Genomic DNA, 57,550 nt, shown 5'->3' on the forward strand with positions numbered 1-57,550 from the left:
GCTGACCTTCGAGACGACGGAAGCGGTCGCATCGGCCGACGAGGCCGCCTCGTCCGAGAATCAGTTGGAAGCTCGCAAGCCTTCCGACCCCGAGGATGGCGACGACGAGGATCATGGTGACGAGGCCGAAGAGGCTCCCGAGCAGATCGGCGGCGGCGACGCCCTCGACGACATGCCCGAGCGGCCGCACCGCCAGTCGCGCCGCCAGTACAAGATCCAGGAGGTGATCAAGCGCCGCCAGATCATCCTGGTCCAGGTCGTCAAGGAGGAGCGCGGCAACAAGGGCGCAGCGCTGACCACCTATCTCTCGCTCGCCGGCCGCTACTCGGTGCTGATGCCGAACACCGGCAAGGGCGGCGGCATCTCGCGCAAGATCACCAATGCCGAGGACCGTAAGCGCCTGAAGGAGATCGCCCAGGAGCTGGAGGTGCCGGAGGGCATGGGCCTGATCCTGCGCACGGCCGGCGCCTCGCGCACCAAGGTCGAGATCCGGCGCGACTACGAATATCTGATGCGGATGTGGGAGAGCGTGCGCGAGCTGACGCTGGCCTCCGTCGCCCCGGCGCTGGTCTATGAGGAGGGCAACCTCGTCAAGCGCTCGATCCGCGACCTCTACAACAAGGACATCGACGAGGTTCACGTCGCTGGCGAGGAGGCCTATCGCGAGGCCAAGGACTTCATGCGCATGCTCATGCCGAGCCATGCCAAGAGCGTGAAGCCCTATCGCGACCAGACCCCGCTCTTCGCCGCCTTCGGCGTCGAGAGCCAGCTCGACGCGATGTTCTCGAACACGGTGACGCTGAAGTCCGGCGGCTACCTCGTCATCAACCAGACCGAAGCGCTGGTCGCGATCGACATCAACTCGGGCCGTTCGACCCGCGAGCACAATATCGAGGACACCGCCCTCAAGACCAATCTCGAAGCGGCCGAGGAAATCTCCCGCCAGCTCAGGCTGCGCGACCTCGCCGGCCTCGTCGTGATCGACTTCATCGACATGGAGGAGAACCGGAACAACCGGGCCGTCGAGAAGAAGCTGAAGGAATGCCTCAAGGACGACCGTGCCCGCATCCAGCTCGGGCGCATCTCGGCCTTCGGCCTGCTCGAGATGTCGCGCCAGCGCATCCGCACCGGCGTGCTCGAGAGCTCCTCGATCCCCTGCCCGCATTGCGCCGGCGCCGGCATGATCCGCTCGACCCCCTCCGTCGCGCTGCAGATCCTGCGCGCGCTGGAGGAGACGCTGATCAAGAGCGCCTCGCACAACCTCACCATCCGCACCCGGCCGGAGGTCGCGCTCTACGTCCTCAACCAGAAGCGCGCGCATCTGGCCGATCTCGAAAACCGTTTCGCCATCGCGATCACGATCTCGACCGATGTGAACCTGCTCGGCACCCGCTATTTCGAGCTGGAGCGCGGCGAGTTCGTCGGCAATGAGGGCCGGGTCGTACCTTCGCCCTTCAAGGCAGAGGCGGTCGCCTCCGATGTCGATGACGAGGCACTCGACGCCGCCGCCGAGGCCGCCGCACTCGACGCCGAGACCGGCGACAGCGAGACGGCCGCCGGCGACGCGCAGGAGGAGCGCGGCGAAGGCGAGGCCGAGAGCCGAGAGAACCGCCGTCGCCGCCGGCGCCGGCGTCGTCGGCGGGGTGGTGAGCGCGACCAGCAGGACATGCAGGGCGAAGGCACCGCGAGCGAGGACGGCGAAGGCGGCGATGATGACGAGGGCGAGGAATCGGCAAGCGCCGAGACCGTCGTCGAGAGCGCGACCGAGGCTCCGGCAATCGAGGCGGTAGCCGCCGAGGAAGCCGCGTCTCCGGCCGAAGAGCCCAAGCCGAAGCGCAGCCGCGCCCGCAAGCCGAAGGCGACGAAGGAGGCCGAGGCGGCCAAGGAGGTCGCGGCCGATACCGTCGTCGCGGAAGCCGCGCCAGTCGAAGCCGAAAAGCCGAAGCGTAGCCGGTCGCGGAAGAAGGTCGTTCCGATCACCGAGGGAGGTGCTGCCGGGTCTGCGCCCGCGCCGGTGGAGCCCGAGGCGCCTGCCCGTGCCGAGAAGCCGGCCAAGGCTGCTGTGGAGCCCGCTGCGGAGGCCGAGCCCAGCGCCGCCGCTGCGCCGCCTGCCCCGGAACCCGAGCCGGCTCCCGCTCCGCGCCCCGTCGAAGAGCCCGTCGCGGTCGTCCTGACCGAGCCGGATCCGACACGGCCGAAGCGCGGTGGTTGGTGGAACAAGCTCGCCGGCCGTTCCTGAGCCGAGAGAACATCGCAAGATCGAAAGGCCCGCTGCTCCGCAGCGGGCCTTTTTCATGATCCGACCTCGCCAGCCATTGGCCGCAGCCGCGAAGCGGGGCATCATCGGCAGGCTCGCAAGCCATCCGAGGGGCAAGCATGCCGCCACCGCGCAGCACGGAGCATGTCGTCCTGAGCGTCCTGTCGGCGGCGGCCTTGGCCGCGCTCGCCATTCTCGCATGGCGCGCCGTCGGCTGGTTGGGCGTCGGCGTGCTCGGCCTGCTCGTCCTGTTCATCGCCGTCAGGGTCGAACTCGAAGGCAATCGCCCGATGGGCCCGCAGATGACGCCCGGCCTCTATGCCGACCAGTATCGCAGCGAGGCGGAGGCCGAGCCGGCTGCGCGTGCTGGCCGCCGCGCGGAACGCCTGTCGGTCATCGGCGCCGCCCGGCTCGCCCGCCTGTTCGGTGCCGTGCTCGCGGTGACGGGCTTCGGGCTGTTCCTGTTGCTCTGACGCTTGAGCGCCATCAGCCCGCCGCAGGCGCGAGCGGGGTCGGCGGCGGCACGGTCGAGATCGCCGCGGCCGCCCCGGCCTGCGTGCCCTGGTCGCCGCCGCGCACCGTGACCGCGTTCGAGGCGAAGGGGATCCTGGCCTCGTTCAGCACCCGGTAGACCCGCTTCAGCGCCTCGCGCTGCAACGCCGAGGCCTGGTTCGGCTTGGCCGTGAATTTCAGCCGGATCACGATGGCGCTGTCGGTGATGTCGGCGACGCCCTGCATCTTGAGCGGGGCGATGAAATGCGGACCGAATTCCGGATCCTCGAGCAAGGCGAGGCCGGTCTTCTTGATCGCCTTGCGCGCCTGCTCGATATCGGCCGAATGGTCGAGGCGGACATTGAACTTCACCGTCGCCCAGTCGCGGCTCGCATTGGTCAGCGACGAAATCTGGCCGAACGGCACGGTGTGGATCTGGCCACTCTGATGGCGCAACTGGATCGAACGCAGCGAGATCTTCTCCACCGTGCCCTTGAGCCGGCCGGTATCGACATATTCGCCGACGCGGAAGGCGTCCTCGATCATGAAGAACATGCCCGAGACGATGTCGCGCACGAGCGTCTGCGAACCGAAGGAAAAGGCGAGGCCGAGAATGCCGAAACCGGCAAGCAGCGGGCCGATATCGACGCCGAGGCGGGAGAGCACGACGAGGATGGTCAGGCCGATCACCGCGCCGAGAATGACGCCGCGCAGGACCGGCAGAACCGTGGCGAGACGGGTCGGAACGGCATCGTCATGGGCGGCCTCCTCATCGGCGGGACCGACGACGAGGCGCTTCGGCGCATAGGCATCGAAGAACGCGCGCAGGAAGACCAGCGCCACCCAGCCGGCGAAAGCGAAGACGACCACGCCGGCCGCCTGGCGGGAAAAGACCACGAACTGGTCCGAGCTCATCCCGAGCAGCAAGGCGGCCCAGAGCCGCGCCAGCACGAAGAGGCCGGCTGCCCAGATCACACCGACCGCGGCGGCCCGCAGCGCCGCGCCGCCGGCCTGAGACAGAGGCGTCGCCCCCTGCGTCGTCTGGCGATGCATGGCCCGGCAATGCATCAGGCTGGAGATGCCCACGACGAGAATCGGCAGGATCACGATGGCGGTCTGCGTCAGCGCACCGGCCTCGGCCCAGCGCCCGCCATTCGTCATCATCGCCGCCCCGGCCTCGACGAGCCAGAGCAGGATGCTCGCCGCCATGTAGAACCAGGCAGCCCCGGCCGCCACCATGCGCCGCACCACGCCCGGCGACGAGGCCCCGGACAGCACCAGCGCCGCGAGGTCATGGCGCATGTCGTAGAACCACCAGAGCTTGAACAGCGTCACCGCGAAACCGGTCAGCGCGATGAGACCGGCAGCCGGCAGGGGATCATGCGCGACGTGGTGCGTGAGCAGGATGCTGGTGACGATCACCGGCGTCGCGATCGCATAGAGGACCAACAGCCGGAAGTGATGGTCGGCCCGCGGCAGCGGCATGATGCGCCGCTCCGGCGCGCCGGGCGCCAGCAAGAAACGGCCGACGGCGATGTAGATCGCTCCGATGGCCGCGCCGTTGGTCGCCGTCGTCAGGCTGATCGAGGCGATGTCGCTCTCCGGCAGCCAGGCGTTGCGGGCGATCCGCACGACCAGCAGCGCCAGCAGGATCGTCAGCATGTCCTCGGCGAGGCCGTAGGCGGAGGCGATCAGGCGCGGCGTGAATTCCGGCCCGGCCGGCACGCGCTTGCGGGCGAACCAGCCCGCACAGGCGGCCCGCACCAGGAAGGCCACGGCCAGCGCGAGCGCCACGATCGACAGGATGCGCCAGCCGGCCGGCAAGCCGGTTTGCCCATTGGCATTGCGCTGCCAGGCAGCCTGCCAATCCGCCGGCAGCCCGGCAATGCTCGGTATCGCCCTGTTGCCATAGTCGATGCCGTCGACGACCCGGTCGAGCAGCGCGTCGATCTGGCCGGAGAGCATGTCGTCGCCGGTCGATGGCATTCCGACCGGCGCGGCCTTCGCGGGCGCGGCCGGCTTCGATGCCGATTTTGGCTTCTTGTCGGTCGCGTCGGGCGCAGGCGGCGGAGCCGTTCCGGCGAGCCTGATCTCGACCTGCCGGCCGCCGGCCGACAGCGCGTTCACCGTATTGGCGATCGTCTCGGGCGTCTCGTCGCCGCGCAATGTCAGGACGACCGGGGGCTGGGCCGGCGTCTGGGCGCGCGCGGCATGGCCGGCAACGAGCATGGCCAGACAGGCCAGGACCAGAGAAACGCCCCATCTCATGACAGCCGGGCCGGCCGCGCCACGATTCATGGCAGATCTCCGCTTCGCGCTCGCCACTGACAATGCTGAGCTTTGGCGGAGCCTGGCAAGGGGCTCGCGCTCAAAGCTCGTCGTCAGCGCGTCTTGAGCCAGGTTCCGAGGCGCGAAACGGCCTCCTCGCATTCAGTGAGAGAGCCCGCGAAGGAGAGCCTGACGGTGCGCGCCCCACGCCCCTCGTCGAAGTCGAGCCCGGGCGTGATCGCGACCCCTGCCCTTTCGAGAGCGTCGCGGCAGAAGCTCATGGAATCGTTCGAATATCGGCCGACGTCGAGATAGATGTAGAAGGCGCCGTCGACCGGCAGGAAATCCCCCAGTCCGATCTGCGGGAGGGCCTTCAGCAGGAAGGCGCGGTTCGCGGCGTAGCCGGCCTTGATGGCTTCACATTCTTCCGTCGCGTCGAAGGCAGCCTCGCCGGCGACCTGGCTGAGATAGGGCACCGAGATCGAGAAATTCTGCTGCAGCCGCTCGATCGTCCTGACGAGACGCGGCGGTACCACCAGCCAGCCGACTCGCCAGCCGGTCATGCAGTAATATTTGGAGAAGGAGTTGACGATGATCGCGTCGGGATCGGCTGCGAGCGCCGTGGTCGCCGGCGCCTCATAGGTCAGGCCGTGATAGATCTCGTCGGAAATGTACCAGAGCCCGAGCCGACGGCAGCAGGCGGCGACCTCCGCGATGGCCTCAGGCGTCATCACCACGCCGGTCGGGTTGGCGGGACTCATCGTCAGCACGCCGGCGAGCGGCTTTTCGCGATGGGCGCGCTCGATCAGCTCGGGTGTCAGCGCAAAACGGGTCTCCGGCCCGACCTCGATCGCGACCGGTTCCAGCCCGAGCGCGATCAGGATGTTGCGATAGGCCGGATAGCCCGGCGCCGTGATCGCGATCCGTGCGCCCGGCTGGAAGCAGGCGAGGAAGGCCAGGATGAAGCCGCCCGAGGAGCCCGTCGTCACCACGACCCGCTCCGCCGCCACGTCAACGCCATAAGCCTCGCGATAATGGCGGGCGATGCGAGCCCTCAGCGAATCCGTGCCCAGCGCCTGGGTGTACCCGATCCGGCCATCCTCCAGCGCATGCGAGACGGCGGTGCGGATCGAGCGTGGCGTCGGCGCCGAGGGCTGGCCGACTTCCATATGCACGACCGAGCCGCCCTTGCGCTCGATGGCCGCCGCCTGGTTCATCACGTCCATGACGATGAATGGCGCGACGCGCTGGGCTCGTTCCGCAAGGGCGGGCAGGCCGGAAGCTGGAAAGCTGGGTTGCGGCATCGTCATGTCCGTTTGCGGCGATCTGGCCGCGGGCGTAGCCGAGGCCGCCGCCGCCTGCAACCTGCGGCAAGGGAGCCGATCGGAGCATCCGGGTCAGGCTGGGCACTCTAAGCTGTGATTTGACGCCGGCACGCCGAGCAACCACAAGCACGGGCTGAAACGCTTCCGTGCCGGCGCCCATCCTGCGGGTGCCGCAAGCGAAAGGACGACGAGATGGCTTTCCCGACCCTCACCAGCCTGGCGCGCGCCTGCCTGCGCCCTGCCGGCCTCGCGCTCGGCCTCTGGCTCGCGACGGTCGCCGCGCCCGCCATGGCGCAGGGCCAGGCCCCGCTCACGCCCGAGCAGCGCAAGGCGATCGTCGATCTCATCCGCGAGACCATCGTCAAGAATCCGGAAATCATTCAGGACGCGCTCGTCGAGCTGGAGCGGCGCAACACCGTTGCGCAGGCCGAGGCCCAGCGCAACGCGGTCGCGGGAGAGAAGGCCAAACTTACCGACCCCGCCACCTCCATCGTCATCGGCAATCCGGAAGGCGACATCACGCTCGTCGAGTTCATGGATTACAATTGCAGCTTCTGCAAAAGGGCGATGCAGGACGTGACCGCCCTGTCCAAGGCCGACCCGAAGCTCAAGGTGGTGCTCAAGGACTTTCCGATCCTCGGCCCCGATTCGGTCGAGGCGAGCCGCGTGGCGATCGCGGTCAAGAACCAGCTTCAGGGGCCGAAATACTTCGATTTCCACAACAAGCTGATGGGCGTGAAGGGCCGCGTGAACGGCGCCAAGGCGCTCGAGATCGCCAAGGACTTCGGCGTCGATATCGATCGCGCCCGCAAGGACATGGACGCGGCCGCCACCAAGGCCTCGATCGAGGACACCGTCGCGCTGGGCGATCGTTTGGGCCTGACGGGCACGCCTGCCTTCGTGATCGGCGACGAGATCGTCTTTGGCGCCGTCGGCCAGGATGCCCTCAAGCAGAAGCTCGACTCGGTCCGTCGTTGCGGCAAGACCGACTGCGCCGGCTGATCCGCCGCCTGGATGACCGCCTTCCGTGGGCAGGCAAGGGAGCCTTGAGGCTTCCCCTGCCGGCCCGCAGCGTTTATGAGGACGGCGTCCGCCGCCTCGCGCGGTCCCTGGAATCCGCATCCTTCATGGTCGCCACGCCCACGCCGAAAGGCTCCTCCTTCGCTCTGTCGGCTCGATCCAGCAGCGGGACATCCCCTGCCATGTCCGGCCCGGCAGATCGAAAGGTCGGCGCGACCTCCGGGATGAAGCCTGCGGCTCTCGCCGCTTGAACCAAAACGAGCGGGATGGCGGCGCCGCCGCCGTCCCAACCGATTATCCGAGAAGACGGTGATATCCGCCATGGCGACCAAGAGCCCGATCGATCCAGACCTCGTCCGCGAGCTTGCCGAGCTATTGAACCAGACCGATCTCACCGAGATCGAGGTCGAGAAGGGCGATCTGCGCGTGCGCGTCGCCCGCAGCCTGGCGACCACGGTGCATGTACCGGCAGCTCCGTATCCAGTCGCTCCCGCTCCGGCCGCCCCTGCCCCGGCGGCGCCCGCCGCCGTCGAGGTCAAGCCCGGCGCGGGCCATCCCGGTGCCGTCACCTCCCCGATGGTGGGCACCGCCTATTGCCGCCCCTCGCCCGAGGCCAAGCCCTTCGTCGAGGTCGGCAGCATCGTGAAGCAGGGCGAGCGCATCCTGCTCGTCGAGGCGATGAAGACCTTCAACGACATCGTCGCGCCGCGCGCCGGCAAGGTCACCGCGATCCTGGTCGAGGAAGGCCAGCCGGTCGAATACGGTGAGCCGCTGCTGGTGATCGAGTGACGCCCAAGCGCAACGACGACGAGATCAAGATGTTCGACAAGATCCTGATCGCCAATCGCGGAGAGATCGCGCTGCGCGTGCTGCGCGCGGCGAAGGAGCTCGGCATCGCCACCGTCGCGGTGCATTCCACGGCCGACGCCAACGCCATGCATGTGCGCCTCGCCGACGAGAGCGTCTGCATCGGTCCGCCGCCGGCCCGCGAGAGCTATCTCAACATCCCGGCGCTGATCGCCGCCTGCGAGATCACCGGCGCCGACGCCGTCCATCCCGGCTACGGCTTCCTGTCCGAGAACGCCCGCTTCGCCGAGATCCTGGATCGTCACAACATCACCTTCATCGGCCCGAAGGCGGAGCATATCCGCAGCATGGGCGACAAGATCGAGGCCAAGCGCACGGCCAAGCGCCTCGGCATCCCCTGCGTGCCGGGCTCAGAGGGCGGCGTCTCCGACGATGCCGAGGCGCTGCGCATCATCCGCGAGATCGGCCTGCCCGTGATCATCAAGGCGGCGTCCGGCGGCGGCGGCAAGGGCATGAAGGTCGTGCGCAACGAGGACGAACTCTCCGTCCTGCTCTCGACCGCCCGCAGCGAGGCGAAGGCGAATTTCGGCGACGATGCCGTCTATATCGAGAAATATCTCGAGAAGCCGCGCCATATCGAGATCCAGGTGCTCGGCGACGGCCGCGGCCACGCCATCCATCTCGGCGAGCGCGACTGCTCGCTTCAGCGCCGGCACCAGAAGGTCTGGGAGGAAGGCCCCTCGCCCGCCCTCAACGCCGGCGAGCGCGACCGCATCGGCGAGATCTGCGCCAAGGCGATGCGCGAGCTCCAGTACCGCGGCGCCGGCACGATCGAATTCCTCTACGAGGACGGCGAGTTCTACTTCATCGAGATGAACACCCGCATCCAGGTCGAGCATCCCGTGACCGAGATGATCACCGGGATCGACCTCGTCAACGAGCAGATCCGGATCGCGGCCGGCGCACCGCTCTCGCTCAAGCAGTCGGACATCGTCCTCGAGGGCCATGCCATCGAATGCCGGGTCAATGCCGAGCACCCGGCAACCTTCCGCCCCTCGCCCGGCAAGCTCGCCTCGTTCCATACGCCGGGCGGTCTCGGCGTGCGCGTCGATTCGGCGGCTTACCAAGGCTATACGATCCCGCCGCATTACGATTCGCTGGTCGGCAAGCTCATCGTGCATGGCCGCAACCGCGACGAATGCCTCATGCGGCTGCGCCGCTCGCTCGACGAATTCGTCGTCGACGGCATCGATACGACGCTGCCCCTGTTCCGCACGCTGGTGCGCAACCCGGACATCCTCAACGGCGACTACAACATCCACTGGCTGGAGAAATTCCTCGCGGCCGGCGGCATGGGTGAGCCCGAGGCCTGAGAGTTCCGGTCACCGGAAACGGAAAAGCCCCTCGCGATGCGAGGGGCTTTTTGTTTTCCGGTGACTGCGACCTCGCTTCGCCGGTCATCCCGGGCGGAGCGAAGCACAGACCCGGGATCCATGCCGGAGCCGGGATGACACCGATGGTTCCTCAAAGGGCCTTTCGTCAGACGGGCAGACCTCAGATCGTCTCCAGCAGGCCCTTCATCAGCGCGCGGCGCGGCGCGATCGAGGAGATCAGCGCGTATTCCTGCAGCGTGTGAGCACCGTCGCCGTCGATGCCGAGGCCGTCGAGCGTCGGCACGCCGAGCGCGGCGGTGAAGTTGCCGTCGGAACCGCCGCCCGTCATCGGGCAATCCTGCAGGTCGAGCCCGATCCCGGCCGCGACGTCGCGCGCCGTCTCGAACAGCTCCGCAACGGCGGCGGATTTCTCGTAAGGCGGGCGGTTCATGCCGCCGGTGATGCGGATCGTCACCTCCGGATCGTGAGCCTTCAGGCCGAGGATGCGTTGCTCCATCATCGCCCCGTCGGCAAGCGTCGTGACGCGGCAGTCGACGCTGAACCAGGCATGCTGCGGAATGACGTTCGCCGCCGTGCCGCCGCCAATCAGCGCGACGCTGGTGGTGATGCCGCGCGCATAGTCGGTCATGGCCTCGATGGCGAGGATCTGGTGCGCCGCCTCGCGGATGGCGCTGCGCCCGTCGGCGTGGCGCGAGCCGGAATGGGCCGGCCGGCCCTCCAAGCGGACCTCGAAGCGGCCGACGCCCTTGCGCGCCGTCACGATCCTGCCGCCCTGCCGCGCTGGCTCCGTGACCAGCACAGCCGCCGATCCCCGGCCGATCTCCTCGATCAGCCCCCGGCTCGTCGGAGAGCCTATCTCCTCGTCCGGCGTGAACAGGAACATCATCGGCCGCTTCGCGGAACCGGCCCTCGCCACGTCCTTGAAGGCTTGCAGGGCGAGCCAGGCCCCGCCCTTCATGTCGTAGACACCCGGCCCGTAGAGCCTGTCGCCCTCGATGCGAACCGGCAGGTCCTTGCTGCTCGTCCCGACCGGATGCACCGTATCGAGATGCGACATCACCGCGACGGCCGGCTGGCCGTTGTCGAGCCCCGCCCGCAGCATCACCATGTCGCCGAGCCCGTCGCGGCCGGCGATCCGTTCGACCGCGATCGGCAGGCCAGCGACCTCCTTCGCGACCAGATCCATCATGCCGTTCACGCCGGCGGGATGACTGGTGGGACTCTCGAGCGCAACCCAGACGGAGAGCGCGGCGGCGGCATCGGCATGTGTCATGCCCGATCTATCGCCAAGAGGCCGGAACGGGACAAGTGAATTCGCAAGCGCGCCGCCGAGCCATGGGCGCATGACGGAACCCAGGCCCGGTTTCGACCCCTGCCCGCTCCCTGAGCTTGCTCAGGGGCAGGCCATTGACGGGCGCCGGAACTGAAGGTCCGGCCCCCCTCGACGCGGCGCTTATCGGCCCGTCTTCTGACGCCAGGCCGCGAAATCGATCTTCGACTGCTCGTCGGTCGGCGGATAGAGCCCGAGGATCGAGCGGCCCTCCAGCACCTTCTCCGTGACGAAATCCTCGAAGGCCGTCATCTCGATAGCCTCCTCCGCGATCTCGTCGGCGAGATGCGCCGGGATGACGACGACGCCCTCCCCGTCCCCGACGACGACGTCACCCGGAAAGACCGGCGCGTCGCCGCAGCCGATCGGCCCGTTGATCTCGATCGCCTGATGCGAGGTCAGGTTGGTCGGCGCCGAGGGGCGCTGGTGATAGGCGGGAATCGCGAGCTCCGCGATCTCCGGGCTATCGCGGAAGCCGCCATCGGTCACGATGCCGGCAACACCGCGCACCATCAATCGCGACACCAGGATCGAGCCGGCGGACGCGGCGCGCGCATTCTGGCGGCTGTCGACGACGAAGACGGCGCCGGGCGGGCATTCCTCGACCGCCTTGCGCTGCGGATGCGACCTGTCCTGGAAGACGCTGAGCTGGTTCAGGTCTTCCCGCGCCGGGATGTAGCGCAGGGTGAAGGCCGGCCCGACCATGTTCTCGCCCTTGAAGCCGAGCGGGTGCACGTTCTGGATGAACTGGTTGCGCAAGCCGCGCTTGAACAGCGCCGTACAAAGCGTCGCGGTGCTGACGCGCTTCAGCTTCTCGCGCGTTTCGGTGGAAAGCATGATCGTCGCTCCGGTCTAGAAAATAACGGGCTCGGGAACCGGCGCCCCGAAATCGGTGCGCAGGAAATCGAAGTCGCAGCCTTCGTCGGCCTGGCCGATATGGCGCGAGAACATCCAGCCATAGCCGCGCTCATAGCGCGCGGGCTCGGGCTTCAGCGCGGCCTTGCGCCGTGCCAGTTCCTCGTCGGAAACCTCCATCGAGATCGAGCGGTTGGGCACGTCGATGGTGATGATGTCCCCCGTCTTCACCAGCGCCAGCGGCCCGCCGACATAGGATTCCGGCGAGACATGCAGGATGCAGGCGCCGTAGGAGGTGCCGCTCATGCGCGCATCCGAGATGCGCACCATGTCGCGCACGCCCTGCTTCACCAGCTTCTTGGGGATCGGCAGCATGCCCCATTCCGGCATGCCGGGGCCGCCGAGCGGGCCGGCATTGCGCAGCACCAGAACGGTATCGGCTGTCACGTCGAGATCATCGCGGTCGATATTCGCCTTCAGCATCGGATAATCGTCGAAGACGAGCGCCGGCCCGGAATGCGTCAGCAGTTTCGGCGAGGCGGCGGAAGGCTTCATCACGCAGCCGCGCGGCGCGAGGTTGCCCTTGAGCAACGCGATCGCACCCTCGGCATAGATCGGGTTGTCGAGCGGGCGGATGACGTCGTCATTGTAGATCTCGGCCCCGACGAGGCTCTCGCGCCAACTCTTGCCGGAGGCGTTGATCTGGTCGAGGTCGAGGAAGGGCGTCAACCGCGTCAGCAGGCCGAGCAGCCCGCCAGCATAGTAGAAATCTTCCATCAGATATGTGTCGCCGCTCGGCCGGACATTGGCGATGACCGGCACTTTGCGGCTCGCCGCATCGAAATCCTCGAGCCCGATGGCGTGGCCGGCGCGGCGCGCCATGGCGACGACATGGATCACCGCATTGGTCGAGCAGCCCATCGCCATGGCCACGTTGATCACATTGCGGAAGGCAGCCTCGGTCTGGATCTTCTCCGGCGTCAGCCCCTCCCAGACCATGTCGACGATGCGCCGCCCGGTCGCGGTCGCCATGCGGATATGGTTGGCGTCGGCAGCGGGGATCGAGGAGGCGCCGGGCAGCGTCATGCCGAGCATGTCGGCCAGCGCCGTCATGGTCGAGGCCGTGCCCATGGTCATGCAGACGCCGTAGGAGCGCGCGATGCCGACCTCCATCTCCGACCAGTCCTTGTCGGAGATGTTGCCGGCCCGGCGTTCGTCCCAGTATTTGAAGGCGTCGGAGCCGGAGCCCAGCACCTTGCCGTGCCAGTTGCCGCGCAGCATCGGCCCCGCCGGCACGAAGATCGCGGGCACGCCCGCGCTGGTCGCGCCGAGCAAAAGCCCCGGCGTGGTCTTGTCGCAGCCGCCCATCAGCACCGCCCCGTCGACGGGATGCGAGCGGATCAACTCCTCGGTCTCCATCGCCAGGAAGTTGCGATAGAGCATGGTCGTCGGCTTCACCTTGCTCTCGGAGAGCGAGATCGCCGGCAATTCGACCGGGAAGCCGCCGGCCTGCAGGATGCCGCGCTTCACATCCTCGGCGCGCTGCCTGAAATGCGCATGGCACTGGTTGAGGTCGGACCAGGTGTTGATGATCGCGATCACCGGCTTGCCGCGATACTCCTCCGGCGCGTAGCCCATCTGGCTCATCCGCGAGCGATGGCCGAAGGAGCGGAAATCGTCCGGCTCGAAATAGCGCGCGCTGCGCAGGTTTTCCGGTGTCTTCGTCATTGTCAGCTTTCGCTTCCGCAGTGTCGCCAGGGTGCCGCCGATCTTCGCCCGATCAGGTCAGCGGCGTAAATCCACACCAGAACATCGGCCCCTTCGCCGTGTCCACCGCCCGCTCTGCGGTAAAGCTCAGCTTGCCGTCGGCTCCGATCGCGAAGGCGGTGAGCTTGGCCGGGACGGTCGAGACGGTGCCGCCCGAGGCGACGTCCATCGGAGCGACGCTGGCGGCGAGGAGTGTCTTGCCCGAGGGATCGATGGCGAAGGTACGGACATGGTAGCTGCGCGTGTCGACGGCCTGGATCAGGGTGGGCTCACCCGTCTTCGGGTCGATCGCGAACACGGCGATGCTGTTCTCGCCGCCGACGAAGACCTTCCTGCCATCCAGCTCGGTCTTGCCGTCGGCACGGTTGGAAACGTAGACGAAGCGGCCGTCGCGCGAAACATGGATCGCGCCGACCACCTGTCCCGGGCGGACCTTGCCGGGCTCGGCCAGCGTGGTCTTCACGAAGGCGGGCGCGGGGCCGATGCGATCTTCGGCTCCGAGCGTGAACATCTGGAGTTGGTTTTCCCGCTCCATCGTCACATAGAACCAGGGCCTGGTCGGGTGAAAATCGGCATGACGCGGGCCGAACCCGTAGCCGCTGCCCGGCGCAACCGACTGCTTCTCGGCGAGCTTGCCCTGGTTGAAGGAGAAGAGCTTCAGCGCGCCGGGATCTTCCGGCTTGCCGCCAGCCGGATCGTTGCCGCGCGTCACCAGAAGAACGGTGCGATTGGACGGCAGCATCCGCACCTGATGCGCATAGATGCCGGCATCGAGCTTGCCGTCCTGCTTGATCGCTTCGCCGACGCTGCCGTCGGCCGCGATCGGGTGGACGGTCAGCGAGGCCGGGTCGTTATAGGCGACCAGGAGGAAGCGTCCGTCACGATCGGTCGAGATGTTGATCGGCCGCGACGTCAACAGCCGTGGGGCTCCGATCAGGCTCAGCTTGCCCGAGCCCGGTGCCATGGCGAAGGCGCTGAGGTGGTGAAGATCGGCCGGCTTTGCCGCGAAGCGATCGCTCGACGCGACATAGGCGATCGGCTTGCCCGGATGCTGCCAGACATATTGGATCGGTGCCGGAACACTTACCATGCTGCCGGGCACGGGGCTGATCGTCGTCCCGTCGACCGCATATTGCGTCAGCTCCGGGCCGACTGCGACATAAGCGGTCGAGACGTTGGCGGCCGTGGTCGTGCCGGTCTCGGCCGTGCGGGTCTTGGCGGATTGCGCCATCGCTTCGGTTCCTCCGGACCAGGGTGACGCAGCGATGCCCGCCAGGGTCATCGCCCCGAACTGCCTTCTGCTCCACTTTGCCATGTCAATCCCCTCGCGCCATCGTGGTCGATCTGCCGGCCGGATTAATGCTGGAGGCCCCATTTCAGGACGGTCCGGGCCTCGATGGTCCGGAAGATCAGGTTCTCGACGATGAGCCCGATCAGGATGACCGTCAGCAGGCCGGCGAAGACCGCCGGGATTTCGAGCAGGTTGCGGTTCTCGAAGATGAACCAGCCGAGACCGCCCTGCCCCGACGAGACGCCGAAGACAAGCTCGGCCGCGACCAGCGTGCGCCAGGCGAAGGCCCAGCCGATCTTGAGACCGGTCAGGATCGAGGGAAAGGCGGCCGGGATCAGGATCTTGCGGATGTAGCGGAAGCCACGGAGATCGTAGTTCCGCCCGACCATGCGCAGCGTCTCCGACACCGCGCGGAAGCCGGAATGCGTGTTGAGCGCCACCGGCCACAGCACCGAATGGATCAGGATGAAGACGAGGCTGCCATTGCCGAGCCCGAACCAGATCAGGGCCAGCGGCAGGAGCGCGATCGCCGGCAGCGGGCTCAGCATCGCCGTCACCGTCTCGAGGAAATCGGAGCCGATGCGCGTGTTGATCGCCACGATCGTCAGCACGCCGGCAAAGGCGACGCCGACGACATAGCCCATCAGCAAAACCTTGAGAGAGGCCCAGGCGCGGGCCGGCAGCACGCCGCTGGCGATGTTCTCGGAGAGCGAGCGCAGCGTCTCGGTCAGGCTCGGGAACAGCAGGGGATTATCGAGATAGGCGCCATAGGCCTGCCAGATCGCGGCGAGGACGAGGATGATCGCCGTCTTGCGGACGGCACCGACATCCCAGAGCGCCTCGATGAGGCCGACCTTGCGCTCCACCTCGGCGCTGGCCGGGCCGGACGAGGGACGCATCTCGATGCGGGCGGTCGAAGACGATGTTACTGGGGGCATGGCCATCGTCCCGGTTCTAATGCGCCGCCGCGCCGTCATCGGCGAAGAGCAGGTCGTGGATCTCGCGCTCCAGCCGGCCGGCGCTGCCGTCGGCGACGGACGTTGTATCGACGTCCACCACCTCGGCCTTGACGCGGCCGGGATGCGGCGAGAGCAGCAGGATGCGATTGCCGATCCTGATCGCCTCGGCGATGGAATGCGTGACGAACATCACCGTGAAGCGCGTATCCTCCCAGAGCTGGATCAGCTCGTCCTGACAGGTGCGGCGCGTCAGCGCGTCGAGCGCGGCGAAAGGCTCGTCCATCAGCAGGATGTCGGGCTCCATCGCCATGCCGCGCGCGATCGCGACGCGCTGCTTCATGCCGCCCGAGAGCGTATGCGGATAGGAATCGAGCGCCCGCGTCAGGTTGACCTTCTCGATATAGAGCTTGGCCTTCTCGGCCGCCTCCTTGCGCGACAGGCCGCGCGCCTCCACCAGCGGGAACATCACGTTCTCCAGAACGGTCTTCCAGGGCAGGAGCTGGTCGAATTCCTGGAAGACCATCATGCGATCGGGCCCGGGCGCCGTCACGGTGCGGCCCTTGATCGTCATGCTGCCTTCGCTCGGCTTCAGATAGCCGCCGACCGCCTTGAGCAGGGTCGACTTGCCGCAGCCCGACGGCCCCAGCAGCACGAAGCGGTCGGAGGTGTTGACCTGAAAGGAGACGCGCTCCGTCGCCGTGATCACCCGTCCCGGCAGCTTGTAGCGCAAGGTGACCGAGGACACGTCGAGCAAGGGCTCGGCCACGGCCGCAACCTGCGACGTCGGCACGTCCGTGACCGGCACGGGCGGGCGCGGCGAGGCCAACTCAGCTCCCTGAGAGGTCATGCGCCACCGGCAGATAATAGTCCTTCCACGAGGCCGGAGTCGTCTTGACACCGCCGGTGCGGACGAGGTGCTCGGCGAACTTCATCGTGCCTTGCGGATAGATGTTCCACTCCATCATGCCGGGCTGCTTCAGCATCGTCAGGATCTGGTCGGAGGGGGTCTTGTCGCCCGTGACCTCGCGATAGATCTCGACCGCCTCGGGCGTGTTGGACTCGATGAAGCCCTTCGCCTCCTCGGCCGCATTGCGCAGCGCCTGGACGATCTTCGGATTGGCCTCCGCGAAGCCCGTCGTCGTCATGAACTGGCCCTGGCTCAGCGGCGAGCCCATGATGTCGGCTGAACTCGCGACGACCCGCACCTCCGGAATCTGCTGCTGTTCGTAGAACTGGAAGGGCGGCGCCGCGAAATGGCTCTTCACCTCGTGGCTCGGGTTCTTCATCGCGATCAGCGCATCGGGATGGCCGAGTTGCACCGTCATCGCGTCGAAATGGTTCCACTTGTCGGGACCGAACAGGTCGGAGGCCGCGATCTGGAGCAGGATCGCCTGCGTTGAGACGCGGATGGTCGGCACCGCGATCTTGTCGCCTTCCTTGTAGTCCTTGAGCGTCTTGATCCGCGGGTCGCGCGTCAGCAGCAGCGCGGGCTGAGCGGAACTGGCGCAGATCCCCTTCACCCGGCCGCGCGACTTGTCCCAGAGCACCAGCAGCGGCCCGGTCCCGGTGTTGATGAGGTCGACGCTGCCGGAGAGCAACGCGTCCTGCTGCGCCCCGCCATTCGAGAAGTTCACCCATTTCGTGGTGACGCCGGCCACGCCAAGCTTCTCGGCATGCTTCTCGATCAGCTTCTGCTTCTCGATGACATGGGTCGGCATGTAGAGGATGCCGGGCTGGCGGCTCAGCGAGATCTCGGTCTTCGCCTGCGCCCTTGCGTCGGAATGAACGCCGATTGCCGCCGCCGCACCGAGCGCGAGCGTCTGCCTGCGTGTGAGCATGAGTCCCTCCCTGATGATTCTTGTTCGCGTCCTTGGCCGATGGCCATGCGCCTTGATTGGCATCAGTCAAACCACTAATGCATTAGTGCGTCAACCCTTCGGCCATGCTAAAATCCGAACGGCACGACGGCGTTCCAGCCCGTGGGCATCGGCGCTTGCTAAAATGCGAAACACGGCAAGGAGCTGTCACGCCGCGCCGAATGCGGTATTCGGTCCGGTGCGGTAGAGGCGAACAGGATGAGCGACCTTCTCGAAAGATTTGCGGCAGCGCCCAAGCCGGCAACCAAGGGCGGTGCCGGCATCGTCTTCGACCTGTTGCGCGAGGAGATCATCTCGCTGGCGCTGGCGCCGGGCACGATGCTGTCGCGGCAGGAATTGCAGGAGCGCTTCGGCTTCTCCTCGACGCCGATCCGCGACGCGCTGATGAAGCTGCAGGAAGAGCGGCTGGTCGATGTCTTCCCCCAGCACGCCACCGTCGTCAGCGCGATCGACCTCGATCTCGCCCGGCAAGGCCAGTTCCTGCGCCGCTCGGTGGAGCTCGAGCTGGTGCGGGCGCTTGCGCTCGCGCCGCAGCCGACGGTGCTGGCGAGGATGCGAAGCCTCGTCCGGCAGCAGACGGCCTTTGCCGATCTCGGCGAGCATGAGGCCTTCGCCGCCGCCGACCACGCCTTCCATCGCTGCTTGTACGATGCGGCGCATATGGCGGTTCTCTGGGAGCTTGTCCGGCGCCAGAGCGGCCATATCGACCGGCTGCGGCGTCTGCATCTGCCCAAGGAAGGCAAGATGCGCGAGATCCTGGCGGCGCACACCGCCATCCTCGATGCGGTCGAGGCGGAAGATCCGGCCGCGGCCCAGGACGCGCTGCGCGATCACCTCTCCCGCTCACTCGACTTCGTGCCCTCGCTGCGAGAGCTGCACCCGACCTATTTCAGGAACTGACGCGTCGAAAGTGCCGGGAAGCAGAACGATGCCCGGTTGAATCGGAGTCTCGGCCTCAGAACGCCACCTTCAGAGCGAAGCACCGCCGCAGACGACGATCTGCTGCCCGGTGATGCTCGCGGCCCCTTTCGAGAGCAGGAAAGCGGCAGTCGCGGCGACCTCCTCCGGCTTCACCAGCCGGCCCATCGGCGGCATCTTGGGTGCGACGGAGGCCCGGTTCGGGTCCCTCAGCATCGGCGTATCGGTCGCGCCCGGCGCCACCACGTTCACCGTGATCCGACGCGGCGCGAGCTCGATCGCGAAGGAGCGGGCCATGCCGACGAGCGCAGCCTTCGTCGCGGCATATTGCGCGCGTCCGGCCGAGCCCGCCGCCGTGCGGCTGCCAATGAAGACGATGCGCGCGCCCTCCGGCAGCGATGCGGCCAGCGCCTCGACGATCTGCTCGGCCGCGTCCACATGCAGCCGCCACATCGCCTGACCATTCGCGGGGTCGAGGGAGCCGAGCACGCCGACGCGCAGGATGCCGGCGGCGTGGACGATGGCGTCGACGCCGGCCAGACCCGCAAGCGCCCCGCCCAGCGCCGCCCGGTCGGCGATGTCGACCGGCACATGGGCGAGCCGCTCATGCGCGAAGGGCGGAGCGCTGCGGCTGAAGCCGGTCACGGCCCAGCCCTCGTCGAGCAGTTGCTGCGCGATCGCTGCGCCGATGCCCGAGCTGACGCCGGTGACGAGCGCATGTTTCAGGCGCCCGTCGGTTTCGGAGAAGGCCTCGCTCATCCGGTATAGGCGCGCGCCTGCGCCCGGATCTTCTCGGCATCGAAATTGTTGATCTCGCCGATCAGATCATTGGTGTAGATCTTGGAGAAGTCCTTGATGTCCCAGTCGTTCATCTTGGCTTCCGTCACGAATTCGTCGACCCGGATCGAGCCCATCTTGGCGCCCTGATAGGGCGGCTCGTAGAGCTTGATGCGCCGGCTGATCGCCTCCAGCACCGACTTCACCGCCTGCTCCTCGGTAGAGCCGCGCGGGGCGGTTTCCGGATAGAGCTTGAGGAAGGCCTTGGCGCCGGCCGTCGGGTTTTCGAGGATGAACTGCGAAGCCTTGGCCGTCGAGCGGCCGAAACCGACGAAGGTGGCGCGCTCGGCCTGGATGCGCGGCCGCAGACCCATCAGGAACTGGCCGCCGATCATCGGCAGATTGTCGGGTCGCTTCACCAATTCGAGCGGGATGCCCGCGCCATCGATGATGCCGAAGCCCGTATCGTAATAGGCGAGTGCATCGATCGCGCCGCGCTGGAGTGCGACGCCGGCCGGCACGCCGGCGCCGACCGCCGTCCACTTCACGTCCTTGTCGGGGTCGATGCCGAGCGACTTCAGCACGTTGCGGGTGACGGGATATTCGGTGCCGCCGAAATCGGAGACGCCGATATTCTTGCCCTTCAGGTCGGCATAGGCCTTCACCGCCGAGCCCGGCTTCACCGCCACGTCCCATTTATAGGGATAGGTGTACTGGTAGAACCATTGCGACTGGCCCCATTCGCCCCGGGCGAGGATGGGCAGGGCGTAGGAGGGCACGCCGATACCGACATCGACATCGCCCTTGTCGGTCGCGACCTGGACGTTGGCGTTGCCGCCGAGCGCCAGCCCCTGCACCTTGAAGCCTTCCTCGGCATTGTAGCCCAGCGCCTCGCCGACCAGCAGGTTGATGACGCTGGCGTTGATCGATTTGAGGCCGACACCGACCTTCACCGTCTTGGCCGGCTGCGCGAAAGCGGAGCGCGGGCCAAGCGCCAGCGCGGTTGCGAAGACGCTGCTGGCCTGGAGCCATTGTCTGCGGGTGATCATGACGTTCTCCCTTGCTTGCTTATGGTTGTGGTCGTTTCACTTGCGGCCGCGATCGCCCCAATGGACGATGCGTGCCTCCAGCCCGCGGACGATGCCGTGGAGCAGGATTCCCATCGCACCCAGGATGACGAGCGCGGCGAAGACGCCGGCGACGTCGGTCACCGCCTGGGCCTGCGTGATGACGACGCCCATGCCCTGCTGGGCGCCGAGGAACTCGGCGACGATGGTGCCGAGCAGCGCGTAGACCACCGCCATGTCGAGCCCGGCGAAGATATAGGGCGCGGCGTTGGGCAGCTTGACGATGCGATAGGTCTCGAAGCGCGAGGCCGAGAGCGAGCGCATCAGGTCGATGCGCTCCGGCTCGACGGCGCGCAGGCCGGTGAAGCTGTTGATCAGCATCGGGAAGAAAGCGAGCAGTGCCGAGATCGCGATCTTCGAGCCGTCGCCGAAGCCGAACCAGATCACGACCAGCGGCGCGATCGCCACCTTCGGCAGCGATTGCAGCGCGAAGGCATAGGGCATCACCAGCTTCTCGATCAGCCGGCTCTCGGCCATCAGCGAGCCGAGCGTGAGGCCGAGGCCCGAGCCGATGGCAAGTCCGATCGCGGCGTTCTTCAGCGTGCCCCAGAGCGGCAGGTAATAGCCGAGCGGGCTCGACGGGCTGACCGCGAGGCCCGACCAGAGCGCCTTCCACACCGCGAGCGGCGTCGGCAGGATGTAGGACGGAACGTCGAGATACTTCACCGCCGCCGCCCAGCCGGCGAAGAGGATGACGAGGCCGACGAGCGTGATCGCGGTGCCGTTGACGCCCTTCTTCCGCTGGCGCTTGCCGGCGGTGGCCTTGGGCCGGGGCGCGGCGTTCTCGATCGCGGCGGAATCGGCGATGATGGTGGTCTGTGCCTGGCTCATCATTCGTCTCCCTGGGCGTTGAGCAGGCCCCGGATTTCCTTGGCGAGCGCCGGATAGGCCGGGTGGCTGATGATGCTGTCATTGGAGCGCGGGCGCGGGATCGGCACCTCGAGTTCGCGGATGACGCGGCCGGGGCGCGCCGACATCACCACGACGCGGTCAGCGAGGAAGATCGCTTCCGAGATCGAATGCGTGATCAGCATCACGGTCTTGCGGCTCGCCTGCCAGATGCGCTGCAGTTCGAGGTTCATCCGCTCGCGGGTCAGCGCGTCGAGCGCGCCGAAGGGCTCGTCCATCAGCAGGACGCGGGGGCTGCGCACGAGCGCCCGGCAGATGCCGGCGCGCTGCTGCATGCCTCCCGAAAGCTCATAGGGGTAGCGGTGCCCGAAATCCTTGAGGCCGGTGACATCGAGCAGCCGGTCGACATCCTCCGCCTGCCCCACCTGCTTGCCGCCGACCCGCAAGGGCAGCGCGACATTCTCGCGCACGGTGAGCCAGGGCAGCAGGTTCGCCGCCTGGAAGACGACGCCGACATCGCGCGACGGGCCCGTGATGGCCTTCCCGTCAAGCGCGGCCTCGCCGCTGTCGTAATCGTCGAGCCCGGCGAGGATGCGCAGCAAGGTCGACTTGCCGCAGCCCGAAGGGCCGACGACGCAGACAAACTCGCCGTCCTTGATGCTGAGATCGATGTTCGACAGCGCGTGGACCGAGCCGTCGGCATAGGTCTTTTCGAGCCCGCTGATCCGGATGAGGTCGCGCGGCATCTGGGCCTTTGCCTCCGAGATGGGGTGGACTTGAGCGAGGGCGGCCATGGGCGTCTCCCTGTTCGTGTTTCTTCTGATGTCGCTCAGCCGCGTTCCGCCCAGGCGGGCGTGACACGGACATGCTTGATGGCGCGGCGCCAATAGGTGAAGGCGATCTGGAGCTCGCCGTCAGACGTCTGCGTGATCGAGGGATAGGAGAATTCGCGGTTCAGCCCGTCCTTCGAGTTGTTGGTCATGCAGTAGCCGTCGCCCTCTTCCAGATTGCGCTGCACCGGCCAGGTCCGGCCGCCATCGGCGGAGATCGCGAGTGTCATCGGCGCGCGCGGCGCGCCCCAGAAGGCGGTGCGCCCGGAGGCCGAGAGTGCGGGCGACTCGGCGGCCGCGACGACCGGCTCGCTCTCATCCTCGATGTCGTCATAGAGGCCGGTGCGCCGATCGGTGGCGTCGAGCCGGCTCGCCTTGTTGAAGACCAGCGCGATGCGCCCGTCGGCCAGCACCGTCGCCTGCACGGAGGAGTTGTTGTTGGGCAGTTCGGTCGGCTCCGGGGCGGACCAGTCGCGACCGTCGGCCGAACGGCTGATATAGACATGGTCGGCCCAGCGGCTGCGGTAGAGCGCGACGAGCCCCTCCTTCGTCTTCAGCACGTTCATATGCACGCAGCCGAGCGAGCCCGGTACGACATGTTCGCTCCAGCTCTTGCCTTCGTCGGTCGAGACCCGCACGGCGCTGACGTCGCGATCGCCGACCCATTTCCGACCGGGCACGCTGACGCAATGGAAGACCGGGATCACCCAGGCGCCGTCGTCCAGCATGACTGGCGGCTGGCGCACGAACAGCCCATGGCCCTCAGGCGCCTCGAACAGCGTCTCGATCGGCCCCCACGTCACGCCATGATCGCGCGACACGCGCTTGCGGACCAACGAAGTGTCCTGATTGCCCGAGATCTGCGCGGTCCAGATCAGCCAGAGCTCGCCCTTCGGCGTGGTAAACAGGACGGGGTTCTGCTCGGAGCGGCCAGGATCATCGGAGAGCTTCTCCGGCGCGCTCCAGCGCGAGCTCCCCTTCGTCAGCCGCGAGAAATACACCGAGATGTCCGGAATGCCCTCCTGCGTGCCACCGAACCAGACGCAGGCGAGATCGCCATTGCCGAGCACGGCGAGATTGGCAGCATGGTTCTGTACGCAAGGGCTCGGCAGATAAGCCTCGACGCGCGCGGCATCGCCCTCACGCGGATGCAAGGCTCCGCTGCGCTCGGCGAGGCCGGCGGGCTCGATGACGGTCGAATGAGCGCCCATCAATAGGCCTCCTCATAGATGGCGAGGATCTCCTCGCGGCTGATGTCGCGGGGGTTGTTGTCGAGCAGGCGGCGGATGGCGTGGGCCTCGCTCGCCATGGCCGGCAGGTCGTCGCGCGGCACCTTCAGCGCGGAGAGCGTCATCTCGCAGCCGAGATCGGCGCAGTAGCGATGCGCAGCCGCAAAGACGTCCTCCTCGCGTGCGCCTCCCTTCAGGCCGAGCGCAGCGAGGATCGCCGCCGTCTTCTCCGGCACGGCCGGGGTGTTGAAGGCGAGCGTGTGCGGGAAGATCAGCGCATTGGCCGCGCCATGGGCGATATGGTGGCGCGTGCCGAGCGGATAGGCGACCGCATGGCCGGCGGCCGTGTTGACCGGACCGAGGCAGAAGCCGCCATAGAGCGAGGCGAGCGAGAGCCCTGCCCGCGCCTCGACATCCGAGCCGTCCGCGATGGCCCGCGCCAGGAAGCGGCCGACGAGCGCCACGCCCTCCAGCGCGTACATGTCGATCAGCGGGTGGGCCTTCTTGCTGGTGAAGGCCTCGACGCAATGGGCCATCGCGTCGACGCCGGTCGCCGCGGTCACCGCCGGCGGCAGGGTCAGCGTCAACACCGGGTCGATGATGGCGATGTCGGCGAGCATATGCAGGCTCTGCACCGCGAGCTTGTTCTGCGTCGCCGGATCGGTGACGAGCGCGCGCGTCCCGGCTTCCGAGCCGGTGCCGGAGGTCGTCGGCACCTGCATCAACGCCGCGCCCTTCCGCGCGACCTTCTCCGGGCCGACGACGTCATGAAGCGCCTGGCCGGAGCCCGGCAGCACCGCGATGAGCTTTGCGAGGTCCATCGCGCTGCCGCCGCCGAAGCCGATGACGAGATCGGGCTTCACCTGACCGGCCAGCGCCAGGGCGGCTTCGAGGTTGGGCACATCGGGCTCGGGACGGACATCTCCGAAGATCGCGACCTCGCCCTGCAGCTCCAGCACGCCGACGCGATTCGCGTTGAAGGCGTCGGCGACGACGAGAATGCGCGTGAAGCCCTGCGCGGCGGCCCAGCGGCCGGCCAGCGGCGCGGTCCCGGCGCCGAATTCGATGATGTGCGGGCGCTGGATCGTGATCGGCGTCGCCAGGCTTGTGGTCGCCAGCGGCTTGGGGCTGTGGATGTTCATGGGAGCCTCCCTTACGCTGCGGTGTCGACGGTGTTCGTCGGGGCGGCGGTGCTGCGCGCCGCAGCCAGCTTCTCGGCGTATTCGATGGCCTCGATCAGGCTGAGCTGGTTGGCGATGCCCTTGCCGGCAATGTCGAAGGCCGTGCCGTGATCGACCGAGACGCGCACGATCGGCAGGCCGAGCGTGATGTTGACGCCCGACAGCGCATCCCATGTCCCGGTCTCGGGATTGACGTTGAAGCCGAGCAGCTTGACCGGGATGTGCCCCTGATCGTGATACATCGCGACCACGGCGTCGTACTGCCCGGCGCGCAGCTTCACGAAGACGGTGTCGCCCGGCACGGGGCCGACCACGTCGAAGCCATCAGCCACCGCCCTGGCGATGGTCGGGGCCGAGTCTTCGTCATCCTCCTTGCCGAACAGGCCGCCCTCGCCCGCATGGGGGTTGAGCGCGGCGACGGCGATCTTGCGCCGTCCGAGGTCGAGCGCCTTGAGCGCCTCGTCGGTGCGCTCGATGACATAGCGCAGCCGCTCGGGCGTGAGCTTGCCCGGCACATCCTTGAGCGCCACATGGGTGGTGACGTGGCTGACGCGCATATTGCCATGGGCGAGCATCATCACCGAGCCTTTCGAGGCGGTCAGGCTCGCCAGCATGTCGGTATGGCCCGCGAATTTGTAGCCGGCCTTGTTCAGTGCCTCCTTGTTCAGCGGCGCCGTGACGATGCCCTGGATGCGACCCGCCTGCGCCAGGCGCACCCCCGTCTCGACGGCGAGATAAGCGAAGCGCCCGCCATCGGCGCTGAGCACGCCGGGCTTGATCGGCTCGCCCTCCGGCCCCGCCTGGAGGCAGGCGAGGTTCGGCCATGCACCGGTCTCGTTGACCTCGGGGATCGCGATCTCGGCGCCGAGCATCGCACGCGCCGCGTAAAGCGCCGGATTGCTGCCGATGACGAGCAGGCGCAGATCGCCCCTGGCGATCCGCTCCTTCAGCTCGAGACAGGCCTTGACGATGATCTCGGGGCCGATGCCGGCCGGATCGCCCATGGTGATGGCGAGATGGGGTTTCATGCTGCCGCTCCGGCCAGTGCCGCGGATCTGCCCGCGAAGATATCGTTGAGAAGATCGGGACCGCCGAAGGCCCCGGATTTCGAGACGACCGTGACACCGTCCCAGCGCCCGCCGCGCAGGATCGAGCGCGGCACGCCCGGCGCGACCTCGCCGACAGCGTCGAGACGCTCGGCGCCCAGCGCCTCGCAGAGACCGCGCAGCGTCTCGCCACCGGCGGCGAAGAGCGTGCCCGGCCGGTCGAGCTCCGCCAAGAGCGCGCCGAACCGGGCCTCGATCGCCCGCGCAGCCTCGTCCCGGGAGATGCCTGCAGGAAGGTCGACGCTGGCGAGGACGACGCCGTCGGCAGCCAGCCGCCGGCCGATCTCGGCAGCCTCTCCGCACATCTGTGCGGAGAGGCGCAAATGCCAGGCCCCCATCGCCGCGAGCTGGGCGCGCATCGTCTCGTGCTCCGAGCCGACGAAGCCGACGACCGGCGCCGGCAAAGCCGCGGCCCGCCCCTCGCCCTGGAAACCCATCGCCCGCGCCAGCGCCGCGGCCAGGCCGGCGCTGCCGATCCAGAGAACCTCCTCGGCCCCACCAGCCGCCGCGACGATCGCGTCGAGATCGGCATCGCTCTCGGCGTCCCACAGGCTCAACCCCGCCGGAACCGCGTCGCCCGACCGGGCCTGCATGACCTCATGGCCGGCCCGCCGCAGCTCGTCGCCGAGATCGGCCGGCACAGGCCGCGCCGCGCCCTCGATCAGCACGCATTGACGGCCCCCGCGCGTGATGCGTCCCTGCGCCGGGAAGGCCGGCGCGACGATGCAGCGCGAAGGCTTCAGCACATCGACGATCGCCGCGATCTCCGCCCCTTGCGGCCCGCGCAGCAGGCTGTCGATCTTCTTGAAGGCCAAGCCGGAACCGGGGGCGAACAGCCGTCCCGCCACGGCCGCGACGGCGGCGCACGCCTCTTCGGCCAAGGCTTCGCGCGTCCGGCTGTCGAGCGCGACGGCGCCCGCTGCCGGCACCGCCTCGCGCCAGCAGACCGGAACCGGCTCGGACGGCGACGCGAAGGCGGCGGCCGCATCGAGCGCACCCGTCAGGTCGTCGGCGAGCAGGCGCAGGGGCTGCCGGCGTATCGCCATCTCAGCCGCCCTTGACCGCGGAAAGTAGCGAGCGGGCGCCGCGCGCGACGATGGTGGTGTCGTTGGCGACGCCGACGAAGTCGATGCCCTGAGCGACGCGGCGCACGGCCTCGCCTTCGTTGTTGGTGAGATAGCCGGCGGGCTTGCCGATCGCCTTCAGGCGCCTGAAGCCGTCATCGATCGCAGCCTGCACCACGGGCGCCTGCGTGTTGCCGAGATGGCCCATCGAGGCGGCAAGGTCGGCGGGCCCGATGAAGACCGCATCGACGCCGTCGACCTGGGCGATCTCCTCGATCTGCGCCAGCGCTTCGGCCGTCTCGATCTGCACGATGACGCAGATCTCCTTCTGGACCTTGGCGAAATAATCCGGGATCAGCCCGTAGGCGGCCGCCCGCGACGAGCCCGAGACGCCGCGCACGCCATGCGGCGGATAGCGCGTATAGCTGACGGCGCGGGCCGCCTCCTCGGCATTCTGCACGTAAGGGAAGAGCAGGGTCTGCGCCCCGAAATCGAGCCAGCGCTTGACCATGACCATGTCGTTCCAGGCCGGCCGCACGATCGGCTCGGCCGGCAGCGCCGCCATGACCTGAAGCTGCGCGACGATCTCGGAAGGCTCGTTGGGGCTGTGCTCGGTGTCCAGCAGCAGCCAGTCGAAGCCGAGCTGGGCGAACATCTCGGTGAGCGCCGGGCTCGCGAAGGTCGAGAAGATGCCGAGCTGCTGTCGCTTGCCCAGATCGCGCTTGAAACGATTCGTTCTGATTTCGGCCATCATCCACCTGCTGCTCGGGATCCGGGGAGCGAGGCAGGAGCACGTCGGATGCGAAGCCGCCGAGACGAACGGCACCAGAGCGTTTCCTGTCGCTGGCCTCTTCGGACCTTGGCTCCATCGAAGCGCAACCCGGACAACATGTCAACATGTTGTAATTATCAGCGCACAGATCGCCAAAAACCTAGAAAACATCGCCGCCCGCAATAGCCCTTGACCAAGTTGTAATTGCTTGTAAACATCGCGGCATGGACCAGTTCGCAAGATCGCAGGATCACGCAAGCGCCCCGCCCTCCCCGCTGGTACAGCGCGTGCACCATCAGTTGCGCGCCCGCATCGCCTCGGGTGAATACGCGGCGAACACCCGCCTGCCGGGCGAGCACGATCTCGCCGCGCTTTACGGCGTTTCCCGCCCCGTCATCCGCGAGGCGCTGCGGCGCCTGCGCGACGACGGGCTGGTGTTCTCGCGGCAGGGAGCCGGCACCTTCGTCCGCGGCGGCGAGCCCGAGCCCGGAAAGGCGCTGGCCTTCGCGCCCGTCGGCACCATCGCCGACGTGCAGCGCTGCTACGAGTTCCGGCTTGAGGTCGAGCCCGCCAACGCCTTCTACGCCGCCAAGCGGCACAACGAGGCGGCCCTGGCGGCCATCGGCAACGCGCTCGAGCTGATGCGCGACACGACGCGCGCCCACGGCCATCGTGAGGATGCCGACTACGCCTTCCACATCGCCATCGCCGAGGCGGCGAACAACTATTTCTTCCTGTCCTCGATGCAGGCGCTGAAGGACCACATCAATGTCGGCATGAAGCTGCACGGCCTGTCGCTGCTGGGGCCGTCAGGCGGGCTGATCGGCGTGCTCGACGAGCACGACGCGATCTTCGCCGCCATACGCGACCGCAAGGAGGACGAAGCGCGCGACGCGATGCGCCGGCACATCCAGGGGTCCTACGACCGCCTGTTCGAGGGCAAGGTGCTCGACCTATCCTTGTAAAGGCCCCTTCGCGGGCGCCGACGCCGGCAAGATGCCGACGAGGAGCAACGCGACATCATCGGCGGCAAGAACCCGCTCTCGCCCGATCATGCCGACCCGCGCGCCACGGACAGGGCTTCCCGCAAAGCATGGCTCAGCCTGTTGCGCGCCCGCACGGCATCGACAGCCGCGAAACGGCCCTCGTCGCCCTCGGGGGCCGAAGCCAGGCGCCTGATCGCATCCAGAACCGGCCAGGGCGAAAGCGCGAGCGCGGGATCGTGAACGAAGCGATCGCCGGCCGTGTAATCCAGCGGCACCAGAACGCGGCTCAGGCGCATCAGGACCTGATCATGCGTCGCCGGGTCCAGCCCTCCCCGCCTCAATCGCACGAGAGCATCGGCGAGCGACCCCGCCGCCTCCAAGGTCTCGCCAAGATCGAAGCGGCCGCCTAAGCGGCCCGAGAGATCCTCCAGTTCCTGCGCGAGCTTGGAGATCTGGGCGGAGTAATCCAGCGGCAGCCTGGACTGGGTAAGCAGGTTCAGGACCACCCGGAGCACGACCCGGGTGTCGCGAACGAGGAAATCCGGGTCGATCTTGTCGATGAGATCGTGCTCGGTGTGCCACCACCAGCCGAGATCGTTCCGCATCTTGACCTCGCCCGGCTCCTGCAGACTGAGGCTGCCGAAGACGGAGGGGATCCCGACCCCGGGAAAGGAATCGTCGGCGGAACGGGCCTTGCGCCGTCCGGCCAGTTTCTGGCCGGTTTCGGCCGCGATCGCCGCCGCCGCGATGTCGTAGAGACCGCCGGCCGAACCGGTCCGGGTCAGGTCCTGCGCGCCGATGCCGCCGGGGCTGTCGAGATTGACATGGGCAGCGCAGCGGGCGTCGAGCTCCGTCCAGTGGTTGTCGGCATACCAGGCCGAGCCCGAATAGCGCCCCTGCGAATGGCCCGACCAGAAGCAGATGCGCAGGCCGCGCTTCCAGTCCCGCCGCGCCTCCATGCACAGGCGCACGACTTCCAGCATCGCGATATTGGCGGAGCCGTTGTCCATGACGCCCTGGAACCAGGTGTCGACATGGCAGGAGAGCAGAATGAAGGGCTCTCCGGGTTTCCCGGAAGACGGCATGTCGCCAACGAGAAGGGGCGTCTTGCGCCAGCCGGTATCGACCTCGGCGTAGAGCGTCACCTCGCTCGCGCCTGCGCTCACCCCCTCGCGCAAGGCGCGGCCATCGTCGTTGCTGACGGTGACGGCGACCACCTGCGGCAGGGCCGCGCGCGTCTGTGTGGACGGGCTCCCCCAGATCGGCGAGATGCACATCTCGTGCAGGAGATGATGCGGGCTGATTTGGACCACCCCGATCGCGCCGGCCGCTGAAGCCAGCGCAGCGACGGCCGGGCTGGCGATGCCGTCGACCAGAACGATCCGCCCAGCGACTTCCCTCCCCGCGAAGGCTTTGGGAGAACCGTCGCCGAGATCGACGAGGAGGCCCGTCAGGCCGCCTTGCGGCGAGGACAGCGACATCGCATGCGTGATCGCAGGAACCGTTCGCTCGCCGATAACGAGCCGGGCCGGGCCGGGAATGCTGATATAGGCGTCGTGAGAGATCAGGCGGGTCTTCAACCCGATCTCGTCGAGCTGCTGCTTGAGCCAGGCGAAGCTCGAGGCTTCGCCCGGAGTCGTCGCGACCTTCGACCATTGAGCGAGCGTCTTCAGCCCGGCCATCATGCGTTGCGCGGAGACCGCGCCCGGAACCGCGCTTTCGACGGCGCCATCGGATTGTGTTGCCAGGGCCATGTCGATGGCATCCTTGTCTTTGTAAGCGGGTTCGATCGTGGAAATCGCTGGTTTCAGCCGCATCAAACTGCAGTCCGTGCCCCGCCGAGCAGGGCGGAAAGCTCCCGCGCGGCGCGGCGCACGGTTTCGATGTGGTTCGGCAGCAGGCTGTCGCTGACGCGTCCGGTCGGCGCCCCGATATGGATGGTGGCGATGATTTTGCCGTCGCGCCCCATCACGGGCGCCGAGATCGAAATCAGGTCCGGGCTGACCTCGCCATGGCTGACGTAATAGCCCTGCTCGCGGACCGTCGCGAGAATCTGCCTGAGACGTTCGGGATCCACGCAGGTCCGCTCGGTGAACGCCTTCAGCGGCTCGCCGAGCACCGATTCGCGAAACGCTTCGTCCTGAAACGCCAGGAGAACGACGCCTGAACCGGCATGCATCGGCCGGCTGCCGCCGATATTCGCCAGAACCTTGACCGCCCTGTCGGGCTCCCAACCGGCGACGCAGAGACTGTTCCGGCCGTCCCGGACGCGAAGCTGAACCGTCTCGCCGGTATCGCTGCCGAGCCTAGCGACGATCGGGGCCGCCACTCTGGCGATGTCGATCTGCCGTTCCGCTGCGTTGCCGACGGCCACGGCCGCGAGGCCCAATCGGTAGCTGCGCTTTTCGGTCGAACAGCTGACGAAGCCATTGGCCTCGAGGCTGCACAGGAGTCGATACACGCGAGCCTTGCTCTGGCCGGATCGGCGCGTGATCTCCGACAATCCGAGATCCGGCGTTTCCGCGATCAGCATCAGCAGTCCGAGCGCCGCGTCGACGGCATCGACCCGGTACTGCTCGATCTCCCTGGGCGGTGCCGCGCTCGTCATCGGCTCTCCTCTTGCTCGGCTTGCCCGGCCTCCGGGCCGGCGGATTCAACGAATCCGGCCATAGCACAGTTCGATTGGTTCACTCAACGAACCATCGGTTCAATAATTTGACATCAGCGCCTCACCGACGCAAGGTCTCGCGAACTCGACCTTTGGCGGCAGCCCGAACATGGCCGCAGTCAAAGGGATCGGAGGGGAACGAAAGCCGATGGCTTCACACGCAACAGAACCCGTCCGCGGGATCGAATGGCCTGACCGGGCCCGCGCGATCGTCTGCGTCACGATCCATGTCGACGGCCCGGCGGTCGAAGCCGGTCGCGGGCAGAACGATTTGGGCGTCAACAGCCGCGGTCGCTACGCGCTGCGGCGCGGTATCCGCCGCTATCTCGACATGCTCGACCGCCATGCGATCAAGGCGACCTTCTTCTGCTGCGGCTACGACGCCGAGCATTGGCCGGAACCGTTTCACGAGATCCACCGGGCCGGTCACGAGATCGCGGCGCATGGCTACCAGCATGAGGGCTTCGACCTCGGCGAGCGCGAGCCCGAGCTTCTCGAAAAGACCCACGACATCCTCGCGGCCCTCGGTCAGGCCCCGGTGGGTTGGTGCTCGCCCTCGGGACGCAAGAGCCGCCTGACGCTGCCGACGCTGCGCCGCCTCGGCTACATCTACGATGCGAGCGAGAAGGACGAGGACATCCCCTATCTGCTGGAGGATGGCTTCATGATCCTGCCGAACAACACCGTCTCGCTCGACGATTTCCCGATGTACTTCACCGGCGGCGGCTCGGCGGCGGAGGTCGAGCGCAATTTCGTCCAGGAGCTCGACGCCGCGCTCGGCCGCGACGGTTACGTTCACCTGACGGTCCATCCGCGCGCAGGCGGTGGTTCCGGAACCCCGGCACGGGCAGCTGCCGTCGACCGCTTCCTCGCCTATGCCAAGGCGACGCCCGGCGTGCGTTTCATGACCTGCCGCGAACTGGCGGAATATTGCCTGGGCGATGCCGCGCGCTGGCAGGATGCGCGCTCATGAGCGGCGCCCTCCTGATCACCGTGAACGTGCACGGCATCGGGCCGGAGGCGGCCGGCGCGCCCGAGGCCGAGCTGTTCGGCCGCGATGCGCATGGTCGCTACACCTATCGGATCGGCCTTGCGCGGGTGCTCGACGCGCTCAGCGAATACGGTCTGCCCGCCACCCTTTTCTGGCCGGCCATGGAGGCTGAAAGACTGCCTCGGCTGGTCGAGCGCTGCCTCCGCGAGGGTCATGAGATCGCCAGCCATGGCCGGGCCTTCGAGGATCACGCCAAGCTCGGGCGCGACGAGGAGGCATCGGTAATCGGCGAGGCGCATGAAACGCTCAGGCGCCTGAGCGGCGTCGCTCCGCGCGGCTTCCGGGCCCCGACCGGCACGCTCTCGCAGAACACGATCCCGATCCTGCAAGCCCTTGGATATCATTACGATTCGAGCTTCCTCGACGACGATACCCCCTACGCGCTCGCTGAATATGGCGGGTACGGCATGGTCGAGCTTCCGGTCTCGGAAGGCCTGACCGACGCGACGCATTTCCGCCGGCGCGTCACGCAGGACCGGGCGGAAGACCTCATGCGCGAGGAGCTTGCGGCGCTTCTCGCGGTCGATGGCTATGCCTGCCTCACCTTCCATCCGCGCGCCGATATCGGGGTCGGCCGGCTTGCCCGCCTGCCCCTGATCGAACGCCTCGCCAGACTGGCCGAAAAGCAGGGTGCCCGACCCGGCCTCTGCGGTCAGCTGGCGGAGCAAATCCACGCCGGACGCGCGGCAAACCAGATCGAGAACGTCGGAGACTGAGATGCGAGCTATTGCGGTTCTGACCCTCGGATTGAGCGCCTTCGCGGCAGCCGGAAGCGGGGCGCATGCCCAGACGCTGCGGACGATGCTCACCTCCGACATTCGCGGCGTCATGCCGGGACGCAGCCCGGACACCGCGACCGGCAGCGTCCTTCAGAACATCTATGAGGGGCTGGTCGCCTGGCGGGCCGACGGCAGCGTCGCTCCGATGCTGGCTGAGAAGATCGAGACCTCGGACGACGGCAAGACCTACACCTTCACTCTCCGCGAGGGCGTGAAATTCCATAACGGCGCCCCGCTGACGGCCAAGGAAGTGGTCTGGACCTGGGAACGCTTTCTCGATCCCAAATCCGCGTGGCCCTGCCGTGGCGCCTTCAACGGCACCAACGCGACCAAGATCGAGTCGGTGAAGGCGCTCGATGATCGCCGCGTCACGTTCCAGCTCGCCGAACGAAGCGGATCGTTCCTGAGCGCGATGGCGCGTGCCGACTGCGACTCCGCCGGCATCGCCCATCCGGACGCGGTCGACGCGAATGGCAACTGGACGATGGCGATCGGCACCGGCCCGTTCAAGATGACGGAATGGCGCAAGGGCCAATATGTCGAGCTCAGCCGCTTCGCCGATTACAAATCCCGCAGCGAGCCGTCGGACGGGCTCGCCGGCGCCAAGGAAGCCAAGGTCGAAAAGGTCAGGATCAATCTGGTTCCCGACGCGCAGGTCGCCAAGCTCGGCATCCTGCAGGGCCAGCTCGACCTCTGGACCGATGTCGACGCGGCCTCGATCAAGGATTTCGCCAACGACAAGAACGTCACCGTGACGACCACGCCGGTCGCCGGCATCTATACGATCCCGCTCCAGTCGCGCGATCCGGTGCTTGCCGATCCTCGGATCCGCCAGGCGATCAGCCACGCCATCGACCGGAAAAGCCTGGCAAAGGCCGTTCTGGACGATAAAAGCATTGCTTCCCCCTCGCTGATCCCGCTGACCAGCCGCTTCTATGGCCAGGTCGAGCGCGACGGCGCCGAATACGATCCGGACAAGGCGCGCGCCCTGATCAAGGCCTCCGGCTACAAGGGCGATCGCATCGTCCTGATCACGAGCAAGGCCTCGCCGATCATGAGCGATACGGCGATCTATCTCCAGTCGATGCTGCAGGCCGTCGGCCTCAATGTCGATGTCGAGATCATGGAGTTCGCCACCCAGTTCGAGCGCTTCTACAGCGGGCGCTACCAGATGATGGTCTGGAACCTCACGCCCTATCTCGACCCGCTTTTCATCGTCGAGCGCTTCACCGGCGACAAGGCGCGCCAGCCCGACAAGGTCTGGGACAGCCCGGCCTCGAAGGAGCTGCTGAAGAAGCTCGTCCTCGCCGACGACAAGCAGGACAAGCAGGCGCTTTATGACGAGGTGCATCGCCTGCAGATGACCGAGGCGCCGCTGATCGTCTGGGGCACGCGCGCCACGACGATCGCCGTCCGCAAGAACGTCTCAGGCTTCCAGCCCTGGCCCGGTCAGAAGCCGCGCTACTGGAACGTCTCGGTCACCCCCTGACGGCCGCCGAAGCCGAGGTCGCGGCAAGGCCGTGACCTCGCGAATCTATCACGATACCGGCCGAGGGCAATATGACGAGCACGATACTGACCAACCCGGCGGCTGCTGGAATTTCATCCGAGCGATTGCAGCGGATCGTCGTCAATCTGGCCGCGCTGGGCCGGAAACTGCCCGGTTCCGAGCGCGCCGATGCGGCCTGCCGCTATATCAGCGCGCAACTGGCGTCGTCCGACATCACGCAGGACGTCCTGGAATTCGATGCTTTCATCAGTTGGCCGGAGAAGGCATCGCTGACCGTCGGCGGCCAGACGCTTCCCGCCAATGGCGCGGCCTTCACGGCCTCGACGCAACCCGGAGGCCTCACCGGCCGTGTCACCCGCTCGCTCGAGCCCGGCGAACTGCAAGGTGCCTTCCTGCTGATCGACGGTTTGCCGCACTACGACGCCTGCATGAGCGCGCTGCGAGCCGGCGCGCTCGGCGTCATCGCGCTATCGCACGGTCCGCAGCGTCACTACGTCCAGGCCTCGCCGCTCTGGGGAGCCCCGACAGGTCCGGCCGATCTTGCGCTGCTGCCTACCGTTCCCGCGATCCAGATATCCCGCGACGCAGCGGAGCTTCTCGAGCGCGCCGTCGCGGCAGGCACGCCCATCACGATGGACAGCGAGATCCGCACGGAATGGCGCCCGGTAAAGCAGCCGGTTGCGGAGATCGAAGGCCGCGAGTCCGGCTACATCCTGCTCGGCGCTCACTACTGCACCTGGGGCGATGGCGCGACCGACAACACGGCCGGCGTCGCCCTGCTGATCGAGCTCGCGCGTCTCCTGAAGCAGCAGCCGAAACCCCGCTACGGCGTGAAATTCGCGTTCTGGACCGGGCATGAGCAGGGCGGCTATGCAGGCTCGTCCTGGTATGCGGATGCGTTCCGCGACTCCCTCTACAACGACGCCATCGCCTATCTGAACGTCGACATCGTCGGCAGCCGCGGTGGCACGACCAAGGCGCTGCGGAACACCACGGCCGAGCTCGCCGCCTATGTCCGGCAGGTGCTCGATGCGACGATCGGCCAGCAGACGCCGGAGGAAGAGGAATTCGTCGACCGCTCGGTCAAGCGCCTCGACCCCTATATCGACCCGCGTCGTTCGGCCCGCAATTCCGACCAGAGCTTCAGCGGCATCGGCCTGGCGACCGCCCAGGTCAGCGCCTTCCTGCCCGCCGCCAGCCCCGAGCACCTGCACGGCAGCGGGCTGGCCTGGTGGTGGCATACCGATCAGGACACGATCGAGCATATGGATGCCGAGATCCTGGCGGTCGACACGCTGATCTATCGCAATCTCGTCGCAGGGCTGGTGGACGCGCCCGCGCTCCCCTTCAGGCCCGCAGCCATGGCCGAGGACGTGCTCGCGGGCCTGCGCGCCTATCATGAGGCCGCGCCGGACTGCGAGGACATCGCACGCCTGACCGGCCTCGCCGAGCGGCTGACGGAAGCGCTGCGCGGCTGGCACCCGACCGGCGCCGATGATCCGCTGCTGCTGCGGCTCGGGCGCCATCTCAACCCGGTGCTTTATCATGCGCGCAGCGCCTTCGAGTTCGATCTCGGCCGGGCCAGCCGCATCCTGCCGGGACTGGCGCCGGCCCTGACGCTCGCTCGCCTGGAGCCCGACACCGCGCGGATGGCACGGGCGCAACTGCGGCAACGCGCGAACCGCATCGCCCATGGGCTCTCACGCGCCATCGAGCTGATCGAAGGCAGGGCCGCCAAAGCGCTCTGATGTTCCGATTTTGATCCAATGACAGCCGCGTTCGACGCGGCGCGACACGAAAAGGGGACCATCATGGACCGACGCAGTTTCATAAAGGCCGGCGCCGCCGCGGCTCTGGCGGGGATCAGCGCGCCTGCGCTTTCGCAGTCGTCCCGGCAGAAGGTGCTGCGCTTCGTGCCCTACACGGACCTGACCATCTTCGATCCGATGTGGTCGACCGTCGATATCACCCGCGACTACGGCTACATGATCTACGACACGCTGTTCGGGTTGGACGCGAATTTCCAGCCGCAGCCGCAGCTCGCCGAAGGCTTCCTGTGGGGCGACGACGGCCGCAGCTGCACGATCACCCTGCGCAGCGACATCACCTTCCATGACGGCGAGCCGATCCGGGCCCGCGATTGCGTCGCGAGCCTGAAACGCTGGTCGCAGGCCGCCCCGATGGGCGCGACGCTGTTTGCGCTGACCGACGAGCTCGTAGCGATCGACGACCGCACCTTGCGCTTCCGGCTGAAGCGCCCCTTCCCGATCCTCCCGGCGATCCTCGGACAGCTCAGCGCACCGGTGCCCTTGATCATGCCCGAGCGCGTCGCGCAGACGGATGTGAAGACGCAGATCACCGACCGGACGGGATCGGGGCCGTTCAGGTTCAAGGCCGACGAGTTCCAGCTCGGCAATCTCGCCGTCTTCGAGAAGTTCCAGGGCTACAAGCCGACGCCGAACACCGCGAGCGGCCTCACCGCCGGACCCAAGATGGTCCATTTCGACAGGGTGGAATGGCGTCGCATCCCCGATGCGGCGACGGCCGCCGCAGCCCTCCAGACGGGCGATGTCGACTGGATCGGCGGCCCGACCTCCGAGACGGTCGAGCTGCTTGCAGGCTTCAAGGACATCGACCTGCCTCGCCTCGAGGACATTCCCTCGATGGCGATGATGCGGCTCAACGCCCTCAGCGCTCCGTTCGACAACAAGAAGATCCGCCAGGCGCTGCTTCCGGCCATCGACCAGGCGGAATTCTGCATGGCGGTGGCCGGCACCAATCCGCAGAACTTCGCGACGGGTACGGGCTTCTTCCCGCCCGGAACCGCGCTGGCCAGCGAGGCCGGTCTCGATCCGCTGAAGGGGCCGCGCAGCATCGAGAAGGCCAGGCAACTGCTGAAGGAGGCCGGCTATTCCAATGAGCGTGTCAGACTGCTCGGCGCCGCCGACAGCCCGGCATCGACGACGCCCCTGGCGCAGGTGGCGGCCGACATGCTCGGCAAGCTCGGCCTGAACCTCGACATCGCGCTGCTCGACAACGCCTCGGTCGCGCAGCGCCGTCGCTCGGAGGAGCCGGTCGACAAGGGCGGCTGGTCGATGAGCTGCTGGCTCTTCCCGGGCAGCTGGTTCGTCGATCCCGGGACGAACATCATGCTGCGCGGCAACGGCCGCAACGCCTGGTTCGGCTGGCCGACGATCCCCAAGCTGGAGGAGCTCCGCGACGCCTGGCTGAATTCGCCCTCGCCCGACGAGCGCAAGCGCATCGCCCAGGAGATGCAGGTCGTGGGCATGGACGAGCTGCCGGCGATCCCGCTCGGCGCCATCTATCGGCAGACCGCGCTGAAGAAAGACCTCGTCGATCGCGTGCGCACCGCCACCGTGTTCTGGAACATCCGTCGTGGCTGACGCGGTCACTCTCCCCGGCGTGCAGCAGGTGATCCAATGCTCGCCTATATCGTGAAGCGCATCCTGGCGACGATTCCGGTCATGCTGGTCGTCGCCCTGACGGTGTTCTCGTTGCTGTTCCTGGCGCCCGGCGACCCCGCCACGATGATCGCCGGCGACCAGGCCTCGGCCGCCGACATCGATCGTATCCGGCAGAGCCTGGGGCTGGATCAGTCTTTCCTGGTCCAGTTCGGCAGCTGGCTCTGGCGCCTCGCCCATTTCGATCTCGGCAACTCGGTCTTCACCGGCCAGCCGGTGACGTCGCTGATGGCGGAGCGGGTCGGCCCGACGCTGTCGGTGATGCTGCTGACGCTCATCCTGTCGATCGCGATCGCCGTCCCGCTCGGTGTCGTTGCGGCCTGGAAGAGCGGAAGCTGGATCGACCGCGCGATCATGAGCGTCTCCGTCGTCGGCTTTTCGGTGCCGCTCTTCGTGGTCGGATACATCCTCGCCTGGGTCTTCGCCCTGAAGCTGCAATGGCTGCCACCGCAGGGCTACACGCCGCTTTCCGAGGGCGTCGGGCCCTGGCTGCAGCGATTGATCCTGCCCGCGATCACCCTCGGCTTCGTCTATATCGTCCTGATCGCCCGGATCACGCGGGCGTCCATGCTCGAAGTGCTGCAGCAGGACTATGTCCGGACGGCCCGCGCCAAGGGGCTGGGACCTCGCAAGGTCCTCTTCCTCCACGCGCTCAAGAATGGCGCGGTCCCGGTGATCACCGTCATCGGCATCGGCTTCGCCGCCCTGATCGGCGGCACGGTGGTCACCGAAACCGTTTTCACCATCCCCGGAATGGGGCGATTGACCGTCGATGCCATCCTCCGCCGCGACTACCCGGTCATCCAGGGGCTCGTGCTGGTGTTCTCCTTCGTCTACGTGCTCGTCAACCTGGCCGTGGACCTCATCTACACGCTCGTCGATCCGAGGATCCGCTATTGAGCTCGTCCACATTTCACGCCGGGGCCGCATCCATGCGCTCGGAGGGCTCGCGGCTTTCGGCGGCCCTCAAGCAGATGCGGCGGCACCCGACGATCCCGTTCGGCGCGACCGTGCTCGTCGCCATGGTCGCGATCGCGATCTTCGCTCCCCTGCTCGGCACGATCGACCCGACCGCGACGTCGCTGGCGCGCCGGCTGCGCGAGCCCTCGGCCCAGTTCCTCTTCGGCACCGACATGCTCGGGCGCGATCTCTATTCGCGCGTTCTGTATGGCGCCCGCATCTCGCTGCTGGTCGGGTTCTCCGTCGCGGTATTCTCCTCGCTCGGCGGCCTCTTTCTGGGTTTGATCGCGGGCTTCATCAAGCGGGTCGACGTCGTCGTCATGCGGGTCATGGACGGCCTGATGTCGATCCCCTCCATGCTCCTGGCGATCGCGCTGATGGCTTTGACGAAAGGCTCGGTCATCAACGTGATCGTCGCCCTGACCATCGTCGAGATCCCGCGCGTGACCCGGCTCGTCCGCTCGACGGTGCTCTCCTTGCGCGAACAGCCCTATGTCGAGGCCGCGATCGCCGCCGGGGCGAGCACGCCGAGAATCATCGTCCGCCACATCCTGCCGAACTCCCTGTCGCCGCTGATCGTCCAGGCGACCTATATCTGCGCGGCCGCCATGGTCACGGAGGCTGTGCTCTCCTTCATCGGCGCCGGCACACCGCCGATCACGCCCTCCTGGGGTAACATCATGGCCGAGGGGCGCACACTCTGGCAGCTCAAGTTCTATATCGTCCTGATCCCGGCGGCGTTTCTCTCGGCAACGGTCCTCGCCGTCAATCTGCTCGGGGACGGCTTGCGCGACGCTCTTGATCCCCGGCGGATCTATTGAGAGCTCTCAGGCATTCCGGCCAATTTCCGGATCGCGGACACTGTTCCGGTCGAATTCTCCACCTCTGGTCGGCCGCGCGCAGTCGCAGGCGCGAACATGAAGAGAAATTCACTTTCTCTTGTCGGCCGTTCAAACTAGAAGCAGCGTCTGTTGCGTCGTGTTCCGCGTTCTTTTTGATCGAGGCTGGAGAAGAGCGGAATGGTGCCGGGCTACAGGCGTGATCTTGCGGGACACGCGGTCGGACGTTCCCTCTCCCGCCTCGCCTGCGCCGCTGCCGCCGCCATCGGCCTGGGAGCCTGCCTGCCGGCAGATCAGCGCCCGGAACTGGGCGTCGCCGTCACGCCCGGTTACGCCGCGGGAGAGCGCCGTGCCGCGCCGGCAGTCTCGCCGGACTGGCCGCGCCTGTTCCGGTCGAGCGAGCTGAACAGGCTGGTCGATCGAACGCTCGGGGAGAATTTCGACATCGCCATCGCCATGACGCGAATCAGGCAGGCCGATGCGCAGTCACGCATTTCGGCCGCAGCGCTCTACCCCACGCTGAGCGGCTCGGTCGACGGCTCGCGCAGCCTGCGGCCGGGTACGCTGAGCTCCAAGCGCGGACCGTTCAGCGAGAGCGTCGGCAATCAGTTCAGCCTCGGCCTCTCGGCGAGCTATGAACTCGACTTCTGGGGCAAGAACCGCGCGACCGCCGATGCGGGCCGCTTCGCTGCCGAGGCGACGCGCTTCGACCGCGACGTGGTGGCGCTCACCGCCGTCGCCAGCGTAGCGAGCACCTATTTCCAGGTTCTGGCGGCGCAGGACCGGCTGACCATCGCCCGCGAGAACATCGCGGCCGCTGAGCGGACGCTCGCCGTCATCCGCGCCCGGCTCGCTGTGGGCACCGCCACCCAGCTCGACATCGCCCAGCAGGAGAGCGTCGTCGCGCAGCAGAAGGCCTCGGTGCCCCCGCTGGAACTCTCCCTGCGCCAAGCCAAGGTCACGCTTGCCGTGCTGGTCGGCGAGACGCCGGCCGCCGTCGCGATCAAGGGCGGCAGCCTGAACGCGGTGGCGGTACCCTCCGTGCGCGCCGGCCTGCCCTCGCAGCTGCTGCAGCGCCGGCCGGACATCGCCGAGGCCGAGGCGCGCCTGACCTCGCAGGAAGCGACGCTCCACGCCGCCCGCGCGGCGCTGTTCCCGAGCATCAGCCTGACCGGTCAGGGCGGCCTCGAAAGCGCATTGCTGAAGAACCTGCTGCGCCCCGACGCGGCCTTCGCCTCGGCCGCGGCGGGGCTGGTGCAGCCGATTCTCGATGGCGGCAATCTCAAAGCCAGGGTGGAACTGGAGCGGGGCACGGCCGACGAGCTGATCGCGACCTATCGCAAGACCATCGTCAGCGCCTTCGCCGATGTCGAAAATGCCCTGATCGCCATCCAGGAGAACACCCGCCACGAACGCCTGCAGGCGGACACGGTCGCCTCCGCCCGGCGCGCCTACACCATCACGGAGCAGAGGCTGCGCGAGGGCACCATCGACATCGTGACGCTGCTCAACACCCAGCAGACCCTGTTCCAGGCGCAGGACCAGCTCTCGCAGATCAAGCTCCAGAAGCTGATCTCCTATGTCGACCTGTTCAAGGCGCTGGGCGGCGGCTGGACCGACGCCGACCGCAAGGCCGCCATCGCCGCCACCGAGACCGCGCCATGAAACGGCTTCTGCTCATCCTGCTGCTCGCCGCGGCCGCCTGGGGGTGGCACAGCTACAATGGCGGCTGGCTGCCTTCCAGCGGGGACAGCGAGGCGGCCCAGGGCCAGCGCGGCGGGCGGCGTGGCGCTCGTCTGGGCGGCAACGAAGGCGCCATCCCCGTCATCGCGACCCCTGCCCGCCGTGACGACGTTCCGGTCACCGCCGATGCGGTCGGCACGATCCAGGCCCTGAACACCGTGACCGCCCGCACGCAGGTCGATGGCCGGCTGCTCGAAATCGCCTTCAAGGACGGCCAGGACGTCAAGAAGGGCGACGTGCTGGCGAAGATCGACCCTGCGACCTATCAGGCGCAGTACGACCAGGCCATGGCCAAGAAGGCGCAGGACGAGGCGCAGCTCGCCAATGCCCGCGCCGACCTCGAACGCTACGCCAAGCTCGCCCAGACGGACTACGGCTCGCGCCAGCAGGCCGACACCCAGCGCGCCACGGTGGCGCAGCTCGAGGCGCAGGTTCGCTCCGACCAGGGCGCGATCGACAACGCCAAGGCCATCCTCGACTACACCACGATCCGTGCGCCGATCGACGGCCGCCTCGGCATCCGGCAGGTCGACCAGGGCAATATCGTGCGCGCTTCGGACACGAACGGCCTCGTCGTTATCACCCAGCTCAAGCCGATCGCCATGATCTTCAACCTGCCGCAGCAGCAGCTTCGCGCCGTCAGCGCGGCCGTCGCGCGCGGGCCGGTCGAGGTCGATGCGCTCGACTCCGACGGCACGACGATCATCGACAGGGGCGTCGTCGAGGTCATCGACAACGTCGTCGATCAGACCACCGGCACCATCAAGGTCAAGGCGCGCTTCCCCAACGACCGGCTCCAGCTCTGGCCCGGCCAGTTCGTCAATGTCCGGGTCTTCGTCGACATGCTGAAGAACGTCGTCGTCGCGCCAACTGCCGCGGTCCAGCGCGGGCCGAACGGAGCTTACGTCTTCGTGGTCAACGACGACGAGACGGTCCGCCTCGTCAATGTCACGGTCGGCCAGCAGAATGAGACGACGGCCGTGATCGCCTCGGGCGTCGAGCCACCGGCGAAGCTCGTCACCACCGGCTTCGCACGCCTGACCGACAAGGCCAAGGTCCGCGTCACCACCCCCGAGGACGCTGCCCAGCCGCCGGCCACCGCGCCCGGCCGACGCGGCGTGCGCGAGCCCGGGCAAGGACAGGGGCAGCGCCGGCAAGGCGATCAGGCCGGCGGCAATGCCGCGGGCGCGGGAGCAGGTTCCGCGGCTCCGGCGCCGGACGCGCCGTCCGCACCGGCTACTGCGCCCTCGGCCGACGGTCAGCCGCGGCCGCGGCGGGACGGGGCGGCGCCCGGCGGCACGCGCCGCGAGGGTGGCCGGCCGAACGGCGAGGCTTCCCCCGGCAGCGGATCCGGGGCACAAAGACCGCAAGCGCAGCCATGACGGGGCAGCCGCGATGAGCGTGTCCGCGCCTTTCATCAGCCGGCCCATCGCGACCTCCCTGCTCGGCGTCGCCGTGCTGCTGTGCGGCATCCTCGGCTATCTGCGCCTGCCGGTCTCGGCCCTGCCGCAGGTCGATTTCCCGACGATCCAGATCACCACGCAATTGCCGGGCGCGAACCCTGAGACCATCGCCTCGCTGGTCACCGCCCCGCTGGAGCGCCAGTTCGGGCAGATCCCCTCGCTCTCGACGATGTATTCGCAGAGCTCCTTCGGCCTCAGCCAGATCACGCTGCAATTCGACCTCGACCGCGACATCGACGCCGCCGCGCAGGACGTGCAATCGGCGATCAACGCAGCCGGCTCCACCTTGCCGCGCACCCTGCCCTACCCGCCGACCTATGCGAAGATCAATCCGGCCGACGCGCCGATCATGGTGCTGGCGCTGACTTCGGACACCGTCTCGCTGCGCCAGCTCAGCGATCTTGCGGACACGCTGCTCTCCCCGCGCCTCTCCGAGGTTTCCGGCGTCGGCCATGTCTCGATCGAGGGCGGCGTGCGTCCCGCCATCCGCATCCAGGCCGACCTTGCCAGGCTCGCCTCCTACGGGCTCGGCATGGAGGATCTGCGCACCGCCATCGTCAACGCCAATGTCGCCGGCGCCAAGGGCGCGCTCGACGGCAACCATCAGGCCTACACGATCAGCGCCAACGACCAGATCGGCAGCGCCGCGGCCTATCGCGACATCGTCGTCGCCTATCGCAGCGGCGCCCCGGTCTTCCTGCGCGATGTGGCGGTGGTGCTGGAGGACCTCGAGAACAGCCGCATCGGCGCCTGGTTCCGCGGCAAGACGGCGGTGGTGATCGACGTCATGCGCCAGCCCGGCGCCAACATCGTCGCCACGGTCGCGCAGGTGAAGCAGGAAATTCCGCGCCTGAAGAACGGCATGCCGGCCGGCGTCGATCTGCAGGTGGTCAGCGACCGCACCGAGACGATCCGCGCCTCGATCGCCGACGTGCAGTTCACCCTGGTGCTGGCCTGTGCGCTGGTGGTGCTGGTCGTGCTGCTGTTCCTGCGGACGGTCCGGGGGACGATCATCGCCGGCGTCGCACTGCCGCTGTCGCTGATCGCGACCTTCGCGGTGATGTGGCTTGCCGGCTTCAGCCTCGACAACCTCTCGCTGATGGCGCTGACCATCGGCACCGGCTTCGTGGTCGACGATGCGATCGTGATGATCGAGAACATCGTGCGCAACATGGAGCAGGGCAAGAAGCCGCTGCAGGCCGCCTATGACGGCGCGCGAGAGATCGGCTTCACCGTCATCTCGCTCACCGTCTCGCTCGTCGCGGTCTTCATCCCACTGCTGTTCATGACCGGTCTCGTCGGCCGGATGTTCCGCGAATTCGCCCTGACGCTGACCATCGCGGTGGTGGTCTCGGCAGTGGTCTCGCTGACGCTGACGCCGATGATGTGCGCCCGCCTGCTGCGCCATACCGGGCATGAGCGCGAGAACTGGCTCATGCGCGCGGCCGAATGGCCGGTCTCGGCGATGGCCCGGCTCTACGACGTGACGCTCGGCTGGGCGCTGAAGGCGCGCGGCCTCGTGTTGCTGGCGACCGTCGCGACCCTCGCGCTGACGGTGTGGATGTATATCGTCATTCCCAAGGGCTTCCTGCCGAGCCAGGATACCGGCCAGCTCAGCGTCGTCCTCGAAGCCTCACCCGACGTCTCCTTCAACGAGATGAAGCGGCTGCAGGAGCAGGTGACGCAGACCTTCGAGCGGGACCCCGATGTCACCGGCATCGTCTCCGTGCTCGGCATCGGCCAGGCCAACGCCACGCTGAACACCGCCCGCCTGACCGTGACGCTGCGCCCCAAGGACGAGCGCCGCGACGACGCCGTGACGATCGCCGAACGGCTCCGGGCCGCGGCCGCCGCGATCCCCGGCGCCGTGACCTATGTCCAGCCGGTCCAGGACATCCAGATCACGACACGCGCCAGCCGCTCGCAATATCAGTACACGCTGACCGGCGCCGACCAGGCGCAGGTGATGGAATGGGCACGCAAGCTCTCGGAAGCGCTGCGCCGCGAGCCGCTGGTGCGCAACGTTGCCAACGAGACGCAGGACGGGGGCTTGCGCGCCCATGTCGAGATCGACCGGGCCAAGGCCGGGCGGCTCGGCATCTCCATTCAGGCGGTAAACGACACGCTCTACGACGCCTTCGGCCAGCGTCAGATCGCGACGATCTACGAGCAGTCGAACCAGTACCGCGTGATCCTGGAGGCCGCGCCGCAATATCTGCGCGATCCCTCGTCGCTGACGAAGCTCTACGTCACCGGCAACACCAACACGCAGGGGCAGACCAACAGCGCTGGCAACACCACGGTAACGCAGAACAGCGTGCAGGTGCCGCTTTCCTCCTTCACGCGCCTGATCCGCGAGACGGCGCCGCTCTCGATCGCCCATCAGGAGCAGTTTCCGGCCGCGACCGTCAGCTTCGACCTCGCGGCGGGCGCGGCTTTGGGCGATGCGGTCACGATGATCGCCGCCGTCGAGCGGGAAATCGGCATGCCGACCTCGATCTCGGGCAGCTTCAGCGCCGACGCGGCCGAGTTCAACCGCTCGCTCGCCAACCAGCCCTGGCTGATCCTGGCCGCCATCGTGACGATCTATTTGGTGCTCGGCGTGCTCTACGAGAGCTATGTCCACCCCTTCACGATCCTGACGACCCTGCCCTCGGCCGGCGTCGGCGCCCTGCTCGCGCTGATCGTGACAGGCCGCGAGCTCTCGATCGTGGCGCTGATCGGCATCATCCTGCTGATGGGCATCGTCAAGAAGAACGCGATCATGATGATCGACTTCGCGCTCGATGCCGAACGCAACGAGGGCCTTTCGCCGGAGGACGCCATCGTCAAGGCCTGCCGGCTGCGCTTCCGCCCGATCATGATGACGACGCTCGCGGCTCTTTTCGGCGCCCTGCCCCTGGCGCTGGCGACCGGAACCGGCAGCGAATTGCGCCAGCCACTCGGCATCACCATCATCGGCGGCCTGCTGCTCAGCCAGTTGCTGACGCTCTACACGACGCCGGTGATCTACCTGGCATTGGAACGGCTGCGCCGGCGCCTCGGCGGCGGCCGTGACGGCGTCGTGCCCTATCCGGGGCCGGAGGCGGCCGAATGAGCGTCGCGCCCGAGGAGGACAAGGGCTGGAAGACGGTGCGCGGTCTCTCCGACGCCTTCATCCTGCGTCCGGTCGGCACCGCGCTGATGGCGATCGGCCTCTTCCTCGTCGGCATGGTCGCCTACATGTTCCTGCCGGTGGCGAGCCTGCCGAGCGTCGACTTCCCGACGATCCGCGTCTTCGCCGGCCGCCCCGGCGCCGACCCCGCGACCATGGCCGGCAGCGTTGCCGCGCCGCTGGAGCGGCGGCTCGGCTCGATCCCCGGCGTCACCGAGATCACCTCGACGAGTTCGCTCGGCTCGACCCAGATCGTGCTGCAATTCGACCTGACGCGAAACACCGACAGCGCCGCCCGCGACGTGCAGGCCGCGCTCAACGCCGCCGCGACCGACCTGCCGGGCGACCTGCCGACGCTGCCGCAGTTCCGCAAGGCCAATCCCAACGCCGCGCCGATCCTGATCCTGGCGCTGACCTCGGACACGATGACGCCGAGCGCGATGTACGACGCGGCCGACACCGTCATCGCCCAGCGCATTTCCCAGGTCGAAGGCGTCGGCGAGGTCACGGTCGCCGGTGCCGAGCAGCCGGCGATCCGCGTGCGCCTCGACCCGGCCCAGCTTGCCGCCATGGGCCTGAGCCTCGACACGATCCGCACCGCCATCGTCAACGCCAATACGGTGTCCGCGGTCGGCTCCTTCGACGGGACGCACCAGAGCGAGACGCTCTCCGCCAACAACCAGATCCGGCAGCCGGAGGATTACGGCGACATCGTCGTGCGCTCGGCCAAGGGCACCGTGGTCCGGCTCGCCGATGTCGCGACGGTGGAGCGCGGCGTACGCAACAGCCGCGCCGCCGGCTGGTACAACGGCAAGCCGGCCATCCTCATCACCATGACCAAGCAGGCCGATGCCAACGTCATCGACACGGTCGACCGGGTGAAGGCGCTGCTGCCAGAGATCCAGAAATGGGTGCCCGCCGGCATCCAGTTCTCGATCATGTCGGACCGCACGGTGACGATCCGCGCCTCGATCGCGGATATCCAGCACACGCTGCTGATCTCCATTGCCCTGGTGATGCTGGTCGTCTTCGTGTTCCTGCGGCGCACGACGCTGACCGTCGCTGCCGGCGTCACCGTGCCGCTCTCGATCGCCGGCACCTTCGCGGCGATGTGGCTCGCCGGCTTCACGCTCGACAATCTCTCGCTGATGGCGGTGACGATCTCGGTCGGCTTCGTCGTGGACGACGCCATCGTCATGATCGAGAACATCGAGCGCAACGTCGCCCGCGGCCTGTCGCCCCTGCGCGCCGCCCTGCTTGGCGCCGGCCAGATCGGCTTCACCGTCGTCTCGATCAGCCTGTCGCTGATCGCGGCCTTCATTCCGCTCTTCTTCATGGACGGAGTGGCCGGCCGCTTCTTCCGCGAATTCACCCTGACGCTGACCTTCGCCATCCTGGTCTCGACGGCGGTCTCGCTCAGCGTCACGCCGATGATCTGCGCGCATTTCCTCAAGACCGGGCCGCATGTGCCGAGCCGCTTCGACCGGGCGGTGGAGAGCGTGCTCTCTGCGATGACGCGCTTCTATGCCAGCACGCTCAGGGTCGTGCTGCAGCATAGCTGGTTCATGCTGATCGTGATGATCGCGACGGTCGCGCTGACCGTGCAGATGTTCCGCAGCGCGCCGAAGGGCTATTTCCCTCAGGACGACACCGGCCTGATCATCGGCTTCACCCAGGCCTCGACCGACATCTCCTTCCCGGCGATGGCGCAGCTCCAGCAGCGGGGCGCGGCCGTCGTTGCATCGGATCCCGCGGTGCTCGGCGTCGCCTCCTTCATCGGCGGCGGCAGCGGCTCGGTCAATACCGGGCGCTTCTTCGTCAGCCTGAAGCCGCTGGAGGAGCGCGGCCTGAGCTCGGCGCAGGTGGTCAACCGCCTGCGCGGGCGCCTGGGCTCGATTCCGGGCCTGCGCATCTTCCTGACGCCGATCCAGGACGTCCGCGCCGGCGGGCGGCAGGGCCGCTCGCAATACCAGTTCACGCTCTGGGACCCGAACCTGCCCGAGCTGGAGGAATGGGTGCCCAAGGTGCTGGAGCGCCTGCGCACGCTGCCGGAGATCGTCGACGTCGCGACCGATCGCGAACAGGGCGGTCTGCAGGCCAATGTCGTGATCGACCGCAACAAGGCGTCGCAGCTCGGCGTCGCGATCCAGGACATCGACAACGTCCTGTCCGACGCCTTCAGCCAGCGCCAGATCTCGACGATCTACGGCGCGCGCAACCAGTACCGGGTCGTCCTCGAGGTCGCGCCCTCACGCAGCCGCGATCCGGGCGACATCCTCGATCTCTACGTGCCCGGCCGCAACGGCGCGCAGGTGCCGCTGCGCAGCCTCGTCAAGGTCGAGCGCGGCACGGCGCCGCTGGTCATCAACCATCAGGGCCAGTTCCCGGCGGTGACGATCACCTATGATCTCGCCCCCGGCGTCGGTTTGCAGGAGGCGAGCGATGCCGTGGTCGCCGCGGTCGAGGCGCTGCATATGCCGGCTTCGCTGCGCGCCGAATTCGCCGGCGACGCCAAGGCTTTCACGCAAGGAGCCGGCAGCCAGGGCATGATGATCCTGGTCGCGATCCTCGCCGTCTACATCATCCTCGGCGTGCTCTATGAGAGCCTGATCCACCCGGTGACGATCCTCTCCACCCTGCCCTCCGCGGGCCTGGGCGCGCTGATCGCGCTGCGGATCGCCGGCGCCGATCTCACCATCATCGCCTTCATCGGCATCATCCTGCTGATCGGCATCGTCAAGAAGAACGGCATCATGCTGGTCGATTTCGCGATCAGCGCCGAGCGGCAGCGCGGCGAGACCCCGCGCGAGGCGATCTTCGACGCCTGCCTGGAACGCTTCCGGCCGATCCTGATGACGACGCTCTCGGCCATGCTCGGCGCGGTCCCTCTGATGATCGCGACAGGCCCCGGCGCGGAGCTGCGCCGCCCGCTCGGCATCACCATCGTCGGCGGCCTGATCCTCAGCCAGATCCTGACGCTCTACACGACCCCGATCATCTATCTCTGGATGAGCAAGCTGAGTGCCCGCCGGCGTCCGTCGGAGCAGGGATTGCCGGGAAGCCGCACCGACCAGGTCGAGGCGACCTGATCGACCATCCATCGCCCGGGCCCGTCATGTCGAGCCGGCCGCCGAAACCGGAAGGCTTTCCCGTCTCATGTCGATTTTTTCCTCGCCAGCGCGGCCGCCCAAGGTGGCCCGGCAAGGTGAGCCCAAGCTGGGCCCAAGTCGGCCTCGAATCCTTCGATTGACAAGGCGCCCGATCGGCGTTTTTATTGGCATACAAATGAATTTCAGACCCGCGGAAACGTCAAAAGGCGGCCGCGGATGAGCCGGGAGAGAGCCATGAAATTCGTATCCGACCGGAAGGTGCGGAGTGCCCTGGTCGCCCTGGCGACACTCTTTATTCAGTCCAGTGCGAATTCAGAAGAGATCTCGGTGACGCAATGGGGCGCGAGCCTCTACGGCGCCCCCTATGCGGTCTCCATGGAGAAGGGCCTGTTCAAGCAGGCCGGCATCGACATCACCGGCATTCTCGGCTCCGGCGGGGGCGGCACCACGGTCCGCAACATCCTCGCCAGCGACACGCCCTATGGCGAAGTCGCGGTCTCAGCGGCGCTCGCCGCCAAGGCGCAAGGCCTCGACGTCGTCATCGTCAACACGGGCACGCGCAGCGTGGCCGAGGCCTCGATGGTGACGATGCCCGATTCCGGCATCAGGAGCCTCGAGGATCTGATCGGCAAGAAGGTCGCGATCACTTCGCCGAAATCCGTTTCGGAAATGCTCTTCCTGATGGTCCTTCGCGAGAAGGGCATCGATCCGGGCAAGGTTCAGCGGGTCGCCGCCGGCGGCTATGTCCCGGCCCTGACGATGATGGAACAGGGCGGCGTTGCCGCTTCCGTGCTCATCGAGCCGCTGTCGATCATCCGCAAGGACAAGTATCGCACGGTCTACAAGGCCGGCGAGGTCCTCAAGCCGATGACGACATCGGTGGGGATCACCACACGCAAATTCGCGCAGGAGCAGCCGGCGAAGCTGAGGGCCATCATCGCGGGCCGCAGGGCCGGCGTGCAGGCCGTCTACCAGGACCCTGCGGGCACTGCGAAGATCATCGAAAAGATCTACAAGCTCGACCCGCCGATCGCCAGGGAGGCCGTCGACAACATGATCGGCCCGCATATGTGGAGCGAGGGCGAGTTCAGTGTCGAGGAGCTCAACCGCATGGTCGAGGGCTTGAAGCTGATCGGCGAGGTCAAGAGCGACATCGACTGGTCCACGATCCTGGACAAATCCTACCTGCCGCCCGATCTGCAGGCGAAGTCATGATCGGCGCGGCGGTGAAGGCACGGAGCGACTCTTTGGCGATATCCGAGGTTCCCGCCGCCGTTCACGTCCGGCTCCGCGGCGTCACCCGGGTCTTCGACCTTCCCAAGGGCAAGCTGCATGCGCTCGGCCCCGTGGACCTCGACCTGGGCAGGGGCGAGTTCTTCTCCGTCGTCGGTCCTTCCGGCTGCGGCAAATCCACCTTGCTCGACATTCTCGCGGGATTGAGCCGGCCGCAGGCGGGCGTCGCCGAATTCGAGGGCGCGCCCATCCGGGACGTGCCGGACGGCGTCGGCGTAGTCTTCCAGGAAGATGCCTCCTTCCCCTGGCTCAGCGTTCGCGACAACGTCGCCTTCGGTCTGCGTCGTGCCGGCATCGACCCGGCGGAAATCGCCCGGCGCGTCGATTACGCCGTCGGCTTCATGGGGTTGCGCGACTTCGCCGCCTCATACCCGGCACAGCTGTCCGGCGGCATGCGCCAGCGCGTCTGCATCGCACGGACACTCGTGATGCAGCCCCGGCTGATCCTGCTCGACGAGCCCTTCGGCGCCCTCGACCAGCAGACGCGGCTGCTGATGGGCGACGAATTGCTGCGGCTCTGGCGCGAGACCGGCGCGACGGTGCTGCTCATCACCCACGCGCTGGACGAGGCGGCGATGCTGTCGGATCGGGTCGGCGTGATGTCGACGCGGCCGGGAACCTTCATCGATTTCGTCGAGACCGGCTGGGAGCGGGACCGCGACAGCCGCGTCGTCTCGACCCCGCATTTCGGCGACATCACCGCCCGCCTCTGGGACAAGCTGCGGGTCGAGGCGCTGAAGATCATGTCGTCGGGACAGGCCTGAGCCATGTCGGAGAAGCGCCTGCGGGTCCTGGTCGTCGCTCTGCTGATCGGCGCCGTCGAGCTGATGTGCCGGGTGGGCATCATTCCGCTCGCGGTCATGATCCCGCCGTCGCAGATGGTGGTGGAGCTCGGCCGGATTCTCGCCTCGGGCGAATACGCCTCCGACATCGTGGTGAGCCTGACGAATGTCGTCGTCGCGGCGGTGCTCTCGGTGATCCTCGGCTTCGTCGCGGGGCTGGCGATCCACGCCTGGCCTGGCCTGCGCGACGCGCTCGAGCCGCTGCTGGCGAGCTATTACGCCATCCCGACCTTCGTGTTCTATCCGGTGTTCATCACCCTTTTCGGCGTCGGCTCGGCCTCCATCATCGCCATCGCCGTGCTGCTGGCGATCGTTTCGATGATCACGGCCACCTTGAACGGCATCGACAGGATCCCGCGCGTCCTGCGCAAGACCGCCCGGATCTATCGCATGCCGCGCTGGAAGACGGCGCTGCTCATCGAATTGCCGGCCGCGGCCCCTTACCTCTTCACCGGCGTCAAGCTGTCGGTCGCCTATGCCTTCATCGGCGTGATCGCCTCGGAATTCATCCTGTCGGGCTCGGGGCTCGGCTATGCGATCGCCTATGCCTACAACAACTTCGAGAACCGGCACATGTACGCGCTGATGCTGCTGATCCTCGTGACCGTCACGATCGTCAACACGGCGCTCAACCATGTCGACAAGCGCCTTCAGGCGCGCAGGCAGCGGTGATCGCCATGCCGAGGATCACCGGTACCGCCCTCGTCCTGCTCTTCTGCCTGCTGCTCTGGCAGACGCTCCATCTCCTCGTCGGCGCCTCCTCGCTGGCCTCTCCTTTCCAGACGGTCGTGAAACTGGGCTCGCTGCTGGCGACCGCCGAATTCTGGCAGAACGTCGCGGAGACCATGCGCGCCTTCGCCGCCGCCTTCCTGATCTCGTTGGTCGGCGGCATCGCGCTCGGCATCCTGCTCGGGGTGCGCCGGCTTGCCGGCAACGTCGCCGAGCCCATCCTCGTCAACCTCTATTCCATCCCCAAGGTGGTGCTCTACCCGCTGGTGCTGCTCTGCTTCGGCCTCGGCATCTCGGCCAAGATCGCCTTCGGCGTGATGCACGGGCTGATCCCGATCACCCTGTTCTCGATGAACGCGATCCGGCAGATGAAGCCGGTCTATCGGCGCACCGCGCAGGTGCTGCGGCTGTCCTCTGCGCAATCGGCCTTCACGGTTATCCTGCCCGCGATCCTTCCCGAGGTGATCTCCGGCGTGCGGCTGGGGTTCTCGCTCACGCTGCTGGGCGTGCTGATCGGCGAGATGTTCGCCTCCCAGCGCGGTCTCGGCTTCATGTTGATCAGCGCCATCAACATCGGCCAGATCGACACGATCATGGCGGTGGCGCTGCTGCTGACCATCGTCGCGGTGACGTGCAACAGCCTGCTCCTCCTGCTCAACCGGAGAATGGGCTATCGCTAACGCATATGTCGGTCAGGCTGGTTCAACCTGACCGGGTCCGGCCCCGGAACCGGACGCCTTCCGCGGACACTCCCGTCTCGATGCCGCGTGCGGCGCCAATGGATCGAGACAGGCCAAGGTCGAATGTCCAACAAGGCGGAATCGGGCTATCGATTCACGGTCGAGGTCGTGGCGCGGAGGCCACCGCCGGAAATGTGATACGCAAGAGTTTTTGGGAGGCAGCCCCGATGTCGACGCGGAAGCGTTCAGCCGTGGCGGAAAACGCGTCGCTTCAGTCGAAAGAAAACGCGAAATATGTCCTCGACGAGCAGGTCGGCTTTCTCATGCGGAAGGCGCAGCAGCGCCATATCGCAATCTTCCAGCAGACGATCGGGCCCGGAGGCCCGACCCCGACCCAGTTCGCCGCGTTGAGCAGGCTCGCCGCGAGCAAGGAGATCTCCCAGAACCAGCTCGGTCGCCTGACCGCGATGGACCCCGCCACGATCAAGGGTGTGATCACCCGGCTGGCCGAGCGCGGCCTGGTCGAGCGCCTGCCCGACCCCAACGACCAGCGGCGCGTTCTGATCCGGCTGAGCGACCAGGGACGCGCGCTCATGCCGGAGCTTTTCGCCCGGGCAGCGGCGATCACGGCCGCGACCTTGCAGCCCCTGACAGAGAAGGAAGCGCAGCAACTCTCGCTGCTACTGGCGAAGCTCTGCTGACGCTGTAAATCCGGACGGCCGCTCAGACCGACAGGTACTGCGCCCGGATCGCCTCATCCGCCTTGAGCTCGGCCATGGTGCCGGTGAAACGGATGATGCCCTTCTCGATGATCGCGGCGCGATCCGCGACATTGCCGGCGAAATGCAGGTTCTGCTCGGAGAGCAGGATGCTCAGCCCCTCCCCCTTCAGCGCCAGGATGGTCTTCGCCATCTCCTCGACGATGAGCGGGGCCAGCCCCTCCGAGGGTTCGTCCAGCAGCACGAGCCGCGGATTGCCCATCAGCGTGCGCGCGATGGTCAGCATCTGCTGCTCGCCGCCCGACATCGCCCCGCCCGGCCGGTCGCGCATCCGCCCGAGATTCGGAAAGAGCGCGAAGAGCCGCTCGGGCGTCCAGTGCGGCACGCCCTCGCGCGGCGGGCGCTGGCCGACGGAGAGGTTTTCCATCACCGAAAGCTCGGAGAAGATGCGCCGCTCCTCCGGCACGTAGCCGATGCCGATGCGCGCGATCTCGAAGGGCTCGCGACCCTCGATGCGCTGGCCGTCGAAGCGGATCTCGCCGCGCGCCGGGGGCACCAGCCCCATCACCGCCTTCATCGTCGTCGACTTGCCGGCGCCGTTGCGCCCCATCAGGGCCAGCACCTCGCCCCGGCCCATGCCGAAGCCAACGCCCTGCAGGATATGGGCGCGCCCGTAATAGGCGTCGAGCCCGGAGATTTCGAGAAGGGCGCTCATCAATGGCCTCCCGAGGTGGCGCCGGAGCCGAGATAGACCGCCCGCACCTGCGGGTCCTGGCGCACCGCCTCGGCGGTGCCGTCGGCGATCAGCCGGCCGCGATCGAGCACGATCACCCGGTCGGAATGGGCGAAGACGACGTCCATGTCGTGCTCGGTGAACAGCACGGCGATCTGCTTCTGCGCCGCTATCCGCGCCGTCAGCGCCATCAGCTCGACGCGCTCGCGCGGGGCCATCCCGGCGGTCGGCTCGTCCATCAGCAGGAGCTTCGGCCGGTTGGCGAGCGCGACGGCAAGCTCGACGCGCTTCAGGTCGCCGTAAGCGAGCACGCCGCAGGCCCGCTCCGCCTGCTCGCGCATGCCGACCTGTGCGAGCAGGGCGTCCGCCGCAGCGACATGGCGCGTCCGGGCGGGCCGGAACGGATTCCAGACGCCATCCTCCTGCGAGATCAGCGCCATCTGCACGTTCTCGCGCACGGTCATCGAGGTGAAGGTCGCGGTGATCTGGAAGGTGCGGCCCACACCCAGGCGCCAGACCCGGCGGGGCTTGAGCCCCGTGATCGCCTGCCCGGCGAGGATGACCTCGCCGCGATCCGGCTTGAGCTGGCCGCCCAGCATGTTGAAGCAGGTGGTCTTGCCGGCGCCGTTCGGGCCGATCAGCGCGACCATGCGGCCAGCCTCGACCGAGAAGGAGACGCCTTGCACCGCATGGACGCCGCCGAAGGATTTCGCGAGATCGCGCGCGACCAGCACGGCCTCGTCGGCGACTGCCGCCCGGGGAGAAACGACGGCGCTCATGGCGCGCCCTCCGTCGCGAGCCGGGTTACGACGGCACCGTCCTTGTCGCTTCGATCGCGCCGCTCGCGCAGGGCGAGGAAGCCGCCGACGAGTCCGCGCGGGAAGAGCACGACGAGGAGCACGATCGAAAGCCCCAGCGTGAAGCGCCAGTACATCGTCATCTTCATCAGCTGTTCGCTGAGCCCTGCATAGGCGAAGGCGCCGACGATCGGACCCGACACGGTCTGCACGCCGCCGAGCAGCACCATCAGCAGCGCGTCGACCGAACGCGGGATCGCCATATAGGTCGGGAAGACAGAGCCCTTGAAGAAGGCGAAGAGCGCTCCCGCGATGCCGGCCGCGAAGGCGGCGATGGTGAAGGCGACCCATTGCACGCGCATGGTGTCGATGCCGATCGCTTCGGTCCTGAGCGGGTTGTCGCGCGCGGCGCGGAGCGCATAGCCCAGCGGCGAGAACACCATGACCCTGAGCAGGACCACGCAGGCCGCGCAGATAGCGAGCGCGAGATAGTAGAACGCCGTCTTCGACACTGCCCAATGCGACGGCCAGACGCCGAGGATGCCGTTGTCGCCGCCGGTGAGCTCGACCCATTGGAAGGCCGTCGCCCAGGCGATCTGCGCAAAGGCGAGCGTCAGCATGGCGAGATAGACGCCGGACAGCCTGACACAGAACCAGCCGAACACCACGCCCGCGATGCCGGCCAGGAAGGGCGCGAAGATCAGCGCCGGCTCCATCGGCGCGCCCAGCCATTTCACGGCGAGCGCAGCGCCATAGGCGCCGAGGCCGAAATAGGCGGCGTGGCCGAAAGAGGCCATGCCGCCCGGCCCCATCATGAAATGCAGCGAGGCGGCAAACAGCGCAAAGATCACGAGCTCCGTCAGCGTCAGCAGCAGGTAGTCCGGCGTCACCAGCGGCGCGGCGGCAAGCAGGATGAGCGCGACGAGGCCGGCGAGCTTGGCCGCCCGGTCGGCCGGCCGCAGCAGCGGCTCGGCCGTCGCCGTCCCGCGCGCGGCGCCGACGGGGCGCCTGCCCATCAGGCCGTAGGGCTTGACCACCAGCACCACGGCCATGACCAGGAAGACGAGCACGAGCGTGATCTTCGGGAAGATCAGGATGCCGAAAGCGTGCAGGATACCGATCAGCACCGCCGCGAGATAGGCCCCGGTCACGCTGCCGAGCCCGCCGACGACCACGACCACGAAGGCCTCCGAGATCATCGACAGGTCCATATGCAAGGTTGCCGCCTCGCGCGGGAGCTGCAGCGCCCCGCCCAGCCCGGCGAGGCCGGCCCCGAAGGCGAAGACCGAGGTGAAGAGCAGGCGCTGGTTGACGCCGAGCGCCGCGACCATCTCGCGATCCTGCGTCGCCGCTCGCACCAATGTGCCCCAGCGCGTCTTCTGGAACAGAAACCAGAGCAGCGCGAGCACCAGCGGGCCGATTGCGATCAGCAGGAGTTCATAGGTGGGGAAGCGGTTGTCGAACAGGATGACGAAGCTCTTGAAGCCGGGCGCGCGGGGCCCGAGCTTGTCTTCTGCGCCCCAGGTGGCCAGCGCGATGTCCTGGATCATCAGCACCACGCCGAAGGTGGCGAGAAGCTGGAACAGCTCCGGCGCCTGATAGATCCGCCTGAGGATCGCGACCTCGATCACCACGCCGATGATGGCGACGAGCAGTGCCGCCAGCCCGACACCACCCCAGAAACCAAGCCCGCTCGTCGGACCCAGCCAGGTGACCAGCGTCCAGCCGATATAGGCGCCCAGCATGTAGAGCGAGCCATGAGCGAAGTTCACGATCCGGGTGACGCCGAAGATGATCGACAGCCCGGAGGCGACGAGGAACAGCGAGGAGGCCGAAGCCAGCCCGTTCAATGTCTGCGTGAGAATGAGGTCGAACATTCTGCCGATGTCCAGGTCAAAGCTCTGCCGTCATCCCGGACGACCGCAGGTCGATCCGGGATCCATTGTAGAGCACAGCCCCCTCCGATGGATCCCGGATCAGCGCCGCTTCGCGGCTTGTCCGGGATGACGGAGGTTCATATGCCGGAAACGCGATGAACTCAGCCTGCCGGCCGCATCGTCTTCACGACGTCGTCCGATGGCAGGTACTTGGCGCCGTCGGCATAGCGCCAGTCGACCATCACGCCCTTGCCGTCCTTGAGGGCGGTCTTGCCGACGAAGGCGCCGAGCGTCGACTGATGGTCGACGGCGCGATATTCGGCCGAACCGAAGGCGGAGGGGAATTTCAGCCCCTCCATCGCGTCGATCAGCTTCTCGTTGTCGGTGGTGCCGGCCTTGGCCAGGGCCGCCGCGATCGAGTTCATCGTGTCGAAGCCGACCACCGAGCCCAGGCGCGGATAGTCGTTGTACTTGGCCTTGTAGGCGTCGCGGAACTTGACGTGTTCCGGCGTCGCCAGATCGGCATGGGGATAGCCGGTGACGATCCAGCCCGTCGGCGTCTCCGCCCCGAGCGGGTCGAGATATTCAGGCTCGCCGGTCAGCATCGAGACGACGTCGCGCCCCTCGAACAGGCCGCGCG

General features: G+C 67.5%; 47 protein-coding genes (2 of these 47 cut by a window edge). 23 read left to right on the top strand and 24 right to left on the bottom strand.

The window, feature by feature from the left end:
• Positions 1–2,239, top strand: the 3' portion of a protein-coding gene (locus tag AB6806_RS24040) for an Rne/Rng family ribonuclease (RefSeq protein ID WP_370955718.1). 563 nt of this gene lie to the left of the window's left edge; the window shows 2,239 of its 2,802 coding nt (coding positions 564–2,802); the start codon falls outside the window, past its left edge; it ends in the stop codon at positions 2,237–2,239.
• A gap of 137 nt (positions 2,240–2,376) precedes the next feature.
• A complete protein-coding gene (locus AB6806_RS24045) occupies positions 2,377–2,730 on the top strand; it encodes a hypothetical protein (RefSeq protein WP_142021004.1) in 354 nt (117 codons plus the stop codon).
• 13 nt (positions 2,731–2,743) lie between these two features.
• On the opposite strand, the gene AB6806_RS24050 is transcribed toward AB6806_RS24045, so the two are convergent.
• Both AB6806_RS24050 and AB6806_RS24055 read right to left on the bottom strand, forming a co-directional pair.
• Complete coding sequence (locus tag AB6806_RS24050; RefSeq protein WP_142021005.1) at positions 2,744–5,047, bottom strand: mechanosensitive ion channel family protein; 2,304 nt, start codon at positions 5,045–5,047, stop codon at positions 2,744–2,746.
• 83 nt (positions 5,048–5,130) lie between these two features.
• A complete protein-coding gene (locus AB6806_RS24055) occupies positions 5,131–6,327 on the bottom strand; it encodes an aminotransferase class I/II-fold pyridoxal phosphate-dependent enzyme (protein ID WP_142021006.1) in 1,197 nt (398 codons plus the stop codon).
• 207 nt (positions 6,328–6,534) lie between these two features.
• Between AB6806_RS24055 and AB6806_RS24060 the strand changes: the two genes are divergently transcribed.
• From AB6806_RS24060 to accC, 3 genes are all read left to right on the top strand, one after another.
• On the top strand, positions 6,535–7,344 hold the full coding sequence (locus AB6806_RS24060; RefSeq protein ID WP_051988310.1) for a DsbA family protein: 810 nt from the start codon (positions 6,535–6,537) through the stop codon (positions 7,342–7,344).
• 339 nt (positions 7,345–7,683) lie between these two features.
• Positions 7,684–8,151, top strand: a complete 468-nt coding sequence (gene accB, locus AB6806_RS24065; RefSeq protein WP_370955720.1) for an acetyl-CoA carboxylase biotin carboxyl carrier protein — start codon at positions 7,684–7,686, stop codon at positions 8,149–8,151.
• 29 nt (positions 8,152–8,180) lie between these two features.
• Positions 8,181–9,542 carry an acetyl-CoA carboxylase biotin carboxylase subunit gene (gene accC, locus AB6806_RS24070; RefSeq protein WP_038366029.1) on the top strand — a complete coding sequence of 454 codons (1,362 nt, stop codon included), beginning with the start codon at positions 8,181–8,183 and terminating at the stop codon, positions 9,540–9,542.
• Positions 9,543–9,723: 181 nt separating this feature from the next.
• Here the strand turns inward: accC and AB6806_RS24075 are convergent, their stop codons facing one another.
• From AB6806_RS24075 to AB6806_RS24105, 7 genes are all read right to left on the bottom strand, one after another.
• Entirely contained in the window at positions 9,724–10,836 is a 1,113-nt protein-coding gene (locus tag AB6806_RS24075) for a M20 family metallopeptidase (protein WP_370955721.1), read from the bottom strand.
• A gap of 180 nt (positions 10,837–11,016) precedes the next feature.
• Entirely contained in the window at positions 11,017–11,730 is a 714-nt protein-coding gene (locus AB6806_RS24080; protein ID WP_113252273.1) for a ribonuclease activity regulator RraA, read from the bottom strand.
• A gap of 15 nt (positions 11,731–11,745) precedes the next feature.
• On the bottom strand, positions 11,746–13,476 hold the full coding sequence (araD, locus tag AB6806_RS24085) for an L-arabinonate dehydratase (protein WP_113252272.1): 1,731 nt from the start codon (positions 13,474–13,476) through the stop codon (positions 11,746–11,748).
• Between the two features lie 52 nt (positions 13,477–13,528).
• The gene (locus tag AB6806_RS24090; protein ID WP_370955722.1) at positions 13,529–14,746 is read right to left on the bottom strand and encodes a lactonase family protein; all 1,218 of its coding nucleotides are present in this window, start codon (positions 14,744–14,746) and stop codon (positions 13,529–13,531) included.
• Positions 14,747–14,871: 125 nt separating this feature from the next.
• The gene (locus tag AB6806_RS24095; protein WP_113252270.1) at positions 14,872–15,705 is read right to left on the bottom strand and encodes an ABC transporter permease; all 834 of its coding nucleotides are present in this window, start codon (positions 15,703–15,705) and stop codon (positions 14,872–14,874) included.
• 55 nt (positions 15,706–15,760) lie between these two features.
• Positions 15,761–16,531 (bottom strand): ABC transporter ATP-binding protein, encoded by a 771-nt coding sequence (locus tag AB6806_RS24100; RefSeq protein WP_370955735.1) that lies wholly within the window; start codon positions 16,529–16,531, stop codon positions 15,761–15,763.
• 61 nt (positions 16,532–16,592) lie between these two features.
• Entirely contained in the window at positions 16,593–17,603 is a 1,011-nt protein-coding gene (locus tag AB6806_RS24105; RefSeq protein WP_370955723.1) for an ABC transporter substrate-binding protein, read from the bottom strand.
• Positions 17,604–17,840: 237 nt separating this feature from the next.
• On the opposite strand from AB6806_RS24105, the gene AB6806_RS24110 reads away from it, so the two are divergent.
• Positions 17,841–18,542 carry a GntR family transcriptional regulator gene (locus AB6806_RS24110; RefSeq protein ID WP_142021013.1) on the top strand — a complete coding sequence of 234 codons (702 nt, stop codon included), beginning with the start codon at positions 17,841–17,843 and terminating at the stop codon, positions 18,540–18,542.
• 69 nt (positions 18,543–18,611) lie between these two features.
• Here the strand turns inward: AB6806_RS24110 and AB6806_RS24115 are convergent, their stop codons facing one another.
• The 9 genes from AB6806_RS24115 to AB6806_RS24155 are packed head-to-tail and all read right to left on the bottom strand — an operon-like array spanning position 18,612 to position 27,474.
• Positions 18,612–19,319, bottom strand: coding sequence for an SDR family NAD(P)-dependent oxidoreductase (locus AB6806_RS24115; RefSeq protein ID WP_142021014.1), 708 nt, complete (start codon positions 19,317–19,319; stop codon positions 18,612–18,614).
• Complete coding sequence (locus tag AB6806_RS24120; RefSeq protein WP_112762294.1) at positions 19,316–20,386, bottom strand: ABC transporter substrate-binding protein; 1,071 nt, start codon at positions 20,384–20,386, stop codon at positions 19,316–19,318. Before AB6806_RS24120 ends, AB6806_RS24115 begins: the two co-directional genes overlap by 4 nt.
• A 36-nt stretch (positions 20,387–20,422) precedes the next feature.
• Positions 20,423–21,295, bottom strand: coding sequence for an ABC transporter permease (locus AB6806_RS24125; RefSeq protein ID WP_370955724.1), 873 nt, complete (start codon positions 21,293–21,295; stop codon positions 20,423–20,425).
• Positions 21,295–22,107, bottom strand: a complete 813-nt coding sequence (locus AB6806_RS24130) for an ABC transporter ATP-binding protein (protein ID WP_081925537.1) — start codon at positions 22,105–22,107, stop codon at positions 21,295–21,297. The genes AB6806_RS24125 and AB6806_RS24130 overlap by 1 nt, the downstream gene beginning before the upstream one ends.
• Before the next feature lie 35 nt (positions 22,108–22,142).
• Positions 22,143–23,354, bottom strand: a complete 1,212-nt coding sequence (locus AB6806_RS24135) for a sialidase family protein (protein WP_142021016.1) — start codon at positions 23,352–23,354, stop codon at positions 22,143–22,145.
• Positions 23,354–24,514, bottom strand: a complete 1,161-nt coding sequence (locus AB6806_RS24140; protein WP_142021017.1) for an iron-containing alcohol dehydrogenase — start codon at positions 24,512–24,514, stop codon at positions 23,354–23,356. The genes AB6806_RS24135 and AB6806_RS24140 overlap by 1 nt, the downstream gene beginning before the upstream one ends.
• Positions 24,515–24,525: 11 nt before the next feature.
• Positions 24,526–25,581, bottom strand: coding sequence for a 4-hydroxythreonine-4-phosphate dehydrogenase PdxA (gene pdxA / locus AB6806_RS24145; protein WP_370955725.1), 1,056 nt, complete (start codon positions 25,579–25,581; stop codon positions 24,526–24,528).
• A complete protein-coding gene (locus AB6806_RS24150; RefSeq protein ID WP_370955726.1) occupies positions 25,578–26,705 on the bottom strand; it encodes a four-carbon acid sugar kinase family protein in 1,128 nt (375 codons plus the stop codon). Before AB6806_RS24150 ends, pdxA begins: the two co-directional genes overlap by 4 nt.
• Before the next feature lies 1 nt (position 26,706).
• Complete coding sequence (locus tag AB6806_RS24155) at positions 26,707–27,474, bottom strand: HpcH/HpaI aldolase family protein (protein WP_370955727.1); 768 nt, start codon at positions 27,472–27,474, stop codon at positions 26,707–26,709.
• Positions 27,475–27,719: 245 nt separating this feature from the next.
• Here AB6806_RS24155 and AB6806_RS24160 point away from each other — a divergent pair, with 245 nt between their 5' ends.
• Positions 27,720–28,460 (top strand): FadR/GntR family transcriptional regulator, encoded by a 741-nt coding sequence (locus AB6806_RS24160; protein WP_112762301.1) that lies wholly within the window; start codon positions 27,720–27,722, stop codon positions 28,458–28,460.
• Between the two features lie 86 nt (positions 28,461–28,546).
• Here AB6806_RS24160 and AB6806_RS24165 read toward each other — a convergent pair whose 3' ends face one another.
• Both AB6806_RS24165 and AB6806_RS24170 read right to left on the bottom strand, forming a co-directional pair.
• Positions 28,547–30,235 (bottom strand): M28 family metallopeptidase, encoded by a 1,689-nt coding sequence (locus AB6806_RS24165; protein WP_370955728.1) that lies wholly within the window; start codon positions 30,233–30,235, stop codon positions 28,547–28,549.
• 62 nt (positions 30,236–30,297) lie between these two features.
• On the bottom strand, positions 30,298–31,089 hold the full coding sequence (locus AB6806_RS24170; protein WP_133564378.1) for an IclR family transcriptional regulator: 792 nt from the start codon (positions 31,087–31,089) through the stop codon (positions 30,298–30,300).
• A 208-nt stretch (positions 31,090–31,297) separates the two neighbouring features.
• Here AB6806_RS24170 and AB6806_RS24175 point away from each other — a divergent pair, with 208 nt between their 5' ends.
• The 16 genes from AB6806_RS24175 to AB6806_RS24250 all read left to right on the top strand — a co-directional run bounded on the left by AB6806_RS24175 (position 31,298) and on the right by AB6806_RS24250 (position 53,485).
• A complete protein-coding gene (locus AB6806_RS24175; RefSeq protein ID WP_370955729.1) occupies positions 31,298–32,122 on the top strand; it encodes a polysaccharide deacetylase family protein in 825 nt (274 codons plus the stop codon).
• On the top strand, positions 32,119–32,916 hold the full coding sequence (locus AB6806_RS24180) for a polysaccharide deacetylase family protein (RefSeq protein WP_112762305.1): 798 nt from the start codon (positions 32,119–32,121) through the stop codon (positions 32,914–32,916). Before AB6806_RS24175 ends, AB6806_RS24180 begins: the two co-directional genes overlap by 4 nt.
• 1 nt (position 32,917) lies before the next feature.
• Positions 32,918–34,468 carry an ABC transporter substrate-binding protein gene (locus AB6806_RS24185; protein ID WP_370955730.1) on the top strand — a complete coding sequence of 517 codons (1,551 nt, stop codon included), beginning with the start codon at positions 32,918–32,920 and terminating at the stop codon, positions 34,466–34,468.
• A gap of 71 nt (positions 34,469–34,539) precedes the next feature.
• Positions 34,540–36,237: a M20/M25/M40 family metallo-hydrolase gene (locus AB6806_RS24190; protein WP_370955731.1), complete on the top strand. Its 1,698-nt coding sequence runs from the start codon at positions 34,540–34,542 to the stop codon at positions 36,235–36,237.
• A gap of 63 nt (positions 36,238–36,300) precedes the next feature.
• A complete protein-coding gene (locus AB6806_RS24195; RefSeq protein ID WP_370955732.1) occupies positions 36,301–37,893 on the top strand; it encodes an ABC transporter substrate-binding protein in 1,593 nt (530 codons plus the stop codon).
• Positions 37,894–37,929: 36 nt separating this feature from the next.
• A complete protein-coding gene (locus AB6806_RS24200) occupies positions 37,930–38,871 on the top strand; it encodes an ABC transporter permease (RefSeq protein ID WP_038365705.1) in 942 nt (313 codons plus the stop codon).
• A 32-nt stretch (positions 38,872–38,903) separates the two neighbouring features.
• Positions 38,904–39,752, top strand: a complete 849-nt coding sequence (locus tag AB6806_RS24205; protein ID WP_370955736.1) for an ABC transporter permease — start codon at positions 38,904–38,906, stop codon at positions 39,750–39,752.
• Positions 39,753–39,950: 198 nt separating this feature from the next.
• Positions 39,951–41,435, top strand: a complete 1,485-nt coding sequence (locus AB6806_RS24210) for an efflux transporter outer membrane subunit (protein WP_051988302.1) — start codon at positions 39,951–39,953, stop codon at positions 41,433–41,435.
• Positions 41,432–42,895, top strand: a complete 1,464-nt coding sequence (locus AB6806_RS24215) for an efflux RND transporter periplasmic adaptor subunit (protein ID WP_210245592.1) — start codon at positions 41,432–41,434, stop codon at positions 42,893–42,895. Before AB6806_RS24210 ends, AB6806_RS24215 begins: the two co-directional genes overlap by 4 nt.
• Positions 42,896–42,908: 13 nt before the next feature.
• On the top strand, positions 42,909–46,073 hold the full coding sequence (locus AB6806_RS24220) for an efflux RND transporter permease subunit (protein ID WP_038365703.1): 3,165 nt from the start codon (positions 42,909–42,911) through the stop codon (positions 46,071–46,073).
• Entirely contained in the window at positions 46,070–49,219 is a 3,150-nt protein-coding gene (locus AB6806_RS24225; RefSeq protein WP_142021029.1) for an efflux RND transporter permease subunit, read from the top strand. Before AB6806_RS24220 ends, AB6806_RS24225 begins: the two co-directional genes overlap by 4 nt.
• Before the next feature lie 255 nt (positions 49,220–49,474).
• Positions 49,475–50,455, top strand: a complete 981-nt coding sequence (locus AB6806_RS24230) for an ABC transporter substrate-binding protein (protein WP_112762314.1) — start codon at positions 49,475–49,477, stop codon at positions 50,453–50,455.
• Between the two features lie 32 nt (positions 50,456–50,487).
• On the top strand, positions 50,488–51,297 hold the full coding sequence (locus tag AB6806_RS24235) for an ABC transporter ATP-binding protein (RefSeq protein ID WP_370955733.1): 810 nt from the start codon (positions 50,488–50,490) through the stop codon (positions 51,295–51,297).
• Positions 51,298–51,300: 3 nt separating this feature from the next.
• Positions 51,301–52,047: an ABC transporter permease gene (locus AB6806_RS24240; protein ID WP_142021031.1), complete on the top strand. Its 747-nt coding sequence runs from the start codon at positions 51,301–51,303 to the stop codon at positions 52,045–52,047.
• A 5-nt stretch (positions 52,048–52,052) separates the two neighbouring features.
• Positions 52,053–52,784 carry an ABC transporter permease gene (locus AB6806_RS24245; RefSeq protein ID WP_112762387.1) on the top strand — a complete coding sequence of 244 codons (732 nt, stop codon included), beginning with the start codon at positions 52,053–52,055 and terminating at the stop codon, positions 52,782–52,784.
• A gap of 227 nt (positions 52,785–53,011) precedes the next feature.
• On the top strand, positions 53,012–53,485 hold the full coding sequence (locus tag AB6806_RS24250) for a MarR family winged helix-turn-helix transcriptional regulator (protein WP_142021032.1): 474 nt from the start codon (positions 53,012–53,014) through the stop codon (positions 53,483–53,485).
• Between the two features lie 22 nt (positions 53,486–53,507).
• Here AB6806_RS24250 and AB6806_RS24255 read toward each other — a convergent pair whose 3' ends face one another.
• The 4 genes from AB6806_RS24255 to AB6806_RS24270 form a co-directional block, all read right to left on the bottom strand.
• Positions 53,508–54,218: an ABC transporter ATP-binding protein gene (locus AB6806_RS24255; protein ID WP_210245594.1), complete on the bottom strand. Its 711-nt coding sequence runs from the start codon at positions 54,216–54,218 to the stop codon at positions 53,508–53,510.
• A complete protein-coding gene (locus tag AB6806_RS24260; protein WP_142021034.1) occupies positions 54,218–55,015 on the bottom strand; it encodes an ABC transporter ATP-binding protein in 798 nt (265 codons plus the stop codon). The genes AB6806_RS24255 and AB6806_RS24260 overlap by 1 nt, the downstream gene beginning before the upstream one ends.
• Complete coding sequence (locus tag AB6806_RS24265; protein ID WP_051988297.1) at positions 55,012–56,910, bottom strand: ABC transporter permease; 1,899 nt, start codon at positions 56,908–56,910, stop codon at positions 55,012–55,014. The genes AB6806_RS24260 and AB6806_RS24265 overlap by 4 nt, the downstream gene beginning before the upstream one ends.
• Before the next feature lie 161 nt (positions 56,911–57,071).
• Positions 57,072–57,550, bottom strand: partial view of an ABC transporter substrate-binding protein gene (locus AB6806_RS24270; RefSeq protein WP_113252244.1) — the end only. The gene runs 739 nt beyond the window's last position; 479 of the gene's 1,218 nt are visible here — the last part of the coding sequence; its start codon lies off the right edge, out of view — the gene reads right to left on this strand; it ends in the stop codon at positions 57,072–57,074.

The sequence above is a fragment of the Allobosea sp. RCC_152_1 genome, assembly GCF_041360765.1.
Lineage (GTDB): Bacteria > Pseudomonadota > Alphaproteobacteria > Rhizobiales > Beijerinckiaceae > Allobosea > Allobosea spartocytisi.

Excerpts from the sequence above, each read along its gene's own strand:
- AB6806_RS24045 (WP_142021004.1), top strand. The coding sequence starts at position 2,377 with ATGCCGCCACCGCGCAGCACGGAGCATGTCGTCCTGAGCGTCCTGTCG.
- AB6806_RS24050 (WP_142021005.1), bottom strand. The coding sequence starts at position 5,047 with ATGAATCGTGGCGCGGCCGGCCCGGCTGTCATGAGATGGGGCGTTTCT.
- AB6806_RS24055 (WP_142021006.1), bottom strand. The coding sequence starts at position 6,327 with ATGACGATGCCGCAACCCAGCTTTCCAGCTTCCGGCCTGCCCGCCCTT.
- AB6806_RS24060 (WP_051988310.1), top strand. The coding sequence starts at position 6,535 with ATGGCTTTCCCGACCCTCACCAGCCTGGCGCGCGCCTGCCTGCGCCCT.
- accB (WP_370955720.1), top strand. The coding sequence starts at position 7,684 with ATGGCGACCAAGAGCCCGATCGATCCAGACCTCGTCCGCGAGCTTGCC.
- accC (WP_038366029.1), top strand. The coding sequence starts at position 8,181 with ATGTTCGACAAGATCCTGATCGCCAATCGCGGAGAGATCGCGCTGCGC.
- AB6806_RS24075 (WP_370955721.1), bottom strand. The coding sequence starts at position 10,836 with ATGACACATGCCGATGCCGCCGCCGCGCTCTCCGTCTGGGTTGCGCTC.
- AB6806_RS24080 (WP_113252273.1), bottom strand. The coding sequence starts at position 11,730 with ATGCTTTCCACCGAAACGCGCGAGAAGCTGAAGCGCGTCAGCACCGCG.
- araD (WP_113252272.1), bottom strand. The coding sequence starts at position 13,476 with ATGACGAAGACACCGGAAAACCTGCGCAGCGCGCGCTATTTCGAGCCG.
- AB6806_RS24090 (WP_370955722.1), bottom strand. The coding sequence starts at position 14,746 with ATGGCGCAATCCGCCAAGACCCGCACGGCCGAGACCGGCACGACCACG.
- AB6806_RS24095 (WP_113252270.1), bottom strand. The coding sequence starts at position 15,705 with ATGCGTCCCTCGTCCGGCCCGGCCAGCGCCGAGGTGGAGCGCAAGGTC.
- AB6806_RS24105 (WP_370955723.1), bottom strand. The coding sequence starts at position 17,603 with ATGCTCACACGCAGGCAGACGCTCGCGCTCGGTGCGGCGGCGGCAATC.
- AB6806_RS24110 (WP_142021013.1), top strand. The coding sequence starts at position 17,841 with ATGAGCGACCTTCTCGAAAGATTTGCGGCAGCGCCCAAGCCGGCAACC.
- AB6806_RS24115 (WP_142021014.1), bottom strand. The coding sequence starts at position 19,319 with ATGAGCGAGGCCTTCTCCGAAACCGACGGGCGCCTGAAACATGCGCTC.
- AB6806_RS24120 (WP_112762294.1), bottom strand. The coding sequence starts at position 20,386 with ATGATCACCCGCAGACAATGGCTCCAGGCCAGCAGCGTCTTCGCAACC.
- AB6806_RS24125 (WP_370955724.1), bottom strand. The coding sequence starts at position 21,295 with ATGAGCCAGGCACAGACCACCATCATCGCCGATTCCGCCGCGATCGAG.
- AB6806_RS24130 (WP_081925537.1), bottom strand. The coding sequence starts at position 22,107 with ATGGCCGCCCTCGCTCAAGTCCACCCCATCTCGGAGGCAAAGGCCCAG.
- AB6806_RS24135 (WP_142021016.1), bottom strand. The coding sequence starts at position 23,354 with ATGGGCGCTCATTCGACCGTCATCGAGCCCGCCGGCCTCGCCGAGCGC.
- AB6806_RS24140 (WP_142021017.1), bottom strand. The coding sequence starts at position 24,514 with ATGAACATCCACAGCCCCAAGCCGCTGGCGACCACAAGCCTGGCGACG.
- pdxA (WP_370955725.1), bottom strand. The coding sequence starts at position 25,581 with ATGAAACCCCATCTCGCCATCACCATGGGCGATCCGGCCGGCATCGGC.
- AB6806_RS24150 (WP_370955726.1), bottom strand. The coding sequence starts at position 26,705 with ATGGCGATACGCCGGCAGCCCCTGCGCCTGCTCGCCGACGACCTGACG.
- AB6806_RS24155 (WP_370955727.1), bottom strand. The coding sequence starts at position 27,474 with ATGGCCGAAATCAGAACGAATCGTTTCAAGCGCGATCTGGGCAAGCGA.
- AB6806_RS24160 (WP_112762301.1), top strand. The coding sequence starts at position 27,720 with ATGGACCAGTTCGCAAGATCGCAGGATCACGCAAGCGCCCCGCCCTCC.
- AB6806_RS24165 (WP_370955728.1), bottom strand. The coding sequence starts at position 30,235 with ATGGCCCTGGCAACACAATCCGATGGCGCCGTCGAAAGCGCGGTTCCG.
- AB6806_RS24170 (WP_133564378.1), bottom strand. The coding sequence starts at position 31,089 with ATGACGAGCGCGGCACCGCCCAGGGAGATCGAGCAGTACCGGGTCGAT.
- AB6806_RS24175 (WP_370955729.1), top strand. The coding sequence starts at position 31,298 with ATGGCTTCACACGCAACAGAACCCGTCCGCGGGATCGAATGGCCTGAC.
- AB6806_RS24180 (WP_112762305.1), top strand. The coding sequence starts at position 32,119 with ATGAGCGGCGCCCTCCTGATCACCGTGAACGTGCACGGCATCGGGCCG.
- AB6806_RS24185 (WP_370955730.1), top strand. The coding sequence starts at position 32,918 with ATGCGAGCTATTGCGGTTCTGACCCTCGGATTGAGCGCCTTCGCGGCA.
- AB6806_RS24190 (WP_370955731.1), top strand. The coding sequence starts at position 34,540 with ATGACGAGCACGATACTGACCAACCCGGCGGCTGCTGGAATTTCATCC.
- AB6806_RS24195 (WP_370955732.1), top strand. The coding sequence starts at position 36,301 with ATGGACCGACGCAGTTTCATAAAGGCCGGCGCCGCCGCGGCTCTGGCG.
- AB6806_RS24200 (WP_038365705.1), top strand. The coding sequence starts at position 37,930 with ATGCTCGCCTATATCGTGAAGCGCATCCTGGCGACGATTCCGGTCATG.
- AB6806_RS24205 (WP_370955736.1), top strand. The coding sequence starts at position 38,904 with ATGCGCTCGGAGGGCTCGCGGCTTTCGGCGGCCCTCAAGCAGATGCGG.
- AB6806_RS24210 (WP_051988302.1), top strand. The coding sequence starts at position 39,951 with ATGGTGCCGGGCTACAGGCGTGATCTTGCGGGACACGCGGTCGGACGT.
- AB6806_RS24215 (WP_210245592.1), top strand. The coding sequence starts at position 41,432 with ATGAAACGGCTTCTGCTCATCCTGCTGCTCGCCGCGGCCGCCTGGGGG.
- AB6806_RS24220 (WP_038365703.1), top strand. The coding sequence starts at position 42,909 with ATGAGCGTGTCCGCGCCTTTCATCAGCCGGCCCATCGCGACCTCCCTG.
- AB6806_RS24225 (WP_142021029.1), top strand. The coding sequence starts at position 46,070 with ATGAGCGTCGCGCCCGAGGAGGACAAGGGCTGGAAGACGGTGCGCGGT.
- AB6806_RS24230 (WP_112762314.1), top strand. The coding sequence starts at position 49,475 with ATGAAATTCGTATCCGACCGGAAGGTGCGGAGTGCCCTGGTCGCCCTG.
- AB6806_RS24240 (WP_142021031.1), top strand. The coding sequence starts at position 51,301 with ATGTCGGAGAAGCGCCTGCGGGTCCTGGTCGTCGCTCTGCTGATCGGC.
- AB6806_RS24245 (WP_112762387.1), top strand. The coding sequence starts at position 52,053 with ATGCCGAGGATCACCGGTACCGCCCTCGTCCTGCTCTTCTGCCTGCTG.
- AB6806_RS24250 (WP_142021032.1), top strand. The coding sequence starts at position 53,012 with ATGTCGACGCGGAAGCGTTCAGCCGTGGCGGAAAACGCGTCGCTTCAG.
- AB6806_RS24255 (WP_210245594.1), bottom strand. The coding sequence starts at position 54,218 with ATGAGCGCCCTTCTCGAAATCTCCGGGCTCGACGCCTATTACGGGCGC.
- AB6806_RS24260 (WP_142021034.1), bottom strand. The coding sequence starts at position 55,015 with ATGAGCGCCGTCGTTTCTCCCCGGGCGGCAGTCGCCGACGAGGCCGTG.
- AB6806_RS24265 (WP_051988297.1), bottom strand. The coding sequence starts at position 56,910 with ATGTTCGACCTCATTCTCACGCAGACATTGAACGGGCTGGCTTCGGCC.